This window comes from Phytomonospora endophytica, assembly GCF_014202425.1.
In the GTDB taxonomy this organism is placed as follows: Bacteria; Actinomycetota; Actinomycetes; order Mycobacteriales; family Micromonosporaceae; genus Phytomonospora; species Phytomonospora endophytica.
Genome location: NZ_JACHGT010000010.1, coordinates 168,349 through 225,225, shown reverse-complemented (window position 1 = coordinate 225,225; position 56,877 = coordinate 168,349). Strand labels below are relative to the sequence as shown.

At 71.6% G+C, this 56,877-nt stretch carries 49 protein-coding genes and 1 pseudogene (2 of these 50 cut by a window edge); 28 read left to right on the top strand and 22 right to left on the bottom strand.

Annotated features, from left to right (window positions below):
• Window positions 1–822, bottom strand: the 5' portion of a protein-coding gene (locus HNR73_RS23410; RefSeq protein ID WP_184789739.1) for an ABC transporter permease. It extends 531 nt beyond the left edge of the window; the window shows 822 of its 1,353 coding nt (coding positions 1–822); its start codon is at window positions 820–822; its stop codon lies off the left edge, out of view.
• A 169-nt stretch (window positions 823–991) separates the two neighbouring features.
• Here HNR73_RS23410 and HNR73_RS23405 point away from each other — a divergent pair, with 169 nt between their 5' ends.
• The 3 genes from HNR73_RS23405 (at window position 992) to HNR73_RS23395 (ending at window position 3,532) form a co-directional block, all read left to right on the top strand.
• Complete coding sequence (locus HNR73_RS23405) at window positions 992–1,735, top strand: response regulator transcription factor (RefSeq protein ID WP_184789738.1); 744 nt, start codon at window positions 992–994, stop codon at window positions 1,733–1,735.
• Window positions 1,736–1,741: 6 nt separating this feature from the next.
• Window positions 1,742–3,187: a sensor histidine kinase gene (locus HNR73_RS23400; RefSeq protein WP_184789737.1), complete on the top strand. Its 1,446-nt coding sequence runs from the start codon at window positions 1,742–1,744 to the stop codon at window positions 3,185–3,187.
• 72 nt (window positions 3,188–3,259) lie between these two features.
• Window positions 3,260–3,532, top strand: coding sequence for a helix-turn-helix domain-containing protein (locus tag HNR73_RS23395; protein ID WP_184789736.1), 273 nt, complete (start codon window positions 3,260–3,262; stop codon window positions 3,530–3,532).
• A gap of 105 nt (window positions 3,533–3,637) precedes the next feature.
• Here the strand turns inward: HNR73_RS23395 and HNR73_RS23390 are convergent, their stop codons facing one another.
• Entirely contained in the window at window positions 3,638–4,774 is a 1,137-nt protein-coding gene (locus HNR73_RS23390) for a pyridoxal phosphate-dependent aminotransferase (protein WP_184789735.1), read from the bottom strand.
• A 100-nt stretch (window positions 4,775–4,874) separates the two neighbouring features.
• Between HNR73_RS23390 and HNR73_RS23385 the strand changes: the two genes are divergently transcribed.
• Window positions 4,875–5,429, top strand: coding sequence for a hypothetical protein (locus HNR73_RS23385; protein ID WP_184789734.1), 555 nt, complete (start codon window positions 4,875–4,877; stop codon window positions 5,427–5,429).
• A 139-nt stretch (window positions 5,430–5,568) separates the two neighbouring features.
• Window positions 5,569–5,823, top strand: a complete 255-nt coding sequence (locus HNR73_RS23380) for a hypothetical protein (RefSeq protein WP_184789733.1) — start codon at window positions 5,569–5,571, stop codon at window positions 5,821–5,823.
• 5 nt (window positions 5,824–5,828) lie between these two features.
• Here HNR73_RS23380 and HNR73_RS23375 read toward each other — a convergent pair whose 3' ends face one another.
• Together HNR73_RS23375 and HNR73_RS23370 are read right to left on the bottom strand one after the other, a co-directional pair.
• The gene (locus HNR73_RS23375) at window positions 5,829–6,263 is read right to left on the bottom strand and encodes a GNAT family N-acetyltransferase (protein WP_184789732.1); all 435 of its coding nucleotides are present in this window, start codon (window positions 6,261–6,263) and stop codon (window positions 5,829–5,831) included.
• Window positions 6,264–6,295: 32 nt separating this feature from the next.
• Entirely contained in the window at window positions 6,296–7,498 is a 1,203-nt protein-coding gene (locus HNR73_RS23370; protein ID WP_184789731.1) for an MFS transporter, read from the bottom strand.
• Window positions 7,499–7,605: 107 nt separating this feature from the next.
• On the opposite strand from HNR73_RS23370, the gene HNR73_RS23365 reads away from it, so the two are divergent.
• Window positions 7,606–8,367 carry a TetR/AcrR family transcriptional regulator C-terminal domain-containing protein gene (locus HNR73_RS23365; RefSeq protein WP_184789730.1) on the top strand — a complete coding sequence of 254 codons (762 nt, stop codon included), beginning with the start codon at window positions 7,606–7,608 and terminating at the stop codon, window positions 8,365–8,367.
• Between the two features lie 312 nt (window positions 8,368–8,679).
• The gene (locus HNR73_RS23360; protein WP_184789729.1) at window positions 8,680–10,911 is read left to right on the top strand and encodes a S8 family serine peptidase; all 2,232 of its coding nucleotides are present in this window, start codon (window positions 8,680–8,682) and stop codon (window positions 10,909–10,911) included.
• Between the two features lie 54 nt (window positions 10,912–10,965).
• Here the strand turns inward: HNR73_RS23360 and HNR73_RS23355 are convergent, their stop codons facing one another.
• Window positions 10,966–11,394: a DUF5994 family protein gene (locus tag HNR73_RS23355; RefSeq protein WP_184789728.1), complete on the bottom strand. Its 429-nt coding sequence runs from the start codon at window positions 11,392–11,394 to the stop codon at window positions 10,966–10,968.
• A gap of 192 nt (window positions 11,395–11,586) precedes the next feature.
• Between HNR73_RS23355 and HNR73_RS41235 the strand changes: the two genes are divergently transcribed.
• The 3 genes from HNR73_RS41235 to HNR73_RS23340 all read left to right on the top strand — a co-directional run bounded on the left by HNR73_RS41235 (window position 11,587) and on the right by HNR73_RS23340 (window position 16,482).
• Entirely contained in the window at window positions 11,587–11,796 is a 210-nt protein-coding gene (locus HNR73_RS41235) for a hypothetical protein (RefSeq protein WP_184789727.1), read from the top strand.
• Window positions 11,793–14,567: an AfsR/SARP family transcriptional regulator gene (locus tag HNR73_RS23345; protein WP_184789726.1), complete on the top strand. Its 2,775-nt coding sequence runs from the start codon at window positions 11,793–11,795 to the stop codon at window positions 14,565–14,567. Before HNR73_RS41235 ends, HNR73_RS23345 begins: the two co-directional genes overlap by 4 nt.
• Before the next feature lie 175 nt (window positions 14,568–14,742).
• The gene (locus HNR73_RS23340) at window positions 14,743–16,482 is read left to right on the top strand and encodes a hypothetical protein (protein WP_184789725.1); all 1,740 of its coding nucleotides are present in this window, start codon (window positions 14,743–14,745) and stop codon (window positions 16,480–16,482) included.
• Window positions 16,483–16,627: 145 nt separating this feature from the next.
• Here the strand turns inward: HNR73_RS23340 and HNR73_RS23335 are convergent, their stop codons facing one another.
• Both HNR73_RS23335 and HNR73_RS23330 read right to left on the bottom strand, forming a co-directional pair.
• Window positions 16,628–19,408 (bottom strand): helix-turn-helix transcriptional regulator, encoded by a 2,781-nt coding sequence (locus HNR73_RS23335; protein ID WP_184789724.1) that lies wholly within the window; start codon window positions 19,406–19,408, stop codon window positions 16,628–16,630.
• Window positions 19,409–19,481: 73 nt separating this feature from the next.
• On the bottom strand, window positions 19,482–19,829 hold the full coding sequence (locus HNR73_RS23330) for a hypothetical protein (RefSeq protein ID WP_184789723.1): 348 nt from the start codon (window positions 19,827–19,829) through the stop codon (window positions 19,482–19,484).
• Between the two features lie 199 nt (window positions 19,830–20,028).
• On the opposite strand from HNR73_RS23330, the gene HNR73_RS23325 reads away from it, so the two are divergent.
• Complete coding sequence (locus HNR73_RS23325) at window positions 20,029–20,976, top strand: hypothetical protein (RefSeq protein ID WP_184789722.1); 948 nt, start codon at window positions 20,029–20,031, stop codon at window positions 20,974–20,976.
• 68 nt (window positions 20,977–21,044) lie between these two features.
• Here HNR73_RS23325 and HNR73_RS23320 read toward each other — a convergent pair whose 3' ends face one another.
• Together HNR73_RS23320 and HNR73_RS23315 are read right to left on the bottom strand one after the other, a co-directional pair.
• Window positions 21,045–22,004 carry a hypothetical protein gene (locus tag HNR73_RS23320; RefSeq protein WP_184789721.1) on the bottom strand — a complete coding sequence of 320 codons (960 nt, stop codon included), beginning with the start codon at window positions 22,002–22,004 and terminating at the stop codon, window positions 21,045–21,047.
• A 79-nt stretch (window positions 22,005–22,083) separates the two neighbouring features.
• Entirely contained in the window at window positions 22,084–22,476 is a 393-nt protein-coding gene (locus HNR73_RS23315) for a nuclear transport factor 2 family protein (RefSeq protein ID WP_184789720.1), read from the bottom strand.
• Between the two features lie 183 nt (window positions 22,477–22,659).
• Between HNR73_RS23315 and HNR73_RS23310 the strand changes: the two genes are divergently transcribed.
• From HNR73_RS23310 to HNR73_RS23290, 5 genes are all read left to right on the top strand, one after another.
• Complete coding sequence (locus tag HNR73_RS23310; protein ID WP_184789719.1) at window positions 22,660–23,097, top strand: fluoride efflux transporter FluC; 438 nt, start codon at window positions 22,660–22,662, stop codon at window positions 23,095–23,097.
• Window positions 23,094–23,468, top strand: coding sequence for a fluoride efflux transporter CrcB (crcB, locus tag HNR73_RS23305; RefSeq protein WP_184789718.1), 375 nt, complete (start codon window positions 23,094–23,096; stop codon window positions 23,466–23,468). Before HNR73_RS23310 ends, crcB begins: the two co-directional genes overlap by 4 nt.
• Window positions 23,469–23,605: 137 nt before the next feature.
• On the top strand, window positions 23,606–25,195 hold the full coding sequence (locus tag HNR73_RS23300; RefSeq protein WP_184789717.1) for a serine/threonine-protein kinase: 1,590 nt from the start codon (window positions 23,606–23,608) through the stop codon (window positions 25,193–25,195).
• 45 nt (window positions 25,196–25,240) lie between these two features.
• Window positions 25,241–25,702 (top strand): LppU/SCO3897 family protein, encoded by a 462-nt coding sequence (locus HNR73_RS23295; RefSeq protein ID WP_184789716.1) that lies wholly within the window; start codon window positions 25,241–25,243, stop codon window positions 25,700–25,702.
• A 205-nt stretch (window positions 25,703–25,907) separates the two neighbouring features.
• Complete coding sequence (locus HNR73_RS23290; protein ID WP_184789715.1) at window positions 25,908–26,429, top strand: DEAD/DEAH box helicase family protein; 522 nt, start codon at window positions 25,908–25,910, stop codon at window positions 26,427–26,429.
• Here the strand turns inward: HNR73_RS23290 and HNR73_RS23285 are convergent.
• On the bottom strand, window positions 26,426–27,169 hold the full coding sequence (locus HNR73_RS23285; RefSeq protein ID WP_184789714.1) for a sporulation protein: 744 nt from the start codon (window positions 27,167–27,169) through the stop codon (window positions 26,426–26,428). The genes HNR73_RS23290 and HNR73_RS23285 overlap by 4 nt on opposite strands.
• 178 nt (window positions 27,170–27,347) lie before the next feature.
• On the bottom strand, window positions 27,348–28,376 hold the full coding sequence (locus tag HNR73_RS23280; protein ID WP_184789713.1) for a hypothetical protein: 1,029 nt from the start codon (window positions 28,374–28,376) through the stop codon (window positions 27,348–27,350).
• A gap of 221 nt (window positions 28,377–28,597) precedes the next feature.
• Between HNR73_RS23280 and HNR73_RS23275 the strand changes: the two genes are divergently transcribed.
• The 8 genes and pseudogenes from HNR73_RS23275 to HNR73_RS23240 form a co-directional block, all read left to right on the top strand.
• A complete protein-coding gene (locus tag HNR73_RS23275) occupies window positions 28,598–29,983 on the top strand; it encodes an MFS transporter (protein ID WP_184789712.1) in 1,386 nt (461 codons plus the stop codon).
• A complete protein-coding gene (locus tag HNR73_RS23270; RefSeq protein ID WP_184789711.1) occupies window positions 29,980–30,636 on the top strand; it encodes a class I SAM-dependent methyltransferase in 657 nt (218 codons plus the stop codon). The genes HNR73_RS23275 and HNR73_RS23270 overlap by 4 nt, the downstream gene beginning before the upstream one ends.
• Before the next feature lie 134 nt (window positions 30,637–30,770).
• A complete protein-coding gene (locus HNR73_RS23265; RefSeq protein WP_184789710.1) occupies window positions 30,771–31,673 on the top strand; it encodes an MBL fold metallo-hydrolase in 903 nt (300 codons plus the stop codon).
• Window positions 31,674–32,040: 367 nt separating this feature from the next.
• A complete protein-coding gene (locus HNR73_RS23260; protein WP_239122210.1) occupies window positions 32,041–32,796 on the top strand; it encodes an ABC transporter ATP-binding protein in 756 nt (251 codons plus the stop codon).
• On the top strand, window positions 32,783–33,475 hold the full coding sequence (locus HNR73_RS23255; protein ID WP_184789708.1) for an ABC transporter ATP-binding protein: 693 nt from the start codon (window positions 32,783–32,785) through the stop codon (window positions 33,473–33,475). Before HNR73_RS23260 ends, HNR73_RS23255 begins: the two co-directional genes overlap by 14 nt.
• A gap of 12 nt (window positions 33,476–33,487) precedes the next feature.
• Window positions 33,488–34,735 (top strand): ABC transporter substrate-binding protein, encoded by a 1,248-nt coding sequence (locus HNR73_RS23250; RefSeq protein ID WP_184789707.1) that lies wholly within the window; start codon window positions 33,488–33,490, stop codon window positions 34,733–34,735.
• 98 nt (window positions 34,736–34,833) lie between these two features.
• Window positions 34,834–35,643 (top strand): branched-chain amino acid ABC transporter permease, encoded by an 810-nt coding sequence (locus HNR73_RS23245; protein ID WP_221331104.1) that lies wholly within the window; start codon window positions 34,834–34,836, stop codon window positions 35,641–35,643.
• Window positions 35,640–36,581, top strand: a pseudogene (locus tag HNR73_RS23240) (branched-chain amino acid ABC transporter permease); the annotation flags it as partial. The gene HNR73_RS23245 and the pseudogene HNR73_RS23240, both read left to right, overlap by 4 nt.
• A 51-nt stretch (window positions 36,582–36,632) precedes the next feature.
• Here the strand turns inward: HNR73_RS23240 and HNR73_RS23235 are convergent.
• Complete coding sequence (locus HNR73_RS23235) at window positions 36,633–38,510, bottom strand: helix-turn-helix domain-containing protein (RefSeq protein ID WP_203686470.1); 1,878 nt, start codon at window positions 38,508–38,510, stop codon at window positions 36,633–36,635.
• Complete coding sequence (locus HNR73_RS23230) at window positions 38,507–39,268, bottom strand: 3-hydroxybutyrate dehydrogenase (protein ID WP_184789704.1); 762 nt, start codon at window positions 39,266–39,268, stop codon at window positions 38,507–38,509. Before HNR73_RS23230 ends, HNR73_RS23235 begins: the two co-directional genes overlap by 4 nt.
• Before the next feature lie 112 nt (window positions 39,269–39,380).
• Between HNR73_RS23230 and HNR73_RS23225 the strand changes: the two genes are divergently transcribed.
• The gene (locus HNR73_RS23225) at window positions 39,381–40,094 is read left to right on the top strand and encodes an SMI1/KNR4 family protein (RefSeq protein WP_184789703.1); all 714 of its coding nucleotides are present in this window, start codon (window positions 39,381–39,383) and stop codon (window positions 40,092–40,094) included.
• An 82-nt stretch (window positions 40,095–40,176) separates the two neighbouring features.
• Window positions 40,177–40,473, top strand: a complete 297-nt coding sequence (locus tag HNR73_RS23220) for a hypothetical protein (protein ID WP_184789702.1) — start codon at window positions 40,177–40,179, stop codon at window positions 40,471–40,473.
• Here the strand turns inward: HNR73_RS23220 and HNR73_RS23215 are convergent.
• From HNR73_RS23215 to HNR73_RS23195, 5 genes are all read right to left on the bottom strand, one after another.
• Window positions 40,470–40,634, bottom strand: a complete 165-nt coding sequence (locus HNR73_RS23215; RefSeq protein ID WP_184789701.1) for a hypothetical protein — start codon at window positions 40,632–40,634, stop codon at window positions 40,470–40,472. The two genes, HNR73_RS23220 and HNR73_RS23215, sit on opposite strands and share 4 nt — an antisense overlap.
• An 841-nt stretch (window positions 40,635–41,475) precedes the next feature.
• Complete coding sequence (locus HNR73_RS23210) at window positions 41,476–44,643, bottom strand: S8 family peptidase (RefSeq protein ID WP_184789700.1); 3,168 nt, start codon at window positions 44,641–44,643, stop codon at window positions 41,476–41,478.
• Window positions 44,644–44,857: 214 nt separating this feature from the next.
• Entirely contained in the window at window positions 44,858–45,385 is a 528-nt protein-coding gene (locus tag HNR73_RS23205) for a GNAT family N-acetyltransferase (RefSeq protein WP_184789699.1), read from the bottom strand.
• A gap of 40 nt (window positions 45,386–45,425) precedes the next feature.
• The gene (locus HNR73_RS23200; protein ID WP_184789698.1) at window positions 45,426–46,211 is read right to left on the bottom strand and encodes a hypothetical protein; all 786 of its coding nucleotides are present in this window, start codon (window positions 46,209–46,211) and stop codon (window positions 45,426–45,428) included.
• A 92-nt stretch (window positions 46,212–46,303) separates the two neighbouring features.
• Window positions 46,304–48,262, bottom strand: a complete 1,959-nt coding sequence (locus tag HNR73_RS23195; RefSeq protein ID WP_444544125.1) for an APC family permease — start codon at window positions 48,260–48,262, stop codon at window positions 46,304–46,306.
• Window positions 48,263–48,488: 226 nt separating this feature from the next.
• On the opposite strand from HNR73_RS23195, the gene HNR73_RS39135 reads away from it, so the two are divergent.
• Window positions 48,489–50,924: an Hsp70 family protein gene (locus HNR73_RS39135; RefSeq protein WP_239122211.1), complete on the top strand. Its 2,436-nt coding sequence runs from the start codon at window positions 48,489–48,491 to the stop codon at window positions 50,922–50,924.
• A 7-nt stretch (window positions 50,925–50,931) separates the two neighbouring features.
• Here HNR73_RS39135 and HNR73_RS23185 read toward each other — a convergent pair whose 3' ends face one another.
• Window positions 50,932–52,152 carry a helix-turn-helix domain-containing protein gene (locus tag HNR73_RS23185; RefSeq protein WP_184789696.1) on the bottom strand — a complete coding sequence of 407 codons (1,221 nt, stop codon included), beginning with the start codon at window positions 52,150–52,152 and terminating at the stop codon, window positions 50,932–50,934.
• Window positions 52,153–52,310: 158 nt separating this feature from the next.
• On the opposite strand from HNR73_RS23185, the gene HNR73_RS23180 reads away from it, so the two are divergent.
• Entirely contained in the window at window positions 52,311–53,585 is a 1,275-nt protein-coding gene (locus HNR73_RS23180) for a vWA domain-containing protein (protein WP_184789695.1), read from the top strand.
• On the opposite strand, the gene HNR73_RS23175 is transcribed toward HNR73_RS23180, so the two are convergent.
• The 3 genes in view from HNR73_RS23175 to HNR73_RS23165 are tightly spaced (at most 3 nt apart) and all read right to left on the bottom strand, a layout consistent with a single transcriptional unit that may run on beyond the window.
• Window positions 53,578–53,751 carry a hypothetical protein gene (locus tag HNR73_RS23175; protein ID WP_184789694.1) on the bottom strand — a complete coding sequence of 58 codons (174 nt, stop codon included), beginning with the start codon at window positions 53,749–53,751 and terminating at the stop codon, window positions 53,578–53,580. The genes HNR73_RS23180 and HNR73_RS23175 overlap by 8 nt on opposite strands.
• A complete protein-coding gene (locus HNR73_RS23170; protein ID WP_184789693.1) occupies window positions 53,751–55,364 on the bottom strand; it encodes a TRAFAC clade GTPase domain-containing protein in 1,614 nt (537 codons plus the stop codon). Before HNR73_RS23170 ends, HNR73_RS23175 begins: the two co-directional genes overlap by 1 nt.
• Before the next feature lie 3 nt (window positions 55,365–55,367).
• Window positions 55,368–56,877: the 3' portion of a GAP1-N2 domain-containing protein gene (locus tag HNR73_RS23165; protein WP_184789692.1), read on the bottom strand. It continues 866 nt past the right edge of the window; the window shows 1,510 of its 2,376 coding nt (coding positions 867–2,376); its start codon lies beyond the right edge, outside the window; the stop codon is at window positions 55,368–55,370.

Below are 56,877 nucleotides of genomic sequence, written 5' to 3'. Positions count from 1 at the left end.
CAGCGCCGACTCCGACTCCGAGGTGATCTCGACGGTGTCCCCGAACAGTTCGCCCATCGCGGCGCTGACGGCTTCGAGGTGGTCCACGTCATCGGCCTCGGCGACGATCGAGTTGTAGCCGTCGACGTCACCGAGCTCCATCACGGTCGCGGCGAGCATGACGACGCCGACACCGTCGAACTCCTCGCCGGCGGCGGCGATCCCGACGACGGTGAAGGTCTCCTCGAAGGCCTTGAAGGTGTCCCCGACGGCCAGCCCGTTCTTCTCGGCGAGCTGGTCGCTGATCACCGCGCCGCGCGTGTCGCCGGCGGCCAGCGCGGTGCCGTCGAGAATGTCGAGGGCCTCGCCCCTGCCGTTGAGCGTGCCGTCGGTACCGGCGAGCTGGACGGGGAACTTCATGCCCTCGGGGGCGCCCATCTTCGTGCCGTCGACGGCCGATTCGAGGTCCGTGGTGCCTTTGGCGCCGTTCGGCGCGCCGAGCGCGATCCGCGGCCCGCCGGCCTTCTCCTCCTCGGTCTTGGGCAGTTCGAGCATGCCCTGGACGGTCCCGTTCGCGGTGGCGACGTGGTCGAGCCCGCGGACCTGTTCGAGCTGCTCGGCGTTGAGAAGGCTCATCTCCTCGGCGTTCTCGCTGAACGCCGGCATCGCGGTGATCGTGGTGTCCAACTGCTCGCGCACCGAGGCCAGCCTGGCCGCGACGGCCTCGTTGGCGACGAGCATCGACAGCGTGAGGCCGACGACGACGGCCAGCACGAGCACGACGGCGCTGCCCCTGACCTTGTTCCTGAACGTGTTCCTGATGCCGCGTGCGGCCACACTCATGGGTTTGTCCTCATTGGAGTCCGACATGGGGCGCACGGCACACCACCGCCCGCCAGGCGCCCAACGAAAGCAGCCGTCCGCCGCCGCGCAAAGGATCCGGAGCCGGTTCCCACCGAACTCCCAACCAGGCCCCAGCCAAGGCCAATGAAGGCCGGGAAGGCTTAGGGACATGGCAACGACGACACCGGCGGGGGCGCTCTCGCCCTCCCGCCGCGCCGACGGCGGCCCCGCCCGGCTGCTCGTGGTCGAGGATGAGCGGCTCCTGGCCGACATGCTCCTCGACGCGCTCTCCTTCGCCGGTTACGACGTGCACCTCGCCGAGACCGGGTCGCGGGCGCTGACCCGTGTCCGCGAGCTCGTCCCGGACCTGATGCTGCTCGACGTGAACATTCCCGACCTGAACGGCTTCGCCGTCGCCGCCCGTCTGCGCGCGGTCGCCGACACCACGCCGGTCATCTTCCTGACCGCCCGCGACGCGCCCGACGACCTCCGCGACGGTTTCCTCGCCGGCGGGGACGACTACCTGACCAAGCCCTTCCGGCTCGAAGAGCTGCGGCTGCGGATCGAGGCGGTGCTGCGCCGAACCATGCCCACGCGGGAAACCGGCGGTGACCGGCTCACCGTCGCCGACGTCGTCCTCGACAACGCCTCCCACCAGGTATGGCGGGGCGGGCGCGAGGTGAACCTGTCCCGCACCGAGTTCCAGCTCCTGCGCTACCTGATGGGAAACCCCAATCGCGTGCTTTCGCGCGCCGAGCTGCTCCTCGGCGTGTGGGACCAGCGCTTCGAGACCGACACCTCGCTCGTCGAGACCTACATCTCCTACCTGCGGCGCAAGCTCGACGACAGCTCGCCGCGCCTGATCCACACCGTCCGGGGCGTCGGGTACGCGCTACGGGAACCGAGGCCCTGACCTGCGATGACCATCAAGGCACGACTCATCCTCTCGACCGGCGCGCTGTTGTGCCTGGCGACCGCGGTGATCAGCGTGGTCGCCATCAGCGCCGTCACCGGCTCGATGACCGCCCGGCTCGACGCGCAGCTGCGCGAGTACATGCGCCAGCCGCAGCTCGCCACCGTCAAGGCGCCTGTCGGCGACGTGCGGATCATCGCCTCACCGGCCGCGGCCTCGGCGTACCAGGCCGTCGCGGTCCTGGTCGTCGACGACGCCGGGAACCTCGCGGGCGTCATCAACGCCGGGTACTACACCGACCCGCTGCCCCCGCCCGAACTCCCCGACCCCATGCCCGCCCACGGCGAGGCGGTGACCGCCACCAGCGCGGACGGCTCGACCGACTACCGCCTGCTCGTCGTCGGCCGCGTCGCCCAGCTCATGCTGGATCCGGCCACCGGCGAGCAGACCTCGGTGAGCGGCAGCCTCGTGCTCGCCGCGCCGATGACCGAGGTCGGCACCGTACGCGAACAGCTGATCACCACCATGGCGGTGACGGTCGCCGGGGTTCTGCTGCTGAGCGTGCTGGCGAGCTGGTGGATCACGCGGCGGGGGCTGCGGCCGGTCGGGAACATGATCGACACCGCCGCCGCGATCGCCGAGGGCGACCTGAGCCGCCGGGTGGTCAAGAGTTCCGGGCGTTTCGACGAGCTGACGCGGCTGGCCACCGCGATCAACACGATGGTGTCGCGGCTCGTCCGTGCGATCGGTGAGCGGGAAACCCAGCAGGAGCGGCTGCGGCGCTTCGTCGCCGACGCCTCGCACGAACTGCGGACTCCCCTGGCGACGATCGGCGGTTACGCCGACCTGTACGAGTCGGGCGGCGCCTCCTCGAAGGCGATGCTGGACCGGGCGATGAGCCGGATCCGCGCGGAGAACCTGCGGATGGCGGCGCTGGTCGACGACATGCTGCTGCTGGCGCGGCTCGACCAGCAGGCCGAGCAGGTCTACGGGGACTGCGACCTGTCGAGGGTCGTCGCCGACTCGGTGGACGACGCGCGGGCGGTCGACGCCGAACGCGAACTCGTCGCCGAGGTGGCGCCGGCCGTGACGGTGACCGGCGACGAGGCGAGGCTGCGGCAGGTGACGGCGAACCTGCTGGCCAACGCCAGGCAGCACACGCCGCCGGGCACGACCGTCACGGTGACCCTGGCCGCCGAGGACACCCGGGCGATGCTGAGCGTGCGAGACGACGGGCCCGGACTCGACGACGAACACCGCGCGCGGGCCTTCGACCGGCTCTACCGCGCCGACCCCTCGCGTTCCCGGGCGACGGGCGGGTCGGGGCTCGGGCTGTCGATCGTCGCGTCGATCGTGGCCGCGCACAAGGGGACCGTCGAGATGACGGGCGCGCCGGGAGAGGGGACGTGCGTCCGGGTGGAGCTGCCGCTGGCCGTCTCAGAGCGCGACTGAGGGAAATCTTCACTTTCATCCCGTTATCGACTGTCCCGTGACTCTTTGCGCTCCGGATTCGTTCATCCCGGTGTGATCAAGCTTGAGAAGCACAAGAAGGTGCGGGGTGCGCAGCGGACGGTACTGGTCTCAAGCCTTGTCGCGGCCTACATCGCCGGGCGCAGCATCCGCGCGCTGGCCGCCGAGCTGGGGCGCTCATACGGTTTCGTGCACCGGTTGCTGGCCGACTCGGGGGTCGCGCTGCGTCCGCGGGGCGGTCACCGTCTGCCGCAGCAGCGCAAGGCGGCCGCGGCCGAGTCGGGTGCGCCGCGGCTGCCGATCGAGGAGTTGTCCGGCGGGCGGTGAGCGGGGGCGGTCCGCGCCGGTCGGCGAGCGCCAGGGTGCAGCGGCCTCGCGGCACCGTGCCGACGAGGACGACGCTCATACCGGACGCGTGCGGCCGTGGCCCCTTCAGGCCCGGAAGCCCTTCAACCGTTCGGCGGCCTCGGCGATGGTCTCGGGCGTCTTGTTGTAGGCCACGCGGATCTGGGAAACCCCCGTCGCGTCGTCGTAGAACAGCTCGCCCGGGGCGACGATGACGCCGGTCTCGGTGAAGAGCCGTTCGGCGTAGGCGGCGCCCGAACCCGGTACGTCGGCGAGGAAGTAGCAGCCTCCGGCGGGTGTGAAGCAGTTGAGCCCGAGTCCTTCGAAGGCCGTCAGGGAGCGGTCGCGCAGTTCCGACATCCGTGCGCCCTGGTCCCAGCCGCCGAGTTCGGCGGCGACGTGGGCGAGCGCGTTCTGGATGGGTGTGACCGTGCCGCCGGTGATGGATTCGTGGACGCGCCGGATCGCGGCGGTGAGGGGGCCGGGTGCGCGGAAGTAGCCGAGGCGCCAGCCGCTGACGGCGTGACTTTTGGAGAGGCTGCCGAGGACGACGCAGCGGTCGGCGAGCGCGTCGAGTTCGGTCGCGGAGACCATGGCGCCGTCGAAGACGAAGCGGGCGTAGACCTCGTCGCTGATGAGGGTGACGTTCCAGCGCGCGCAGAGTTCGGCGAGTTCGGTGAGTTCGGCGCGGCCGAAGACGTGTCCGGTGGGGTTGTGGGGTGAGTTGACGATCACGGCGCGGGTCTTGTCGTTGAAGGCGGCGGCGAGGTCGTCGGGGTCGAAGTTCCAGGAGGGGCGGTGCATGCGGACGAAGCGCGGCCGACCTCCGCACAAGGCGATGGCGGAGAGGAAGTTGGTGTAGAAGGGCTCGAAGACGATGACCTCTTCGCCGGGTTCAACGAGGGTGAGGAGGGCGACGACGAGGGCTTCGGTGGCGCCGTTGGTGATGGTGAGTTCGGTGACGGGGTCGGTGGGGGCGGTGAATTCGGTGGCGAGGCGCTCGCGGGCGGGCAGCGAGCCGCAGGTCTCCTCGTATTGGTGGTCTCCAGCGCGCAGGCGTTCGATGGCGGCCTCGACGAGCCCGGCGGGCGGTTCGGGGTAGCCGGGGGTGCCGATGGCGAGGTCGATGCTGTCGGGTCCGGCGGTGGCGCGCAGGGATTTGCCGAGACCGAAGGGGATGGCGGCGGCCCGGGTCGCGATGCGCGGGGTGGCGAGGCCTGTCATCCGGCACATTTTCGTGCAGGCGGGGCGGGGTGGACGGGGTTGAGTCAAGAAGGCGACAGGTCCCGGACTCCAGCGGGTGGAGATGGATCATGCTGGCGGCATGACCGATGTGAGGCCGTGGCGCAGTGTCCTTCTCGCGGAGACGATCGGCGGGCTTGAGGCGGAGCTCGGGGCGGCGTGGGCGCGTCTGCTGGCGGAGATGGGTGTCGAGGCCGGGTCGCCGGAGGAGGCGGCGCTGAAGCTCTTGGTGGTGGAGGACCCCGCCGAGCACGAATGGCGGGTCGTCGACGCCGCGCTGGACCGGCTGGAGTGCGTGGAGTGCGGTTCGGTGCTCGCCAGGGGGCCGGTGACGTGCCGTCGCTGCGCGTTCCATCATGACGCTCGCTTCGCCGCGCGCGAGGTGGACCGCGTCGACGTGCCGCCCGGCAACGAGCACGCCGTGCGGGTGGCGTTCGCCGTCGCCCGCGGCGGCCGGCGCTACAACGCGCGGGTCAGGGCCGGTTTCGAGCTGAGCCTGCCGCTGGTCGTCGCCGGGGAGCTGCCGACCACCCGGCAGGCGCAGGCGGCGCGGGCGCTGCTGGACAGGCTGACGCCCGAGGAGTGCGAGCGGGTCACCACGTTCGGCGAGGTCGCCGTGCTCGCGCGCGGGCGGTAGGCGGTCATTCCACCCACGTGGGGACACCCCGGACCGCGTGCCGACCCCGGTGATCTCGCCCGCGCGGCTTTCGTATCGTACAGATGTTCGGGAAAGTGCGGCGGACCGCACAATGCCGCGGGATGATCGAGGGGTGGACGTGGCCAGGCGCATCGCGATCGACCGGGGACGGTGGATCGTGCTCGAACGGTGGCGCGGAGGCGCCGGCGAGGACGCCCCGAGCCTCCAGATCTGCCAGGTCGAGGGCGGGGGCTTCCTCGTCGTCTACTACGCCGGCGAACGCATGTGGGGTCGCGCGTTCACGATGCGCCGGGAGGCCGCCGAACACGCCGAACGGATCCGGAAGTGGGCGACCACGCGTGGAGTGACCTGGACCGACGCCACGGTCCGGTGAGCGGCTCAGGCGAGGCGCAGGGTGTACCAGAGTTCGGTCTCGCCCGGCATCACGTAGCTCTCGACCTCGGTGAAGCCGTGCGCGGCGGCGAAGCGCAGGCCGTCGGCGTTCGTGCCCAGCACGACCGTCTCGACGGCCTCCGCGCCGAGTTCCTTCGCCAGGGCGAGGCCGTGCTCGTAGAGCCGGGTGCCGAGCCCGCGGCGGCGGAACTCCGGCAGGATCCGCGCGATGACCGTGGCCACGCCGCCGGCCGGGGGGCGGACCGTCGAGCAGCCGACCAGCACGTCGCCGAGGTGGGCGACGGCGAGATGGTTGCGCGTGACGCGCTCGCGCACCTCGTCGAGCGACATCGCCGCGGGCGGGACGATCGTGTTGTGGACGTGGTGCCAGTCGGCGATCATGGTCTCGCCGTCGACCGGCGCGATGCGCAGCTCGGACATGCGGCCAGCAAACCCGGCGTATGCCGGGCGTGTCAAACGAGATCCGGCTCCCGCTCGGGAGGCGTGGGACGGTCGGCGACGCCCAGGCGCCCGACCGCGAAAGGCATCAGCACGGCGCCGCACGCGATCACGGCCGCCGAGACCAGGCAGGCCGCGATCCAGCCGGGACCGTCGAACAGCAGACCCGCCGCGAGACCGCCGAGCATCGCGCCGACCAGGCAGGCCGACTCGTACAGGCCCATGCCGCGCCCGACCCGCGCGCCGCCCGAGGCCTCGGCGATGACGGCCTGCTGGATCGGGATCACCGCCGCCCACGCCGCTCCCGCCAGGATCCACAGCGCGCCGATCACCCACGGGTTCGGCGCCCAGGCGAGGGACGCGGCGAAGGTGGCGCTCAACAGCGAGGCCGCGGCCAGGACCGCCCGGCGCCCGAAGCGGACCGTGAAGCGGTGCAGGTACTGCGGCAGGGCGCTGATCGCGATGGCCCCGGGCAGGAAGACCAGCGCGATCTGCTGCACGCCGAGATCGAAGTCGCGCTGCAGGCGCAGGAGGAGCAGCAGCGCGACGGCCGCCTCGGCGATCATAGTCGTGACCACCGCCAGCAGCATCGGCCACAGCCGCCTGCTCAGGGCGGCGATCCCGCCGGGAGCGGTCGGCGCGAGCGGCTCGACGCGCGAGGGGCCACTGAACAGCGCGACGGCGGCGGCGACGCAGGCCACCGCGCAGGCCAGGAACACCGAGCGGAAGCCGATCATCGACAGGGTCGACATCGCCGCGACGAAGGCGATCCAGGAGCCGGTCTCCTCGGCGGACAGCAGTTTCGGGAAGACCGCCGGGTCGCGTGGCAGACGTTCGGCGACCATCGCGCGAAGCGCGACCCAGAACACCGCGCCGCCCAGCCCGCCGAGGACGGCGGCGACCGCCGCGGCCGTGACGCTCCCCGCCAAGGCGTAACCCACACAGGAAACCGCGTAGACCAGCGCACCGATCCCGGCGAGGACGCGGCGTTCGACGCGGTCGGCGAGGACCCCGGCCAGCGGGCGCATCAGCACCGAGGCCGCCATCTCGACCGCCATGAGCATCCCGACCTGGGCCGCGCTCGCGTTCAGCGTCAACCCGGCCCACAGGGGCAGCACGAAGTCGAGCAGCTCGGCGGGGCCGTTGAACAACGAGGCGGCGTACATCGCGCGCCGTTCGCGGCGTGTCGACGCGTCCGGGCTGGCGGGTGGGGTCATCACGGGGCTCCATTACTCCGAACGATGTTCGGAGTAAGCTTAGCCGGTGCCCGGCACGCCGCCACGGTCGTGGCCGCGGACCATCCCGGGTGACAATGGACGGCACGATGACCACGACCACTGACTCCGAACGCGACCTGCGCATCCTCCGGCTCCTCTGGGCGCCGCCCGACCCGCCGCGCAAGGGCCCACGCCCGCGCATCGACCGTGAACAGGTCGTCGCCGCCGGGCTGGAACTCGCCGCGGCCGAAGGGCTCGCCGCGCTGTCGATGCGGCGGATCGCGGCACACCTCTCGGTCGGCGTCGCCACCATCTACACCCACGTCCCCGGACGTGAGGAGCTACTGGCGCTGATGTTCGACACGCTCGTCGGCGGTGCCCCACCACCCGCCGCCACCGGCGACTGGCGGCAGAACGTCGAGACCTGGGCCCGCGCGGACTGGGAGCTCTACCGGGCCGCGCCCTGGGTCACGCGGCTGACCTCCTCGGCACTGCCCGGTCCCAACCTCCTGGCCTGGTACGACGCCGCCCTGGCCACCCTCGCCGGCACCGGACTCGACTCCCACGAGATGGTCGCCGTCGTGGAGTCGGTCGACGGCTATGTGCGCGGGCTCGCGCGCGAGGTCGCCGCCCAGCCGCCACCGGAACGAGCCGCCGCGCAGGCCGAGGCCGTCGCGTCCTTCGTGGACCTCGACCGCCTGCCCACCCTGCGCGCGGTCGCCCGCGACGGCGCGATCCCGGGAATCGGCGACCACTTCGAGTTCGGCCTCCAGCGCCTCCTCGACGGCGTCGCCGCGCTCATCGCCGAACGCGCGGCGGGAAACCTTCCGCGCACTCGCCCCTCGTCCGCGATATACGACGCCGGGTAGGGAGCGCAGCGAGAAACCCGACAGGTACCGCCCTTTCCCAGATATTGACACCCCGTCGACTTTCGGTCAGTGTTTCGGTCACCGGGTTCCCACCCGGACCGGCCCGATCCGGTTATGTGCCCGTGTTCGCCGAAGGGGACGCCCATGACCCTCTCGAACCGCTCAGGCAGGCGCGTGTCGTCCCCGCCGCCCGGCTCATCCGGCACACCACGCCCCTTAGGGCCCTTCCACTCCACTGTCGACGCGAACGGCGCGGTGACCCCACCGGGCCGCCGTGCCCGTCGCGCCGCCTTCATCCCCGGAGCGAAGAACATGAGTCTCACCCGATTAATGCGGCGCGGCTGGTCCGGCCTCGCCCTGCTCGGCACCGCCCTCGCCGCGGCCGCCGCGTTCACCACACCTGCCTTCGCCGCGCCCACCGAGGGCACGGTCCTCTACGCGGGCGAGTCGACCGCCATCAGCGGCTCCTACATCGTCGTGTTCGAAGACGGCGCCGCCGTCGACGGTGTCGGGGCGGCCGCCCAGGACCTCGCCGCCGAGTACGGCGGCACGGTCACCGAGACCTACCGCAACGCCCTGCGCGGCTTCGCCGCGTCCATGTCGGCCGCCGACGCCGCCCGCCTCGCCGCCGACCCGCAGGTCGCCTACGTGCAGGCCGACCGCGTCGTCTCGCTCGCCGGGACGCAGTCACCGGTCCCCTCGTGGGGCCTCGACCGCATCGACCAGCGCGCCCTGCCGCTGAACAACTCCTACACCTACCCGAACACCGCGTCGGGTGTGAAGGCGTACATCATCGACACCGGCATCCGCTTCACCCACGCCGACTTCGGCGGGCGCGCGGTCTCCGGCCGCGACACCGTCGACAACGACAACGACGCCACCGACTGCAACGGCCACGGCACCCACGTCGCCGGGACCACCGGCGGCACCGCCCACGGCGTCGCCAAGGGCGTCACCCTCGTCGGCGTGCGCGTCCTCGACTGCGGCGGCAGCGGCTCCTACGCCGGTGTCGTCGCGGGCATCGACTGGGTGACCGGCGACCACGCCGCCGGCGCTCCGGCCGTGGCCAACATGAGCCTCGGTGGCGGCTTCGACCAGGCCACCAACGACGCCGTCACCGCCTCCATCGCCGACGGCGTCAGCTTCGCCGTGGCCGCCGGCAACGACTACAGCGCCGACGCCTGCCAGAGTTCGCCGGCGAGCACGCCGAACGCGATCACGGTCGGCTCAACCGACAGCAACGACGCCAAGTCGGACTTCTCCAACATCGGCACCTGCCTGGACATCTTCGCGCCCGGCCGCGGGATCACCTCGGCCTGGTACACCTCCGACACCGCCACCAACACGATCAGCGGCACGTCGATGGCCACCCCGCACGTCGCCGGCGCGGCCGCGCTGGTGCTGTCGGCGAACCCGTCGTACACGCCCCAGCAGGTCCGCGACAAGCTCGTCAACGACGCCACCAACGGCGTCGTCACCGGACCCGGCACCGGGTCGCCGAACAAGCTGCTCTACGTCGGCAACATCCAGCCGCCGACGCAGGACTTCTCGATCGCCGTCGCCCCCGGCTCCGGCACCGTCAACCCCGGCCAGTCGGTCACGGCGACGGTGTCGACGCAGACGACGGTCGGAGCGGCCCAGACGGTCAACCTGACGGCCTCCGGTCTCCCCGCCGGAGCCACCGCCACCTTCAGCCCGGCCCAGATCACCTCGGGTGCCTCCTCGACGCTGACTATCGCCACGGCGGCCTCGACGCCGCCGGGCACCTACACGGTCGGCATCACCGGCACCGGCACGGTGACCACGCAGACGACGTCGTTCACGCTGACGGTCAACGGCCCGCCCGGGTGCACGCAGACCAACGCCACCGACGTCGCGATCCCGGACAACTCGACCGTGAGCAGCTCGATCACGATCTCGGGCTGCGCGGGCAACGCCGGTGCCGCCTCGACGGTCGCGGTGACCATCGCGCACACCTACATCGGTGACCTGGTGGTCAGCCTCATCGCGCCCGACGGCTCGGCCTACGTCCTGCACAACCGGGCCGGCGGCAGCGCCGACAACATCAACCAGACCTACACCGTCAACCTGGCCGGTGAGACCGCCAACGGCACCTGGAAACTCCAGGTCCAGGACGCCGCCTCGGCCGACACCGGGACACTCGACACGTGGACGCTCAACCTGACCGGCGGCGGACCGGGCACCTGCAACGGCAGTAACGGCACCGACGTGGCGATCCCGGACAACACCACGGTGTCCAGTTCGGTGGCCGTGACCGGTTGCGGGCGTGCCCCGTCGGCGACGTCGACCGTCGAGGTCCACATCGTCCACACCTACATCGGCGACCTCGTCGTGAGCCTCATCGCCCCCGACGGCTCGGCCTACGTCCTGCACAACCGGGCCGGCGGCAGCGCCGACAACATCAACCAGACCTACACCGTCAACCTGGCCGGCGAGACCGCCAACGGCACCTGGAAACTCCAGGTGCAAGACGCCGCCTCGGCCGACACGGGCCGGATCGACACCTGGACGCTGACGCTCTAGCGGCGAGGTGAGGGGGTCGCGGAGCAGTCCGCGGCCCCCGTTCAGCAGCGGAGCTCAACAGCAGGCGAGGATCTCCGCGGGAGGCAGGCTCGTCCCCCGCCACACGTCGCCCAGTACCTGTTCGGCGACCGCGCGGTCGCACGACGGCGGAACCACCAGGATCTCCAGCCGTCCGCGCTCGACGGCGACGACGGCGAGTGCCGGGTCGAGGGTCACCGTCCACTCCAGAGGCACCGTCCGGCCGCCGACGGTCACCCGGCGGGGGCGGCCGATCCACTTCGCACGGTTCAGGGTGACCGATCCAACCGTTCCGAAACGCGGTTCCAGCGCGCGCACGAGCCCGGGCAGTTCCTCGGCGGCGTCCGGCGAGCGCGGCCACCAGCCGCCGTCCACGGTGGACGGATCGGCTCCGGTCCGGTGGATCGCCAGTCGCGCCGCCCGCACGGCGGCGCCGGAACGGTTGTCGCTGGTCTCGGTCGGCATCACGGCCCTTCGCGTCCCTGCGGCGATGCTTCGAGCCTACGCCGCCGACCAGTCGAAACACCGCTACTCGGCTTCCTCGCGCCTCATGGCCTCGGCCGTCCCGGCTACCGCGCCCGCACGCAGGCCGCGAAGGTCGCCGGGTTCGTCGTCAAGGACACCCCACCCGACCACCTCATCGAGGCGATCCGTCGCGTGCACACCGGCCTGCGGGTCATCGACCCCGCCCTCGCCGCCGGATCCATGACCGCCGGACCGAACCCGCTGACCGCACGCGAACGCGAGGTTCTTCTCGCCGCCCGCAACGGCGCCACCATCGCCGCGACGGCGAAACAGCTGTCCCCGCGGTATCCCAGGATCCGATCTTCGCGCGAAACCCCCGCGTCGTCCATAGTGGAGCCGTGAAGTTCCGTCTGCTCGGACCGGTGGCCGCCTTCGTCGACGGCCCGGACGGTTCGGTGCCCGTGCGGCTCGGTGGTCCGCGGCAGCGTGCCGTGCTGGCCGCTCTTCTGTTGCACGCCAACGTGTCCCTCCCCTATCACGATGTGGTCCCTTTCGTATGGGACGATCCGCCCGCTTCGGCGCTGGCGAATCTGCGCAAGTACGTGTGGCAGCTTCGGCGTGCCTTTCAGGAGGCCGGTGCCGCGCCGGATCGGCTCAGCGGTGAACACGGGGTCGCCTTGACGGTCGGGGCCGGGGAGTTGGACGTCGACGTCTTCGCGCGTTGTTGCGAGCGGGCGGGTGTAGCCGTTGGAGAGGACGACTTCGACACGGCGGTCGAGGAGTCGTGGAGGGGCCTCGCGCTCTGGAACGGGCCCCTGCTCGCCGGTGCCGCCACGACGGAGCGGCTGCGCGCCGCCGCCACGGAACTGGGCCGACGGCGCACGTCCGCCGAACTGCTCCACGCCCGCGCCCGCCTCGCCCTCGGCGCATACGCTGAGGTGATCGGCGACCTGCGGCGACTCGTCGCCGCCGACCCGACCGGGGAGGACGCCGCCCACCTGCTCATCCTCGCCCTGTACCGATCGAACCGGCGCGCCGAGGCGCTCGCGCTGTTCGACACGACCCGGCGCACGCTGGCCGAGAAGCGCATCGAACCCGGCCACGCACTCACCGAACTACACCGCCGGATGCTCGCCGACGAAGCCGACGCGGCTCCGCCCGCCCGGGTCGCGGCGGCCGGCCCGCTCGTTCCCGCGCAGCTTCCGCGCCAGCTGGAGAACTTCACCGGCCGGATGCACGCCCTCCTCACCCTGGACCGGCTCCTGGCGGCGCCCGCCGCCGCCGTCGCGGTCGTCTCCGGTCAAGCCGGCGTCGGCAAGACGACCCTGGCCGTCGAGTGGGCCCACCGGGCACGCTCGTCGTTCGCGGGCGGCCAGCTCTACCTGAACCTGCACGGTTTCGGACCCGCATCGGCCACGGTGAACGCCTCCGAGGCGCTACGGCGTCTCCTGACACTCCTGGGCGCCGACCCCCGGAAGATCCCCGACGGCCTCGACGAACGCGCCGCCCAATACAGGTCCCTTGTGGATGGACGGCGGATGCTCGTGCTCCTCGACAACGCGCGCGACGCCGCACAGGTCCGCCCGCTGCTCCCGGTCGGCGCCGGCTCGGTCGCCGTCGTCACCAGCCGCAACACGCTGTCCGGCCTGGTCGTCACCGACGCCGCACGCCCCATCGGCCTCGACACCTTCACCCCGGCCGAGGCCGCGGACCTCCTGACGGCCCGCATCGGCGCCGACGCCGTCGCCGCCGAACCCCTCGCCGTCCGCCGCCTCATCGAACTCTGCGCGGGCCTGCCCCTCGCCCTCGCGATCGCCGCCGCCAGGGCCTCCACCCGCACCGGGACCTCTCTGCACGCGCTCGCCGACGAGATCTCCCGGACCGGGCTCGACGGCTTCTCCGACGACGACCCGCAAGCCGACCTGCGCAGCGTGTTCTCCTGGTCCTACGCGGCCCTGTCCGCCTCCGCGGCCCGCCTGTTCCGCCTGTTCGGGCTGCTGCCGGTGTCGAAGCTGTCGGTCACGGCGGCCGCCGCACTGGCCGGAGTCGACGAGCTGAACGCGCGCGAGGCCCTGACCGAGCTGTCCGCCGCCCACCTTTTCCGGGAGGCGGCGCCGGATCGCTTCGCCGCGCACGACCTCCTGCGGGAGTACGGCTCGGAACTCGCCGAGCGCGGGTGCGACGCCGGGGAACGCGCGGCGGCCTTCGAACGCTTCCTGGCCTACCACGCCCACGCCATGGCCGACTCCGCCGAAGTGGTGGGGACCGGCCGGACGTCGGAGTCGCCGGCGCTGCCGGATGTCGTGGGAGTCCCGCGCGAAGTCTTCACCGGCAAGGAGGCCGCGCAGTCGTGGCAGGTCGCCAACCTCGACACCGCCCAGGCCCTGATCCGCGCCGCCGCCGAAACGGGCCGTGACGCCTATGTGTGGCCGATGACGGAGTCGATCGCCTGGACCTTGAGCCGCAACTACCGGTGGCGGGAGATCCTCGCCCTGTCGCGGCTGACGCTTAAGGTAGGGAAACGCACGGGGGACGAGGCCGCCCAGGCATACGCCCATCGCTTCTGCGGCTGGGCGCTGTCCTATCTGGGGCAGTCGCCGGAGGTCGGGGAGCACTACCGGGCCGCCGCCGCTTTGTACCGGGGTCTCGGCGACAACTACGCGCTTGGACAGCTGGAGCGGAACCTGGGCGGGGCCATGCTCCGCTGGGGTCGCCCGGAGGAGGCCCTGGAGCACAACCGCCGGGGCCTCGAAGCGGGCCGGGCGGCCGGGAACAAGGCGGGAGTCGCCAACTGCCTTAACGGGATCGGCTGGGTGCTCCTCCAGCTCGGACGCCACGAGGAGGCCCTGGCGGCCTGCGACGAGGCACTGGCGATCCAGCTGAACGAGGACGAGTTCGCCGCCGTGGCGACGTGGGACAGCCTCGGTCAGATCCACCTGCACATGGGGAACCACGCCCGCGCCCTGGAGTGCGCCGAGGCCTCGGTCGATCTGGCGGCCGCCGTCGGCGGGAAGGTGTTCCTGGCGCGGGCGCTGGAGGGACTGGCGGAGGTACACCGGGCGATGGGTGACCGGGACCTGGCGCGGGACGCGCTGACCCGGGCGCTGGGGATCCATCGTGTCGAGGAGACAGGTGGCGCGGCCGCGATCCGGCGGAAACTCGACCGGCTCTAGCGCCGTCGCGCACCCCGAACGAGCGGGCCGGACGGCTCGCGTATCCACGGCGTATCCATACGCGCGTTCCCCGGGCGGCCTCGGCCGAAAGACCACTGTGGACTCATCCGGATGGCTAGGCTCCGGCGCTGAGTCCACAAGGGACCTGGGAACGGAGGCAAGGGTGAAAACGGTGATGCGTCACCGGCGTTGGCGGCTGGCGGTGATCGTGCCCACGATGGTGTTGGGCGCCTTCTTCGCGAGCCTGCTGGCGTCGGGGTCCGCGTATGCGGACGATGGAGGATATGGAGGGTCGGAGTCCTCGGACTCCGGCGACTACGGCGGCGGTTCCGACACCGGCGGTGCGGACGACAGCGGTGCCGAGTCGAGTGTTTCGGACGCCGGTGCCGGTGAAAGCGCCGGTTCCGACTTCGGTGGCAACGACGCCGGAGACACCACGGACTCGGGCTATGACGGCAGCGGTTCCGAGTCGACGGATTCGCAGGAGGGTCAGTCGGTCGGGGATCCCGGCGCCGACGCCGCCGCGGAAGACGCGGCGGACGCGCAGAGTTCGGGAAACAACGGCACCGAGTCCTACGGCTCGAATTCCAATGACACCGCGTCCAACGACACCGAGTCGACGGACTCACAGGAGGGCCAGTCGGTCGGGGATCCCGGCGCCGACGCCGCCGCGGAAGACGCGGCGGACGCGCAGAACTCGGAGTCCTTCGGCACCGAGTCCCCCGGCACCAACGACACCGCGTCCAACGACACCGAGTCGACGGACTCACAGGAGGGCCAGTCGGTCGGGGATCCCGGCGCCGACGCCGCCGCGGAAGACGCGGCCGACGCGCAGAACTCGGAGTCCTTCGGCACCGAGTCCTTCGGCACCGAGTCGGTCGACTCGCAGGAAGGCCAGTCCGTCGGCGACCCGTCGGCCGACGCCGCCGACGAGGAGGCCGCCGAGGCCGCCCAGGCGTCGGAGGTCACGACCGCTTCGGTTCCCGAGCAGGCTTCCCTGGAGTCGTCCTTCCCGGGCGAGTTCTCCACGATGGCCGATCTCCCGCTGTCCGGCCCCGCGCCGGTCTCGACGGAGTTCAATGTCGAGGAGCAGCCGACCGTGCCCATGGACGGCCTCCCGGCCGCCACGGTGCTCGACTTCGGCGAGTTCACCGTCCCCGAGCAGGTCGCGCCGCCGGCCGACCCGACGGCGCTGGCCCCCTGGGGTCCGACCGTGGACGACATCGCCGCCTACGGCACCATCGTCGCCGGAATGCCGCCCGTGTCCGAGGATCCGACCTGGGATCCGGCCGCCACCGTCCCGGGCCTGACGCCCTGGGATCCGGCCGCGCCCCAAGTCGTGGACCCGCAGGCCATACCGACCGGTGTGACCTGGACCGACTACGCCAAGGCCCTCGCCGACAAGGTTCCCGCCGGGGAGGCCGTCGAGTACAGCGTCGGTGTCGCCGGCTGGACCCTGGGCGGCGGCTGGGGCAAGAACGCCAAGGGTGAATGGGACTTCTACGTCACCGGCACCATCGGCGCGGGCATCGGGGCGAAGGCGACCGCCGAGCAACGGAACTTCCGGGAAACCGGTCTGACGGTGGAGCTCAACGCCAGTGCGATGATCGGCGGCGCCAAGGCCAACGCCGGGTTCACCTTCGACGGTGAAAGCATCAAGGGACAGGGGAAGCTGTCGGCCGGGGGCTACAGCCTCGGCATGCAGGGGACCCTGTCACCGTCCTTCAACAACATCGGTCTCACCGCCGGAAAGTCGACGTCCTTCGGGTCGGAGGCCATGGCGTACGCGGCCGGACGGGCGTCGCTCTCCTGGTCGGACGTCCGTGCGTGGGGCGGCGCGATCGGCGATTTCTACGCCAATCAGGGCAGGCACCCCGAGGGTGCTCCGGAGCCGCAGCCGGCGATTCCCTGGTAATGGTCACGTGAACGCGATGGCCCGGCGTCGACGGACGCCGGGCCATTCCCGTGTGGCCTTGACTGTGGTAGTCGCGCTGAGGGCTGCGATGCTCACGGCCTGCGGCGATGTTGCGAGCCCACGCCGCCGACCAGTCGAAACACCGCTACTCGGCTTCCTCGCGCCTCATGGCCTCAGCCATCTCCTTGCGCGTGCCAACCCCGAGTTTGCGGTAGATCCGGCTCAAATGCGCCTCGACGGTCTTGGGCGTCACGTACAGGGCCGCGGCGACCTCCCGGTTGCTCATGCCGTCGTTGACCAGCCGTGCGATGCGCTCTTCTGTCGGTGTCAGGTCGTGCTCGGTGCCCCGCCGCAGACCGAGACGGTCGAGTTCGTCGTCGGCCATGGCGATCCAGGCGACCGCCCCGAGCTCGGCGAAGCCCTCCCGTGCGGCCAGGAGGGCCTCGCGCGCGACGAGTTTCCGTTTGCCCCGCCGCCGCAGACGGCCGAGGACCAGCATGGTTCGGGCGCGCAGGAAGGGCATCGGCAACGCCGGGTGCGCGTCGAGGGCCGCCCGTGCCGCCGTCTCCGCCTCATCGAGTTCACCGGCGGCGGTGAGCACGACCGCCCGCGACCGCTGCCATACCGCCTCGATCCACGGCCGGGGCGCACGACGGGCGCGCTCACCGAGACGGTCGAGGAGGAGCCGCGCGCGCGGCAGGTCGCCGAGCACGGTAACGGCCTCGACGTGGTCGCCGTAGTGGTCGCAGATCCCCAGATCTCCAAGGCCGATCTCCGCGCACAGCTCCTCGGCGGCGGTAAGGCGCCGGTCCGCCCCGGCGGCGTCCCCTTCGGACAGCGCGATGAAACCGAGCACGGCCAGGTGATGCAGGCTCACCCACGAGTCGTCGGCCTCGGTGGCGGTGCGCAGGCCTTCCCGCGCCAGCGTCCGGGCGGTGTCGAGATCGCCGAGGCACGCGGCGGCCTGGGCGAGGACGTAGCGGGCATAGGGCCGCCAGGGTTTCTGCCCGATCTGCTCGGCCGCCTCGACGGCCCGCGCGGCCTCGCGCCGGGCGCGGTGCCAGTCGCCGGTCCAGCAGTCCATCTCCGACAGGTGCACCAGCGACTGCATCGCCGAGGACTCGTCGCCGGTGTCGGCGGCGGCAGCGCGCACCGCCTCGATGTCGGCTCGCGCCCGCAGCGGGTCGAGGTAGCGGGGGAAGACGCGCAGGGCGTTGCGGGCCATGCTCGCCTCCCGCGTCGGGCCGTCGGCGGGCAGCAGCGCGCGTGCGCGCTCGACCTCGGCGGGCACGAAACCATGCCCGGCGTGGAACGCGAACCACGCCGCCGACAGCAACGCCAGCGCGTGCAGGTCCGGCGGCGCGTCACCGCCTTCGAGGAGGTCAACCGCGCTGCGGGCACTGCGGGCGCGGCCGACGTGGTCGTTGAGGCTGTACCAGGCCTTGCGCAGGTGCGCGACGGCCGCCAGCGTGACATCGCCACCGGCCTCGGCGAGCGCCTGGTCGCACAGCGGCACCGCCTGTGTCGGTCCCTCCTCGTAGAAGACGGCGAGGGCGAGGTCGAGGAGTATGCGGACGCGCGCCTCGCCCGGCGGCGTCTCGGCGAGGGCGTCCTCGTAGCGGCGGCGGGCGCCTTCGGCGTCCCCGGCGAAGAACAGCCGTTCGGCGGCGGCGGCGAGCAGGCGCGGGCGTTCGGCGACCGACGCGTGGCGGGCGGCGAGTTCGAGCAGGTCGGCGGCCGATGAGGGGGCGCCGCGGGCCAGCGCGCGGCGGGCGGCGGCTTCGAGGGCGGTGGCGATGTGCTGCTCGGGCCTGGTGGAGGCGAGGGCGAGGTGCCAGGCGCCGGCCTCGGTGTCGAAGGCGGCCTGAGCGAGGCGGGCGTGGACCTGGCGTCGGCGGCCGGGGGCGGCGTCGGCGTAGACGGTCGAGGCGAGCAGTGGGTGGGTGAAGCGGACGGTGCCGCCGTGGATCTCGATGACGCCGGCGTCCTCGGCGTCTTGGAGGGCGTCGGCGGGATCGTCGTGTTCGCCGAGGGCGGCGGCCAGTTCGGTGACCTGGGGCCGGGGCATGGCGGCGACGTAGAGGAGGGCTTCCCTGGTCGGTTCGGCGAGTGCGGTGATGCGCTCGCCGACGACTTCGGCGAGGGTGCGCGGGAGCGGGAGGGCGGCGGCGGTGCGGCCGGTTCCGGCGCGGTCCATCGCGCGGGCGATTTCGAGGGCGTAGAAGGGGTTGCCGCCGGAGGTCTCGTGCAGCCGGATCAGCGCCGGGCGCGGCCACGGGCGGCCGGTGCGGGCGCGGAGGAGGCGGTGGAGACCGTCGAGGCTGAGGCCCCGGAGGTGGAGGCGGTGTGTGCGTTCACCGTCGAAGAGGGCGAAGGGCACGGCGTCCTCGCCGGGTGAGCGCATCGAGGTGACCACGGCGATGGCTTCGCCGGAGAGCCTGCGGATGACGTAGTCGAGGACCCCGGCGCTGGCGTCGTCGAGCCATTGGGCGTCGTCGACGGCGATGACCACCGGCGACTCGCTCGCCAGGACGCGGATCGCGCCGAGTACACCGAGGTAGACCGCGCGGCGGTCGATGACGGCCGGGCCGGCCGAGCGGCGCAGTAACGCGCATTCGAGGGCGTCGCGCTGGGGTTCGGGGAGGCGGATGAGGGTGTCGGCGGTGACGGCCTGCATCAGGTCGACGAGGCCGCCGAAGGAAAGGCGGACCTCCGACTCGGCCGCGCGGCACGACAGGACCCGGTGCCCGCGGGCGCGTGCCCGGGCCAGACAGTCCAGCCAGACGGTCGTCTTGCCGACCCCCGCCTCGCCGGTGACGGTGAGCGCCACCGGGCCGGTCCGGCCCGTCGCGAGCACGTCGTCCACCGTGGACAGTTCGGCGTCGCGGTCGACGAGCTCGCCCGCCGGCGCTGTTCGAGGCTCCAACGCTCCCCCAGGACTCACCGACGGTGCCCGCCCGGGGGCGGGCACCGTCTCGTGCTGTCGGGTTTCCCCGTGGTCACTTGTGCGGGCCGGTCGGTCCACCGCCGCCCGCACCGTCGTTGGCGAGCTTGTGGGGGCCCGTGGGGCCACCGCCGCCGGCGCCGTCGTTGGCGAGCTTGTGCGGACCGGTCGGTCCACCGCCGCCGGCGCCGTCGTCGGCGAGGGCGGCGGCACCTGGCCGTACGACCGGCGCGGTGGCCGTGTCGCGGATCTTCGTCGGTCCCCCGCCGCCCGATCCGTCGTCGGCCACCAGCCGGGTTCCGGCCGGGTCGAGCGCCTCGCCCGCCTGCGCGACGGCACCGGGCTTGGTGGGTCCCCCGCCGCCCGATCCGTCGTGCTCGACGCGCGCGTCACCGTTGGTCATCTCTGCCTCTTTCCCCTTGTCGGCATGTCCGTCCAATGTAGCCCTGCGTGACCGCCGGAAGCCCGGATCGCCCACCCCACAAAGCCTTCGCGGCCAACTGTGGGGTCCTTCCCGGATACGCCGGGCTCGGTGGTGGCCATAACTTCGGTCCGTGCCGCGGGGATTGAGCGGCACACCGTCACTGGAGGGGAAAAAGAAGATGCGCAAAGCAGCACCGACGTTATTCGCGCTGTTCCTGGCCATCATGGTGGCCATGTTCGTCGCGCCGGCCGCCGCCAACGCCGACAACGGCACCGCGGCTTCGCTCGACGCGAGGTCCGCCGCGGGAGTCGACGCCAAGGCGAGCGGAATCGGCGTCCAGGCCTCCTGGTACTCCGGTTCGGTCGCGGCCGGCGGATCCCAGAGCTGGCACTGGAACAACGCCAACCCGCTCACCGCCGCCTACAAGGTCGGCTTCGCGCCGGCCGGCGCGAGCACCTCGGCGACGTGCCAGTTCGAGGTCACCCGCGACTGGTACATCCAGCAGCCCGGTGGGGAACGCGAGTTCCACTTCACCATCAAGAACATCGGTTCGATCTCCTGCGGGACCCAGGTCCTGCTGAGCTCGATCAACGCGTTCACCTCGTGGTCGACCGGCGGCGTGAGCCCCGGCGTCACGCAGAACTGGCACTGGAACAACGCCAACCCGCTGACCGCCTCGCACCTGGTCGGCCTGTCGCCGCTGGGTTCGACCGGCAGCACGGCCTGCCAGTTCGAGGTCACCCGCACCTGGTACGTCCAGCAGCCGGGCGGCGAGCGCGAGTTCCACTTCACCGTCAAGAACGTCGGGACGATCACCTGCACCGCCGACATCCGGCTGGCCAGCCAGACCACGACGACCTCCTGGTCGACGGGCACGCTGTCGGCGGGCGCCTCCGGCACCTGGCACTGGAACAACGCCAACCCGCTCAACCTGGTGTACGTGCCCGGTCTGTCCCCGCTGGGGGCCGCGGGTGCGAGCACCTGCCAGCTGGAGATCACGCGTGAGTACTACCTCCAGCGCATCAACGCTGACGGGTCGAGCGAGCGCGAGTTCTACCTGACCGTGAAGAACGTGGGGGCTCTGGCCTGCTCGGGAACGGTTCTGCTGGCCTCGGTCGCGGCCTGATTCGTCGCGACGGCTCGATGAGCAGAGGGACCGGGCTCCGCTTCGGCGGGGCCCGGTTCGGTGTGGGCTCACACCGCCGCCGAGATCGCGACGGCCGTGACGCGTTCGGGGCCGGCGAAGAGCACGACGGCGACGATCCCGTCCTCGTTTCGCGCGACTTCGGTGGGAAGGCCGAGGCCGTAGACGAGCCCCGGCCCTCCGGCGAGCGCGGCGGCGCCGTCGAGGAGTTCGGCGGTGAGCAGCTCGACGAGGCGGTCGCCGGGGAAGCGGGGTTGCGGGTCGTCGTCGACGTCGTAGTCGTCGATGAGCTGGGCGGCCCAGGCGCCGCTGCGAGCGTAGTCGAGGTTGTGCCGGGTGAAGTCCGCGCGGAAGCCGGTGAGGGTCACCTCGTCGAGGAGCGCGATGGGTGGTTCCTCGTCCCACAGCTCGGTCAGCAGCCGGGCGGAGGTCGCCGACGAGGACCACCAGGCCGGGACACGTTCGGCGGTGCCGAGCCCGTGGGTCTCGGTCGCGACCGTGACGTCGAGGCGGTCGTTGTTGCTCAGCCACACGTACTCGCCGAGCACGGCCGCGACGTCGGCGAGGTAAGCGGGCGAGACGGTGGGGGCGTCCCTGTCTGCCGCGGTCAAGGACAAGCAGCATGCGCTGCCGTCCTCGGCGCGGGCGACCAGGTGGACCTCGTCGCTCGCCGGGCCGCCGGGCTCGGCGGCGACGGTGAGCCGCAGCAGGTCGCGGTACCCGGTGAACTCAACGGCGATCTGGCCGAGCACCTCCCGCGCGATCTCGTCGGGCTTGGCGGAGTAGGCGGCGACGAGCAGGGCCTTCACCTCGGCGGCGTCGCCGGCGAGAACCTCGACGGCGAGCGGGAACCGCCCCGGCACGAGGGAGGCGAGCTCGGCGGGATCCGGCGCCTCGCTCCACGGGCGGATCTTCGCGGGGGGCAGCTCGCCCTGGCGGACCGTGGCGGCGCGGCCGGGCGCGCGGTGCGCGAGGACGCGGACGGCGGGGACGAGGCGCAGCGAGGTCACGGGACTCCCTTGTGGTCGGTTCACCCAACCTAGGCGTCGCGTGCGACACGCCGACGTTCCGCGCGGCCGGTCCCGCCCGTCACGCGTACAACGGCGCCAGGTCGATGTAGATCCGCCAGTCCTTCGCGAGGTCGCCGTCGAAGGTCAGGATGTCGGCGTTCGGGATCAGCACCGTCCCGCCGTCCTTGCGCACATACTCCACGTCGGTCTGGGCGATCGACACGTCGCCGTGCTCCCACACGTGGTGCACGTGGTGGGTGAGCCCCGCGATCGTGTCGAAGAAGGCCGCGACGGCGTCCCGGATCTCCGCGCGGCCCGAGATGACGGGCGCGTTGGCGAAACGGAAGACGGCGCCGGGGGTCAGGTGGGCCACGAAGCGGTCGGGGTCGAAGGTGTCGATGTCGGCGAAGATCAGCCGCACGTCGCGGGTGATCACGCCGGGGCGGCGGTACGGGGCGGTGGGTGGTGACATGCTTGCCCGCCTTCCACGCGGTGGCGCTCGGCTCTCCCTCCTTCCACTGTGGACGGCCGCGCGTCCCGGGTCAAGACGGCCCGTCGCGCTCCGGGGAACCCGGGGTGGCCGTGGCCGCCTTCGCGCTACCCTCGGCGCGGCGGCCGGGCCGCCGGCCGAACCAGTCCGGTGGGGGGGTGATCCGTGTCCGAGAACGTGCGGGGTGACGGCGAACCCGCCTCCCTGAGGAGCGACTGGGCGGTCATCGTCGCGGTCTCTCTCGGTGGAGGACTGGGCGCCCTCGCTCGCTACGGGCTCCTCGTCCTGTGGCCCCCGGGCACCGGTCGCTTCCCCTGGGCCACCTTCGCGACCAACGTCCTCGGCTGCCTGCTCATCGGCGCGCTCATGGTCCTCGTCGCGCGGTTCTGGGCGCACCGGCGCCTCGTCCGGCCCTTCTTCGGCACCGGCGTCCTCGGCGGGTTCACCACCTTCTCGACCTACGTGATCGACGTGCGGCGGCTCATCGCCGACGACGCGACCGGCCTCGCCGTGCTCTACCTCGCCGCCACCGTCGTCGCGGCCCTCACCGCCGCCTACGCCGGTGGTGCGCTCGCCCGGCGCCTGCTCCGGGGCCTGCCGTGACGCCGTTGCTCGTCATCGCCGGAGCCATGGTCGGCGCGCCCCTGCGCTACCTCATCGACCGCGCCGTCGCGTCCCGGTACGGCGCCGCCTTCCCGTGGGGCACCCTCGTCGTCAACACGCTCGGCTCCTTCGTCCTGGGCCTGCTCGCGGCCGGCGCGCTCGCCGGGGCCGTGCCGGGTTCGGTCACCTCGCTGCTCGGTACGGGCCTGTGCGGTGCCCTGACGACGTACTCGACCTTCTCCTATGAGACCGTGCGGCTGTTCACCGATGGGGCGAGGCTTTCGGCCTCCCTCAACGTCGTGGCGGGCGTCGTCGCGGGCTTCGCCGCGGCGGGCCTGGGAACCCTTGCCGGAACGGCGATCTGGGGCTGAGGCCACCCTCGGCACCCGTGGACAGTCCCCTCCCGGGACCGCTAGCCTAGAGAAAATCTCTAGAGCAACACTTCACGCCCGGCCCGGTGTCCGCGCAGGCCACGCCGGGTTTCAACAGGTCGGGGAGGGAACGCCGAGTGCCTGTCGGGGAACTGGTCGGCGGCCGGTACCGCCTGGTGAGCCGCATAGCCGGCGGCGGTATGGGCACCGTGTGGAACGCCACCGACACCCGTCTCGACCGCGAGGTCGCCGTCAAGATCCTGCACCCCGGCCTGTCCGCCGACGCGTCCTTCCGGACCCGCTTCGCCTCCGAGGCGAGGCTCGTCGCGGGCCTCAACACACGCTCGATCGCCACCGTCCACGACTACGGTGAGGACGAAGGCGCAGACGGCGTCCGCGCCTACCTGGTGATGGAGTTCGTCGACGGCCGGTCGCTGGCCGACATCCTCCGCCGGGACGGCGCTCTCCCGCTCGCCGAGGCGATGCGGATCATCGCCGAGGCCGCCGAGGGCCTGCACGTCGCCCACCGCGCCTCGATCGTGCACCGCGACATCAAGCCGGCCAACATCCTCATCGCCGAGGACGGAGCGGTGAAGCTCATCGACTTCGGCATCGCCCGCTCCCTCGGCGACGCCGGGCTCACCGAGACCGGCATGGTCATCGGCACCGTCACCTACACCGCGCCCGAACACCTCGCCGACGAGGACCCCGCGCCGGCCGCCGACATCTACTCGCTCGGCATCGTCGCCTACGAGTGCCTCACCGGCAGGACGCCCTTCGCCTCCGACAAGGTCCCGGCGATCATCAACGGCCACCTCAACCAGACCCCACCGCCCCTCCCCGAAGAGATTCCGGCGGCGGTGTCGGACGCGGTCATGACGGCCCTGCGCAAAGACCCCGACGACCGCTGGCGCACCGCCGAACGCTTCGCCCGCGCCTGCCGCGAAGCCCTCGACGGCGTGACCCCCGACAAGGGCGCTCCCCCGCGACCGAGCTACGTCGCCGTCATGGAGGCCCTCAACCGCGAGCGGCCCGACATCGGCGGGGACACCGCCGCCCTTCCCGACGGCGAGACACCCGCGAAGCCGCCCCGGCGGCTCGTCCCGGCCCTCGCGGCCCTGGGCATCGCCGCCCTGCTCGCCGGGCTGATCATCTGGCGCCCCTGGGGCCCGCCGGCCGACGACGACCGCGCTGTGCGCGACTACCACCTCCCACCCCTGTCATCGCTGTCCCCCGGTCCGGCCGGCGAGGAGTCGAACGAACCGCAAGTGGACGGTTCGAGCCCACCCGGCGAGACGCCTGGCGACGACGGGACCGAGAAGGACCGCCCCGAACCCGAACCCGATCCCGGCGACGGCGAACCGGGCGAAGGCGGCGAGGACCCGAACACCGCGAAGGTGCCCGACCTCAAAGGCGTACCCGTGACCGCGGTCGCCGAGCGCCTGCGCGCCCACGGTTTCGACAACTCCAAGCCCGAGGCCGAGATGAATTGGCAGGGCGAGACCTGCGTGGTCACCGAGCAGACCCCCGAACCGGGCGCCGTCGTCGACGTCGGCACCCTCATCACCTTCCACTACATCGACACCTATCCGCAGTGCCTCAGCGAGTACTTCAGCCTTCCGGCCGTACCCGAAACGGCGCTACCACCGCTCGCGCCGAACGCCGTCGTCTCCCGGGATCGTGCCGCCGTCCCACGACGGCGGGGCGGGCGGCACGGCCGTCGATAAGACTCTGGTCCGCAGCAGCCATTCCCTTGGACCGAGCAGGACGACGTGACTTACCCACCACAGCACGGCTATCCCCAGTACCCCCAGCAGCAGCCGCAGTACGGCGCCTACCCGCCACCGCCCGCCGGCTACGGCCCACCGCAGGCTCCGCACTACCCTCCGCCCGCGCCCGTCCCGGCGCGCAAGAAGCCCCGGTGGGGGCTGCGGATCGGCTTCACCGCGATCCTCGTCGGCGGTCTCTTCGGCTACTTCTTCTTCATCCACGGCGGCAACCCCGAGCGGGGTGACTGCCTGAAGGATCTTGAGGAGACCTTCACCGGCTGGAGCATCGTCGAGTGTGGTGATCCGGGCGCGGTCTACGAAGTCGTGGCGACCTCGCGCGGGAGCTACGACTACGACATGGGCACCTGTGACGGCTACCCCGACGGCAAGGCCATCAACGAGAGCGCCGGGAAACGCGGCAAGCGCTGGGAGATGTGCGTCGTACCGGTCGGCACGGCGAAGTAGACCATACGTTCGTGCGGCCCGGCGGCCTGTCGCCGGGCCTTTTCATGTTCGCCATCTGAAAGCGGACGCACCCCCACCGACCTGCGTCTTCGACTCCGGATGGCCCGAAGACCGCCGACCGTGCCGTGGTCACGGCGCTCCGCGAGGCCTCCTCACTTCCGGTAACGGCGTTGTGCGCGCGGAGATCGGCTCATATCGTGTCGGCATGGATATGCGCATGGTCCTTCTCGGTGGTGCGCCCGGCGTCGGCAAGTCCGCGGTCGCCACAGAGTTCCTGCGGCTGGCCGAAGGCGGTGGCGAACTCGTGCAGTGGGTCGATGTCGACGCCCTGTGGAGCCACCAGCCGTGGCGGGTCGACGCGGCCATGATCTCCATGGTGCAGGCGAACCTGAGGGCCGTGATCGGCAACGCCGCGATGGCCGGTGTCGAGTTGCTGCTGGTCACCTGGGTCTTCCAGGAGACCTCCTTCCACGAACTGCTCCGCGAGCTCGCGCCCGACGGCGTCAAGGTCACCACGGTGCAACTGCTGGCCGGTGAGACCACGTGGCGCGAGCGCTGGGCCGCCGACGACAGCCGGCCGCCGATCGGCGAGTTCTTCGAAGACCGCTACCGGGCCGCGCAGGCCACCCCGGCCGATTTCGCCGTGGCGACCGACGGCGTCGACGCGGTCACCGCCGCGCGGGCCGTGGCGGCGCACGTGGGGCTGGGGCCGGTCGCCGAAGGCTAGCCCCCGGCGGGCACCGGACCGCCCGAGAGCGTCCGGGGGAAGCGCTCGGGAAGCTCGTCGAGCCAGTCGGTGACCAGGCCTTCCCAGTCGGTGCGGATCGCGGTCTCGTGCGGGAAGATCCATCGCCCGAAGTCGCCCGCCGCACCGCGGCGGCCGTCGGCGGCGAGGACCACGGCGAGATGGTGCCGGTCGGCGACGAAGGCCAGTCCGACCTCCCCGGCCGCTCCGGTGTGGCCCGGCGGCGGCCGGAAACCCAGCTCGGCGAAGAAGGGCAGTTCCTGGTGCTGTCCACCGACCCGGCCGTGTTCGAGGGCGGCCTTCGCGCGCGTGAAACCGAGGCGGGTGAAGGCGTCCAGGACACGCTCCTGCGAGGGCAGCGGCGCCACGTGCAGCGGGTCGATGTCGCCTTCACCGGCGCGCACGCCGACCAGTGGGCCGTCGGCGCCGGACAGGGGCGCCTCCCAGGGCACGCCGAAGGTGAACGCGATCGAGCGCCGCTCCCCCGCCGCGAGACGGAACGGGCCGCACACGTCGGCGCGGTGGAACTCGACCACCTCGCCGCCTTCGGCCCACGTGATGAGGGACAGCGCGATCGGCTCGACGTCGGCGTCGATGTCGCCGCCGTCAAGGTGCACCTGTCCCGTGACCTGGTCGCCGGGCCGCATGCGCGCCCGGTCGAGGACCGTGTTCACTCCGGGGCCGCCGACGCCGAACGCGCGCGGCAACTTCTCGAAGACCACCGAACCGCTCCTTCACAGCAGCGCGGGGGCCGTCCCCACGCGAAGGTGGGGAAACCACGGCCATGGACGTGGCCGTGTCCGAACGAGACTCGCCGGGCCGAACCCGGCTGGGGACTACAGCCCTCTATGTCATCGTCTGGCATCGGACGAGATTAGCAGGGCCCGGCAGCGGACGGAACTACTCACAACCGTCGACGGTGCCGCCGTTGTCGTCGACATCGCACCTGTCGGTGCCGGGACCGCCGAACACGCCGTCGGCGTTGCCCTCGCCTTCGCGGCCGCCGATACCCGGCGCGGCCTCGATGGAGTCGTCACCGGCGTCACCGTGCAGCTCACCGCGCTCGCCGGTGCCGTTGCCCGCGTGGCCGACGTCGAGCCGGGGGTTGCCGCCGACGGCGATGACCACGTCGTCGCCGTCACCGCCACGCATGACCGCGCGGGACCCGGGGCCGTCGTCGCCCGGGACGGCGTTGCCGTTCCCGCCGCTGTACCCGTCGCCGCCGGTGGCGACCAGCCGGTCGGCGCCCGGACCACCGTCGATGGAGCCGGTGTTGCCGACACCGCCGTCACCGTCACGGTCGTCGGGGTAGGCGCCGACGCCTTTGGCGCGGATCGTGTCGTCGCCGTCGCCGCCGTCGACGGTGCCCGCGTTGCCGTCGCCGCCGTTCGATCCGGCGCCGCCGACCAGTTCGACGCCGTCGTCGCCGGGACCGCCCAGCACGGCACCGGTGTTGCCGACGAAACCGCGCCCGCCCGCGTCCGGTTCACCGCCGGACCCGCCGGTGACCGTCACGGTGTCGTCGCCGCCGCCCACGTCGACGGTCCCGGAGTTGCCCGCGCTGTTGCGCAGTTCCCGGCGCAGGGCGTCGGCGTCGATCGCCGCGCCGGTGAGCGTCACCGTGTCCTCGCCCGGCCCGGTCTCGATCACACCCGCGTTGGCCGGTGTACCCGGCTCGCCCCGGCCCGCGACACCGGTCGCGACGACCGTGTCGTCGCCGTCGCCGGTCCGGACGGTGACGCCCTCACCGACGCCTTCGGGGCATTCGACCCGGTCGTCACCGCCGGTCCCCTCGATCACCGTCCCGGTCACCGACTCACCGTTGACCGTGCACGTGCTCCCCGAGGCATAGGCGCGGGTCCCAAGCCACACCGCGCCCGCCGCGAGGACCACCAGCGCCACCACCCCGACGGTCCTGCCTTTCGGCATGACATCCCCCTCCATCGACATACGCGCAGGAGTCTATGCAGGAAGACGGCCGCCCGTGGCGAACTCGCGCCGAGGCCGCGGCCGGCGGCCGCCGCGACGTCGACCGGTGTCGATGTCGCGGTGCTGGCCGCGTCCGGCAAGATCCTTCGCGGCGAGCAGGCTTGCCTCCCCGGCGACAATGCGTAACATACGGGGCGATCAACTACCCCGGAGGTTCATCGATGACAGACGCCACGAGCAGTTCGCCCGGCCCATCGGCTCCACTGGGGACGGTCACCAGTACCCGCCGCGCCATCCTCAACACGCTGCGGGGCTCCTCCGGCAACCTCGTCGAGTGGTACGACGTCTACATCTACACGGTGTTCGTGACCTACTTCGAGCACCAGTTCTTCGCCGAAGAGGACGAGAACTCCACCCTCTACGTCTACGCGATCTTCGCCGTGACCTTCCTGATGCGGCCGGTCGGCTCCTGGTTCTTCGGCCGCTACGCCGACCGCTCCGGGCGCCGCAAGGCCCTCGTGCTCAGCGTGTCTCTGATGGCGCTGGCCTCCTTCGTCATCGCGGTCATGCCCACGCGGGCGACCATCGGCGGCTTCGCCGCGGTCGTCCTCATCGTCTGCCGGCTGGTGCAGGGCTTCGCCACCGGCGGCGAGTACGGGACCTCGGCGACGTACATGTCGGAGGCGGCCACCCGAAACCGGCGCGGCTTCTTCTCGTCCTTCCAGTACGTGACGCTCGTCGGCGGCCACGTGCTCGCCCAGTTCACCCTGCTGATCATGTTCGCGTTCCTCGACAAGGAGCAGATCGAATCCTGGGCCTGGCGGATCCCCTTCGCCATCGGCGGCGTCGCGGCGATCGTGGTCTTCTGGCTGCGGCGGTCCATGGACGAGTCCCTGCCGCCGGAGAAGCTGGCCGCGATCCGCTCGGGCGCCGACCGGAACTCGGGCTCCATGCGGACCCTGTTCACGTCGTACTGGAAGCCGCTGCTGCTGGTCTTCCTGATCACCATGGGCGGCACGCTGGCGTTCTACACCTACAGCGTCAACGCCCCGGCGATCGTGAAGACCGCCTACACCGACGAGGCCGTCGTGGCGACGTGGGTGAACCTGATCGGCCTGATATTCCTCATGCTGCTCCAGCCGGTCGGTGGGCTCATCAGCGACAGGATCGGGCGCAAGCCGCTGCTGGTGTTCTTCGGCGTCGGCGGGGTGATCTACACGTACTTCCTGCTCACGTTCCTGCCGAAGACGACCAATCCGGTCGCGTCCTTCGGGCTGCTGGCGATCGGGTACATCATCCTGACCGGGTACACGTCGATCAACGCGCTGGTCAAGGCCGAGCAGTTCCCCGCCTCGGTCCGCGCGCTCGGCGTCGGGCTCGGCTACGCCGTCGCCAACTCCATCTTCGGCGGCACGGCACCGCTGATCTACCAGGCGATGAAGAAGGACCACCTGACCGAGTTCATCGCCTACGTGACCGTCACGATCGCCATCTCCCTCGCCGTGTACGTGTTCTGGCTCAAGAACAAGTCGACGACGCAGCTCGACATCGAGTCGGGTCACGCCTTCGAGACCGCCGGGACGGGGGGCTCTACGATTCGCGGGTGATCACGCCCGCCCCCGACGTCGCCCGCAACTGGGACGCCCGCGCCGACCGCTACCTGGAGTTGTTCGGCGACGAGCTTTCCGGCAAGCCCTTCGACCGCGACACGCTCACCGCCTTCGCCGGCCTCGTCGGCGAAGGCGGTCGCGTCTGCGACGCCGGATGCGGGCCCTGCGGGCACGTCGCCGGGCTGCTCGCGCGACACGGACTGGACGTGGTCGGTGTCGACCTGTCACCGCGCTGCGTCGAGCTGGCGCGGATCGAACGGCCCGGCGTCCGCTTCGAGGTGCGCGACCAGCGCGACCTCGCCGAACTGGGGCCCTTCGACGGGCTGGTCTCGTACTACTCGCTGCACGACCAGCCCCGCGCGGTCCTGCCCGGCACGCTCGCGGCCTGGGCCGTGGCGATCCGGCCCGGCGGGCGGCTCCTCGTCGTCGCCAAGGAGGGGACCGCCGACGGCGAGATCGATGACCCGCTCGGCACCGGCGCCCGCGTGTACTGGGCTGAGCACACACCGGAGGACCTGCGCGCGGCGGCCGAGGCGGCCGGTTTCCGCGTCGACGGGCTCACCTCCCGCGAGGCCTACGCCGAGGAGATCCCGACGCGCCGGATCTACCTGTCGGCGACGCGGAGGGGCGGAGGAGACGGGGTGAGGTAGGGCGGGGTGGTGGGGCCGCTCCGTCGGCGACGAGCAGGCGGCGAAACCGGCTGACCGGTCGCGCCCTCCCCGCTCCGATGCGGCAAGATCATCCCCCGGAGAGACCCACCCCGTCTCCCGGGAAGGAAGTCGCCATGACCACCCCCAGTTCGCCCGCATCCGCGGCCGCCTCGTCGTCGCCCCTTCGCTTCGGGACCGACGGCGTCGTCGACCTTGACGTCACGTGGCATGCCGGATGGCCGTCGGCGAAGCACGACCCGGCGCCGGAGATCCAGTCGCACCATCTCAACGAGCACACGGTCCTCATGCGGCAGAACATGTCGGTGAACTACGAGGCGCCGTTCATGTTCCTGTTCTTCGGCGCGGCCTCGGCTGTCCTCATCGACACCGGGGCGACGGCCGAGCCGGAGTACTTCCCGTTGCGGCGGGTCGTCGACGAGCACGTCGAGCGTTGGCTGGCGAAGCATCCGCGCGAGGACTATCGCCTGACGGTCGTGCACACCCACGGCCACGGTGACCATCGCAGCGGCGATGGACAGTTCGCCGACCGGGAGCGCACGACGGTCGTCGGTCCGCAGTTGCCGGAGGTCGCCGCGTTCTACGGCTTCGGCGACTGGCCGGCCACGCCGCGCGAGCTCGACCTCGGCGGCGGGCGGATCGTCGACGTCATCCCGAGTCCCGGCCACCACTCCTCGGCGGTGACCTTCTACGACCGCTACACACGCCTGCTCCTGACCGGCGACTCGCTCTACCCGGGCCGCCTCTACGTCGACGACTGGGCCGCCTTCCAGGCGAGCTTCGACCGGCTGGCGGCGTGGAGCGAGACGCACGAGATCTCGCACGTCCTCGGCTGCCACATCGAGATGTCGACCGACCCCGGCGAGGACTACCCGATCGGCTGGAACCACCAGCCCGACGAGGCCGCGCTGCCGATGACGGCCGCGCACATCATCGAGGTCCAGCGGCGGCTGCGGGAGATCGACGGGAAGCCGGGCCGGCACAGTTTCGACGAGTTCCACATCTGGTATCAGGCTTGAGTGTCCCCTTTTCGCCTCAATGACCTGAAAAAGAGGTGACCGAAGGTGTCCGACTCTTGACGAAACGTGAAAATCGCGCTAGATTAGTAAGTGGAGCCCGACCCGTCACACGGTAGAGATTATCGAGTGGTAGAGCCGGGCTTCTTCTCTGCCCTGCGCACGCCGTGTCCACATCCGGCCCGCGCATGTGCCCTTCCCCGGCTCCGGCCCGCCGCCCCCATGTGCGTCGACCATGGCCATATCGCGGGTTTTGTGTGGCCGCACGCCATGGCTCCCGCCCACCGGCTCCCCTAGCGTTCACCCACACGGCAGCAGTGGACCGCGTCCCCACGGTCCCACCGTCACCCAGCGCAAAGGAGCCGAGCCGGTGGCGTCCATCCTCACCACCCGCGGGCTGGTCAAGGCCTTCGGCGGCTTCCGTGCCGTCGACGGCGTCGACCTGGACGTGGCCGAAGGCAGCGTCCACGCCCTCGTCGGCCCCAACGGAGCCGGCAAGACCACCCTCTTCCACCTCCTCACCGGCTTCCACCGGCCCACGTCGGGAGCCATCGACGTCGCCGGGCGCGACATCACCGGCCTCCCGCCCGACCGCGTCGCGCGGCTCGGCCTGGCCCGCTCCTTCCAGATCACCAACCTCTTCGCCAAACTCACCGCCCGCGAGCACGTCGAGCTGGCCCTGGCCGCCCGCACCTCCATCGGCTGGCGCTTCTGGCGTTCCGACAAGGCCCTGCGCCGCTTCAGCCCGCGTGCCCTGGAACTCCTCGACGAGGTCGGTCTCGCCGGTCTGGCCGACACCACCAGCGACGCCCTCGCCTACGGCCGCCGCCGTGCCCTCGAACTGGCCCTCGCGCTCGCCCTCGAACCCCGCGTCCTGCTCCTCGACGAACCGACCGCCGGCATGGGCGCCGAGGACGTCGACCGGACCGTCGAGCTGATCGCCCGCGTCCGCGAAGGCCGCACGGTCGTCCTCGTCGAGCACAACATGAACGTCGTCGGTTCCCTGGCCGACACCGTCACCGTCCTCAAACACGGACAGGTGCTCGCCGAAGGCCCCTACGCCGAGATCCGGCGCGACCCGCGGGTCGTGGCCGCATACCTGGGAGACGCCGATGTTGAGCGTTGAGAACCTGTCGGCCTGGTACGGGCAGGCGCGGGCCTTGAACGAGGTGTCGCTCGACGTCGCCGCCGGGGAGGTCGTCACCATCGTGGGCCGCAACGGCGCGGGCAAGTCCACGCTCCTGCGCTCGATCATGGGCCTGCACCCGAAGACCACCGGAACGGTTTCGCTGGACGGGAAGCCCGTCGACCGGCTCGCCCCGCACCAGCGCACCCGGCGCGGCCTCGGCTACGTCCCCGACGACCGCGGCATGTACGCCTCCCTGACCGTCCAGGAGCACCTGCTGCTGCCCCGCGCGGTCGGCCCGAACCCGTGGCCGCTGGAACGCGTCTACGAGACCTTTCCCAACCTCGCCGACCGGCGCGGCTCGGCCGGAACCCGGCTCTCCGGCGGCGAACAGCAGATGCTCGCCATCGCCCGTGTCCTGCGCATGGGCGCGCGGCTGCTGCTGTGCGACGAGCCGACCGAAGGCCTGTCGCCGCTGTTCGTCGCGCGCATCGGCGAGATTCTCCGCGAGGTCAAGGAGGCCGGCGTCACCGTCCTGCTCATCGAACAGAACGTGCACTTCGCCGCGACCGTCGCCGACCGCCACTACCTGCTGGCCGAAGGGCGGGTCGTCGACCGGCTCGACAACGACCAGGTCCGCTCCCGCGAACACGAACTGCTCGACTACCTCGGCATCTAGAAGGAGACCCTCATGAGAAGGCGCGTGCTGACCGCCGTGGCCATCGCCGCCGCGCTCACCACCACCGTCGCCGCCTGCGGCGGCGGACCCGGTGGCGGCGGCGGAAAGATCACCGACGACAAGATCGTGCTCGGCGTGCTCAACGACCAGTCCGGCGTCTACTCCGAACTGTCGGGGAAGAACTCGGTCACCGCGGTCGAGATGGCCGTGGAGGACTTCAAGGCCAAGTACGGCGACGACGCGATCACCAAGAACATCGAGGTCGTCACCGCCGACCACCAGAACAAGCCCGACGTGGCCAACACCAAGGCCCAGGAGCTCTACGACCGGCAGAAGGCCGACGTCATCCTCGACGTCCCGACCTCCAGCGCGGCCCTCGCCGTGGCCGGGCAGGCCGCCGCGAAGAAGAAGCTGCACATCAACGTCACGGCCGCGACCACCGAGCTGACCGGTGCCAAGTGCAACAAGTACACCTTCCACTGGGCCTACGACACCTACATGCTCGCCAACGGAACGGGCACGAGCGTGACGGAGGCCGGCGCGAAGGACTGGTACATCGTCTATCCCGATTACGCCTTCGGTCAGGACATGCAGAAGAGCTTCACCGAGGCGATCCAGAAGACCGGCGGGCAGGTCATCACCGCCGACCCGACGCCGTTCCCCAACGACGACTTCTCCACCTTCCTGCTGAAGGCCCCGACGCTGTCGCCGACGCCCTCGGTGATCGGCACCATGCACGCCGGTGGCGACCTGGTCAACCTCGTCAAGCAGTACAACGAGTTCGGGCTGCGGGAGAAGGGCGTCGACCTTTCGGTCGGGCTGATGTTCATCACCGACATCCACTCGCTGGGCGTCGAGGCCTTCGCGGGCACGACCTTCACCGACGCCTGGTACTGGAACGCCGACGCCGACAACCGCGCCTGGGCCGACCGCTTCCAGGCCAAGACCGGCACGCGGCCCAGCTTCGCCCACGCGGGTAACTACTCCGCGGCCCTGCAGTACCTGGAGGCCGCGCAGCGTGCCGGCACCGACAACGCCGACGACGTCGTCAAGGCCCTCGAAGGCTTCGCCTTCAACGACGTCTTCGCCGCCAACGGCCAGGTCCGCGCCGAGGACCACCGGATGATCCACGACTCCTACCTGGCGAAGGTCAAGTCCCCCGACCAGGTCACCGAGGACTGGGACTACGAGGAGATCGTCGAGACGATCCCCGCCGCCGAGGCCTTCCGACCCGCCGCCGAGAGCGGCTGCCAGTTCTGACCCGCGACCGCCGGGCGGCCCGCACCGGGCCGCCCGGCGGTGAAGGAGTGACGGTGCAACACATCTTCAACGGACTCGTCAGCGGCTCGTTCCTGGCGATGCTCGCCCTCGGCCTCGCGGTCATCTTCGGGATGCTCGGGGTCGTCAACTTCGCCCACGGCGCCTTCTACATGCTCGGCGCCTTCGGCGCCTACCTGCTGCTCACCGAATGGGGCGTGAACTACTGGGTCGCGCTGGCCGCCGTGCCGGTCGCGCTCGGCCTGTTCGGCGCCCTCGTCGAACGCGTCCTGATCCGGCGGCTGTCGGCGCTCGACCCGCTGTACAACTTCCTGCTCACCTTCGGGCTGGCGCTGCTGCTCCAAGACCTGGTGCGCCGCGAGTACGGCGTCCAGTCGCAGCCCTACACCTCGCCGCTGACCGCGACCGTGGACTTCGGACTGTTCACCTACCCCGCCTACCAGGTCATGGTCCTGGGCATCTCCCTGGTGGTGTGCCTCGCGGTGTGGCTGGTCCTGTCGAAGACCCGGCTCGGCGTGATCGTCCGGGCCGCCACCGAACGACCCGAACTCACCCGCGCCCTCGGCATCGACGTCGGCCGCTATGTCGCGCCGATGTTCGGTTTCGGCGTCGCCCTCGCCGGTTTCGCCGGTGTCCTGGCCGCACCGATGCGGGCGGTAAACCCGCTGATGGGCGGCGACCTGATCATCACCGTGTTCGCCGTCGTCGTCATCGGCGGACTGGGCTCGATCTTCGGTTCGGTCACCGCCGGTTTCGCCATCGGCCTGATCACCGCGCTGGCCAACCTGTACGTCCCCACACTCTCCCAGACGATCGTGTTCATCCTCATGGCCGCGGTCCTGCTCTGGCGCCCCGCCGGGCTCTTCGGCCGCGAGGAGGCCTTCACATGATCCTGTCCCGCCTTGCCGGGCGGCCCGTCCTGCTCGCCGCCGGACTCATCACCGTCCTGGCACTGCCCTGGCTGATCTATCCGCCGGTCGCGATGGACGTCTTGTGCTGGGCCCTGTTCGCCGTCGCCCTCGACGTGCTGCTCGGCTTCACCGGACTGCTCTCCTTCGGGCACGCGGCCTTCTGGGGCACCGCCGCCTACGCCGCCGGGCTTTTGGCCATTCACTACTCGCTGCCGTTCCCACTGGCCGTGCTCGGCGCCGCGCTGGCCGCCGCGGTCCTGGCCGTGCCGATCGGCTTCCTGTCGGTGCGCCGGACCGGTATCTACTTCGCGATGGTCACCCTCGCCTTCGCGCAGATGGTCTACTTCCTGGCCAACCAGTGGAGCGGCCTCACCGGCGGCGAGAACGGCCTCCAGGGCATCCCGCGCGAACTGTTCGGCCTCGACCTGTCCGACCCCTTCTTCTTCTACTACTACGGCCTGCCACTGGTCCTGGTGGGACTCTGGGCGGCCTGGCGGATCGTGCGTTCACCCTTCGGGCGCGTCCTGACCGCCATCCGTGACAACCCCGCCCGCGCGCGTGCGCTGGGCTACCCCGTGGACCGCTACAAGCTGCTCGCCTTCGTGCTCTCGGCGGGCCTCTCGGGTCTCGCCGGCGGGCTCTACGCGATCTCGCATGGCTTCGCCTCGCTCCAGGAGGTCAACTGGACGACCTCCGGCAAGGTCGTGATCATGGTCGTGCTCGGCGGGATCGGCACCCTGTGGGGCCCCGGGCTCGGCTCGCTGATCATGGTGCAGCTCAACGACTTCCTGTCCACGGCGGGCTTCGACGGCATCGACCTGGTGACCGGCGGCGTGCTCATCCTCATCGTGCTGCTGTTCCGGCGCGGCATGTGGGGAACGGTCGTCGACCTGCTCGCCCGGCGCGCGGCGCGGCGCGCCGAGGCCCGGGCCAAGGCGAAGGCCCCGGCCGCCGAGGAACCGGTCCCCTCAGGTTCGGCGTAGCCGATGCAGTCGGAGCGCGAGCTGGATCTCCAGCGCGCGCTCCGGCGACTGCCAGTCCTCACCGAGGAGCCGTCCGACGCGTTCGAGGCGCTGCGCCACGGTGTTGACGTGGATGTGCAGGGTCTGCGCGGTCCGCGCCGGAGAGCCGCCGTGTCCGAAGTAGACGTCGACGGTGTGCACGAGGTCGGTGCCACGACGGCCGTCGTAGGCGACGACCGGCCCGATCGTGCTGTCGAGGAACGCGTCGACGTCGCGGTGGTCGCCGATGAGCAGCCCGACGAAACCCAGATCGGCCGCACCGGCACCGTGGCCGGTGCGCCCGAGCGCGACGAGGGTGTCGGCGCAGCGCTGCGCCTCCCGATGCGCCGAGGCCACGTCGGCCAGCGCCGTGATGGGGCCGCACGCGCCAGCCGTGGCGGGGCGGCCGAGCACGGCGGACAGTTCGGCGGCGACGCGGCGGGCGGCCTTGCCGGGGTCTTCTCCGGGTAGGAGGAGGGCGACCTGGGTGCTGCCGGCGGTGGCGAGTCCGCGTTCGGCGGTGGCCTGGGCCGAGGCCCAGAAGCCGACGCGTTCGCGGGGGCCGTCGTGCCGGGCGACGACGAGGACGTGCGGGCGGTCGAGGTCGACGCCGAGGCGGCGTCCGCGTTCGCGGAGGGCGGCGGCGTCGGTGATCTCGCGGGAGATGAGGTCGTCGAGGAGTTCACCGCGGAAGCGGTCTTCGGCCTCGGCGACGCTGCGGCGTTCGAGGAGCAGCAGGGCGGTGACGAGGGCGGCGCGTTCGAGGATGCGCTGGTCGGTGTCGGAGACGTCCTCGGCGGTGCGCAGGACGAGAGTGCAGAGGGTTTCGGCGCCGACGTCGACGGAGGCGATGGTGAGTTCGCCGCGGCGAACGCTGCGGCCGAGGGCGCGGGCGGTGCGGGCGGTGTCGAAGACGCCGGATTCGAGGTCGCCGACGGCACCGACGGTCTCCAGTGGACGGTCGGTGGAGTCGAGGACGAGCAGGGATCCGCCGATCACCTCGGTGACCATGGCGGCGACGTCGGCGACTCCCCCGCCGCGCAGGACGAGGTCCATCATCCGGTCGTGGGCGAGGGCGGCGCGTTCGACGGCGTTGCTGTGGGCGCGGACGACCTTGTTGGCGGCGCTGAGTTCGTCGAGGGCGGCGCGGGTGCCTTCGAGGAGGCGGGCGTTGTCGATGGCGACGGCGGCGTGCGCGGCGAAGGAGCCGAGCAGCGCGACCTCCTCCTGTACGAAGGGGCGGGCGCTGCGGTCGGCGGCGAAGAGGACGCCGATGACGCGGGAGCCGAGGCGCAGGGGGACGCCGAGGATGGCGACGAGGCCTTCTTCGTGGACGGCGTCGTTGATGGTGCGGAGGTGGTCGAAGCGCTCGTCGGCGAAGTAGTCGGCGGTGGCGTAGGGGGTGGCGCTCTGGGCGACGAGACCGCCGAGGCCGGCGCCCATGGGGAGGCGGAGCTTCTGGAAGTTCGCCGAGGCCGAGCCGTCGGTGACGCGCATGTAGTTGTCGTCGCGGTCCTCGTCGTAGAGGGTCATGTAGGCGACGTCGGTGCCGAGGAGCTGACGGGCGCGGCTGACGATCGCGTCGAGGACGGCGTCGAGGTCGCGGAGTTCGGCGAGGTCACCGGCGGTCTGGAAGAGGGCGGAGAGTTCGGCCCCGCGGCGCGCGCGGCGGGCGAGGGCGGCGCGGACGCGCAGGGCGACGAGTTTGGCGTTCTCCAGTTCTTCGAGGGCCTCGGCCGAGGCACCGGCGGCGCGCGCGGCGAGGACCGGGCCCTCGAACTCGACGGCGGAGGCCTCGCGGGCGAGCAGTTCGAGGTACTCGGCGGCGCCGGGGACGGGGGTCAATGCGCGGTCCAGCCGCCGTCGATCATGAGCGAGGAGCCGGTGATGAAGGACGCCGCCGGGCTGCAGAGGTAGGCGACGGCCTCGGCGACCTCGGTGGGTTCGGCGAGTCGTTTGATCGCCGAGGGCGCGAGCATGATGTCGGTGACGACGCGGTCGGGGCTGATGCCGTGGGCTTCGGCCTGCGCGGCGATCTGCTTCTCCACCAGGGGTGTGCGGACGTAGCCGGGGTTGACGCAGTTGGAGGTCACGCCGTGTTCGGCGCCTTCGAGGGCGATGACCTTCGACAGGCCTTCGAGGGCGTGTTTGGCGGCGACGTAGGCCGATTTGTAGGCCGAGGCGCGGCGGCCGTGCACGGAGGACACGTTGATCACACGGCCCCAGCCGCGCGCGTACATGCCCGGCAGGGCCGCGCGCACCAGGCGGAACGGGGCTTCGACCATGAGGCGCAGAATACGAGCGAAGACCTCCGGGGGGAAGTCCTCGATCGGCGCGACGTGCTGGATTCCGGCGTTGTTGACGATGATGTCCACATCGGACGGTACGGTCGCGGCCGCTTCGGCGAGGTCGGCGACGACGGCCTCTCCCCCGGTCTCGGCGGCCACCGCGGCGGCCGCGGCGGCGTCGACGTCGACCACGATGACCTTCGCGCCCGCTTCGGCGAGGCGCAGCGCGCAGGCACGGCCGATCCCGCCGCCGCCACCGGTGACCAGCGCGGTCCGTCCGTCCAAAGTGGGCGCCTGCGCGCGCGGACTGCTCATGTCCGCGAATCTATGGGCCGCCCGCGCCGACTCCCATGGGCGGCGGCCACACACCTTCGGTGCGGGTTGTGTGGGCCTGATCCGTGTCGTATCGCCACCCTAGGATCGCGGGATGGAGGACATGGCGGCGATCGCGGCCCGGCTCGCCGAGCTGCGCGAGGCCGACACCGGGCGGTCGGTCTTCGGGTCGTCGACACACGGCCACACCACCGGCGGCCCGGTGGATCCGGCACTGCTCGCACGCGTCGAGGAGCTGGCCGGTGTACGGCTGCCGGAGCACTACCGCGCCTTCCTGACCACGGTCGGCGACGGCGGTGCGGGCCCGTATTACGGCATCACTCCGCTGGCCGACGCCCTCGCGTGGATCACCGACGGCTGGGGCGCCGAGGTGCTCGGCGCGGACAGTCCGCTCACCGGCGACGTCGACTTCACCGAGCTGCTCGACGGCCCTGAGGACTGGGAGGAGCACGCCGCCCTCCTGGAGTCCGACCCGGAGTACGAGGCCGGTTTCGAACGGCTCAAGGAGGAGTACCTCGGCGAGCCGTGGTGCAATGGCCGTCTCCCGATCGCCGAGTACGGCTGCGGCGACTGGTACTTCCTCGTGCTGCGCGGGCCGCGCCGGGGTTCGCTCTGGGTCGACTGCGTCGTCGGCGGCAGCGGCATGTACTGCCTGGAGGTCGACTTCGGCACCTGGTATTCGCGGTGGCTCGACGACACCCTCGACCGGGTCGGGAGAGACGACTTCGCGCCGGAGAACGCGGTGTACTCGGTCTTGCGGCACGGTGACAACCCGCGCTACCGCGTCGTGCCTCCGCAGGAGGACTAGCGGCCCTGACACGAAAGAGGTTTGATCTTCCTGGCCACACCTGTGGGTGGTATAGGTATTCGAGCTAGGAAACAGCCCCCTCATGGCAACGAAGACACACGCCCGTGCCCGCAAGTCGACCGCAACGAAGACTCCCAAGCGCCCGCCGGCCCGGACCGACGGAGCGGCGTGGCTGTGGCCGTGCCTGGTCGCCGACACCACCACCGCCACCGACCCGACCGTGGCCAACCTCGACGCGCTCTCCATGGGCTACGGCACGGCACTCCCGGTGTGGCGTCCGGGTGCCGGTGTCCCGCAAGTCGTGATCACCGCGTGGTCCAGGTGGGTTCCCTACATCGGCACGGTCAACGCGAGCGTTCAGCTAACCGAAGTCGGCTAACGACGGTTCCAAGCCGTCCACACCCCCGACGCGGCTATGAACATGCCGATGGCCGCGGTGATCGCCGCGTACGGCTCGGCGGTATCGAGGAAGAACCATCCCCCGACTCCGATCATGACTACGCCGCACGCCACCGCGAACCAGTCCCACCGTTCGACCATGGCGCGAGCGTAACCACCGGGCGGACCACTGGTGTATCGCCCGAACGAAGGGGGGCCTCCCCGGTGAAGTCCTCCACTACCGCGACCGCTCGCGCGATCTATTACGGTCTGGTCCGCGCCCTCGAAACACGCTGTCCCATCGTGGGTGTACTTCTCGGCCGCTCGACGGCGCCGACCTACACCCACGTCCCGCGATGAGTAGCGCGCCCCTCCTAGTGCCCGTAAGGAGGTGACGCCCGCACCCTTCCGAGTATCCGCCCCACGTGCGACAACGCCCACGCCGCGAGTCCTTCACCGGACCTCGGCGGGGGCGGTTTTTTGTTTTGTTCTCGCCCACGTCCGCGACAGCCGCCCGGAAGCCCTCACCGGCCGCAGCGCCGAGAACACCGGCCCGGCGCCCGTCAACCAGGACCGCGACGCGCTCGCCTTCGACGGCGAGGGCCCCATATGTGGAGAACCCACCGCCCGGCTGACGGTGCACGTCGAGTGCCCCCGCGTCGAGGACCCGGTACGGCACGCCCGGGGGCGCGTTCACCGGGACGAGTCACGCCGGTTCGTCCATCACGACATGGACCCCGCATGTACCCCCGTCCTTCACGCGCGACACGGCTACAGGGACCGTCACGGCCACCCCGCGCGACGTGCAGGGGAGGATGCGTGGCTGTAGCTTCCGGGCGTGATCCTTGGGGATGTAGGCGAGGCGCTCCCCACCGACGTACACCCCGACGGCGAGCGGATCGTGTTCGTTTCTGACCTGCGGAAACTTACGGGTGTTAACAATGAGCAAGAAAAAGCCCGCCGGGTCAGGCGACCCGGCGGGCTCTCGGTCTGCTCGAACTCGCTACTTCAACGCCCACGACCGTGTCGTGGACTGCGTGACGGCGTTGCCGTCGCCGTCCACGGCGGTGAGACGGGTGGACACGAACTTCGCGCCCTTGGGGTGCCACAGGGAGGCGACGGCGTGGTCGCCGGTGCGCTTGACCGTCACCGTCTTCCACGTCTTGCCGTCGTCGTAGGACACCTCGAAGGTGAGCTTCCTGGTGCCCAGCGGCGCGGTGGCGCCGCTGCGGACCACGTCCAGGGTCAGGTCCTGGCGCTTGCCGGCGGGGGCGTAGCCGTTGACCACGCACGCCGAGCCCAGCCGGACGTTGACCATGGGAAGCGCACCGGGCTCGCCGGGCTTGGTGTGAACGGTCCACTTCGCGCTGGAGGCGGTCCCGAGTATCGAGTACTCGTTGACGCGCTCCGTGTCGCAGGTGAACACGAGGGTCCCGGACGCGTCGGCGGGCAACGTCGCGGCCTGCCAGCAGGGAGTCATCGTCTCCAGCGGGACCTTCTCACCGTTGAAGGTGAGGGACGCCGTCCCGGTGACGGTGCCGCTCTTGTGGTCGGTCAGCAGTGTGTCGGCGCCGGAGTCCTCGTACATCTCCGGACCGAAGTAGATCTCCCCGTCGGACCGGTGGTTGCTGTGCATGCCGACACCGAGCGGCGCCTGACCCCACACGACGTCCTTGCGGCCGCCCGCCGTCTTGACACTGTCGTACTGGATGAACTCGTATCGGTTCTCGGCCTCGCCGATCTTCAGGGTGGCCATGTAGTCGCCCGGCGTGAAGTACTCGGTGCGGCGGCCGGGCACGGGCGCGGCCGGGCCCTCGATCGAGTAGAAGCCCGCGCTCATCGGGTAGTCGACCCGCTCGCCGCTGAAGGCGACGCCCTGGGAGTGGTAGACGGCGTCGTCCCTGGCCAGCTCGGCGTTGCCGACGGTGAACGTGGTCCGCCCGGGCAGTTCGCCCTGAACGGAGAAGCTCAGGGAGTAGGAGTAGGCGTTCTTCGCGCCCTTCGGGCTGCCGTAGGTCACCCCGTGCAGGACGTTGAACCCGGTGCTCAGACCGGCGCTGGGGATCGAGTACGTCCGCGAACCGTTCGCGGCCAGCTGGTTGAAGGCGTAGAGGTGCCGTCCGTCGGCATCGACCGCCTGGATCTCGTTCATGGTGCCGAAGAGCACGGCGTCGTCGGCGTCGAGGTCCTCGTCGACGAGCTGTCCGGTGCGCAGGTCGGGCGTGCTGGTGGCGTCGCCTCCTGCGACGGTGACCTCCTCGGCGAAAGCCGTCATCGACGGCGAGTCGCCTGCTTCCTTGACGCTGCCGCTGATCTGGTAGCGGCCGGGAGCCAGCCGGACGGAACCCTTGCCCTCGGCGTCGATGCCGACGACGTCGAAGGACGCCGCGTCGAGGCCGTAGACGATGACGAAGGCGCCCCACTCGTCGTCGGCGACCGGTCCGCCGTCGCGGGTGGTGACGTCGATGTTCAGGTCGTAGACCTCGGGCTCCAGGACGACGCCCAGGGCGGTGCGGACCGACACGCCGTCGGCGGTGGCGGTGAGGTAGGCGCCGTAGTTGCCGGCGGCTCCGCCGACGACCTTCGCCGATACGCCGACCGTCGCGCTCCTATGCGCCGGTACCGTCACCTTGGGGCTGTCCACAGTAAAGCGCGAGTCACCGGTGACGGCCAGCGCCAGTTCGACGGCGGCGTCGGTGTCGTTGGTGTAGGTGACGTTCCGCGCGGCGGGGTCCTGGGTGTAGGGGTAGCCGAAGGCGCCGAAGCTGACGCTGCCGTCAGCCGTGACCGGGGCCGACAGGTCGCTGACGTCGACGCGCCCGGCTCCCTGCTCGAAGACGCTGAGGCCTTCGAGGCCCTTCGACGAGCCCATCAGCGCCGCCTTGAGGCGGGTCGCGGTCCAGTCGGGGTGCGCCTGCTTGAGCAGCGCGGCGGCGCCGGCCACGTGCGGCGTGGCCATGGAGGTGCCGTCGGCGGTGGTGTAGCTGTCGTCGACCGGCTCGCCCATGGACGTGCCCGCGGCGCGCGCTGCCGTGATGGCGGTTCCGGGGCCGGCGATGTCGGGCTTGACGGCGCCGTCGCCGAAACGCGGGCCCTGGCTGGAGAAGTCGGACAGCGTGTCCTGCTTGGTCACGCTGCCGACGGTCAGCGCGGCCTCGGCCGTACCGGGCGAGGAGACGCAACCCACACAGCCGTCGTTTCCGGCGGCCACGACGATCAGCATGCCGGTCCGCTCGGTGATCTCGTTGACGGCGAGGGACAGCGGGTCGGTGCCGTCGGTCGGGCCGCCGCCAAGCGAGACGTTGGCGACGGAGGCGCCGTTCTCGGCGGCCCACTCCAGGCCGGCGATGATCGCGCTCTCCTCACAGACCCCCGCGTCGAGACAGACCTTGGCGACCAGCAGGTCGGCGCCGGGCGCGACGCCCTTGTACCTGCCGTTCGAGGCGGCGCCGGATCCGGCCACGGTGGACGCCACGTGGGTGCCGTGACCGAAGCCGTCGATCGCCTCGGGCGACTCGCCGCTGAAGTCCTTGGCGGCCTTGACCCTTCCGGCCAGGTCGGGGTGGGCCGGGTCGTACCCGCCGTCGATGATCGCGACGGTGACGCCCTCACCGGTGTAGCCCGACTCCCAGGCCGTCGGCGCCCCGATCTGCGGGACCGACTCGGCGAGCGTGAAGCGCGCTTTACCGTCGAGCCACACGCGGTCGACGCGGTCGGCGGCGACGCGCTCCCACAGGCCGCCGGTGGCGGACAGCGTGTCGAACTCGCCGGGCTCGTCGCGGACGATGACGGGAAGCGCGCCGGTGTCGGCGAAGCCGTCGGCGAGCAGGTCGGTGATGTCGAACAGCCGCTCGTCGAGGACACCCTCCCGCAGCGGTCCGAGCGCGTCGGCGGGAACGACGTACTGGTCGCGGTTCTCGCCGCTGCCGGAGTAGTACTTCACGTGCGGGACGTGGCCGCGGCCGGGACCGGCGACGAAGCCGACCTCGCCGTCGGCGGTGACGACGACGGTGTCGCCGGTGATGAGCGTGATCTCACGGGCCTGCGCGAGTTCCTCGGCGGTGAAGGCCGCCGGTGCGGCGGCGCCTGTTTGCTCCGTGGCGGGTATGGCGACGCCGCTGAGCAGCAGCGCGCCCGCGCCCGCGAGGAGCAGGGAGGGACGAAATGACAAGGGGTGCTCCGCATCGTCTCTTGTGGATTCGACGGTCTGTCGACGAGAAGGACGACATGGGCGAGCCGAGGGGTTCAGTCCGGATGGATCAATTTCTGACGAGATCGACTGGGGCGGCGCGGATCGCCGACTCGCGCGAAGGGCTCCATCCGGGCCCCCGACCGCGATGCCCGGTCGTCTTCGGCGTGCTCACCGCTCTGTTCGTCGCGGACGCCTAGTCGGCGAGGATCCGCTCCCACAGCAGTCCGTCGTGCCAGCTTCCGTCGAGGAGGATCGCCGCGTGCGCGACGCCGTACGGGCTGAATCCGTTGCGACGCAGCACGCGCTGCGAGGCGAGGTTGGCGAGGTTGGTGGACGCCTCGGCGCGGTGCAGTCCGAGTTCCTCGGTCATCACCCGCAGGACGAGTCCGACGGCCCGTCCGGCGTGGCCCTGGCTCTGCGCGCTGCTCCCGATCCAGTAGCCGACCGAGCCGCGCCGCAGATGCGGCTGTGGCAGGATGCCGCCGACGGTGACCTGCCCGATGACCTCGCCGCCGGCGAGCACGACGCCCGGCCAGGCCGTGCCGGCCCGGTGCCCGGCCAGTAGCCCGTCGATCCGCTCCTCCTGCCCCTCCTTCGTGAAGAACTCCGGCGGCTGGGCGGGTTCCCACGGACGGAAGGCCTCGGCGTCTCGCGCCCGGTGCGCGGCGATCGCGGCGGCGTCGGCGGGCTCGATGAGGCGGATCCTGGTGTCTGCGGGCATGGGCTGATCCTCATCGGGTTGGGGCGGGTGGGACGCCAGCCTAGACGAGCTCGCTCAGCGGCTTCCAGTCCAGCTCCGTCGTCCTCTTCCCCTTGACGGGCAGGGCCCAGGACAGCCGCTCGGGCAGGATGGCGAACCTGGTCACGACCTCGGTGATACCGACCTGTTTGAACGCGAAGTCGTCGACGTCGTCCGCTTCGAGCGTCATCTTGAGGATGACGCCGGGGGTGGCTCCGGTCAGTCGCGTGGCCATGCTGAGGAAGCCGTCGCGCGAGGCGTCCCACGCGCCGCCGCGGAAGCTCGGCCTCGCCGGCTCCAGGCGGCTGTCGCGCACGATCCGGGCCGCGGCCAGGGTGGTCCCGTGGTACAGCTCCGAACCGACGTCCAGGGCTGCGTTCTCCCGCGCGGCGCGGTCGAGTCTCCATTTGCCCAGGCTGGCGGCGTAGGCGTCATAGTTCTCGTACTTGCACGTCTGGTGCAGTTTTTTCATCACCCGCGCCTGATTCGTCATGAGGACGGACTTCGCCGTCGCGGCGTCGCCGCCGTCGACGAGGTACTTGACTCCCTCGACGACGACGAACCTCGCCGTCGGCATGTTCGCGAGCTCGGCGACCAGGCGCAGCAGCAGTTCGTCGGGCTGCTTTCGGATGTCGAGCGGGACGCCCTTCGCCGTTCGCAGGCGCTGCACGACCGCGGCGTTCCCGGCCGTCCGCTGCGCCGTGATGAGCGCGTGCGACGACGGCCGGGGCGGAAGCGCGAGACGTGCTCGCCGCGCGGGGCGGTGATCGTCCGCCGTGGATTCCTCGGATGCGCTGTGGGCGGGCATCTTTCCAACATGAACCGGCCCCCGCGCGGGCGGACAGGTCCGGCCGCACCGGCGGAAGGTGCCGCGCGGCCTGCCCGGAAGTGTCGCCGCCGCTATCCGCCGACGTGGATCCCCGGCCGCCGTTCCGGATCGGCCTCGCTGGCCCGGATGATCTCGCGCACGACCGGCGCGGTGTCGCCGCGCCCGAGGATCAGGTAGCGGAACAGGTGCATGAGCGGGTTGCCCTCGGCCCACTCGAAGTGGCAGTGCGGGCGGACACCGGTGGCGTCCCGCAACGCCAGCAGGATCGCGGCGATGGCGTTGGGAGCGGCGGGGCTCTCCGCACGCAGGATGCGATAGCCGTCGACGTCCACACCGCGAACCGACAGCGTGTTGCTGAACTCCGAGGGGTCGACCACATCGATCTCCAGGAACATCACGTCGGCCGAGCGCGGCACCGGGTTCATCCCCCGCTGCGCGCCCTCCTTCTCGGAGTATTCGAGGGCGTCGCCCGCCTGGCGGCGGTTGGCGATGATGGTCAGCTCGCCGTCGAAGGCGATGCTGTCGGTGATGAACCCGCGCGCGGCCTCGTCGAACTCGATGCGCTCGGCGCGCAGCTCGGTCGTGCGCGAGACCCGCGAGATCAGCGACACGACCACGATCCCGGCGATGAACAGCGCCGAGATGGCGATCCCGTCGGGCTTCTCGATGACGTTCTCGATGAGCGCGTAGAGCAGGATGAGGGTCAGCACCGTGAAGCCGGCGCTCGCCGCCTTCTGACGCCGCCGGATCGCCGAGATCGTCACGGCGACCGAGCCCGACACCATCATCGCCAGGATCCCGGTGGCGTAGGCACCGGCCTGGGCGTTGACGTCGGCCTTGAAGGCGATCGTGATGGCGATGCTGATCAGCGTGTAGACGATGACGACCGGCCGGACCGCGCGTCCCCACTCCGGCGCCATGCCGTAGGCGGGCAGGTAACGCGGGACGATGTTGACCAGCCCGGCCATCGCCGAGGCGCCCGCGAACCACAGGATCACGATGCTGCTGACGTCGTAGGCGGTCCCGAAGAACTCGCCGAGGGTCTCGTGGGCGAGGTAGGCCAGCGCGCGGCCGTTGGCCTCGCCGCCGGGCTCGAAGGCCTCGGCGGGAATGAGCACGGTCGTGAGGAAGCTCGTCGCCAGCAGGTACACCGACATGATCAGCGCCGCCGCGGTCAGCAGCTTGCGGGTGTTGCGGATCCGCGACTCCAGCTTCTCCGCCGCGGTCTTGCCCTTCGCCGCCACCAGCGGCATCATGCTCACGCCCGTCTCGAAGCCCGACAGGCCGAGCACGAGCAGCGGGAAGGCGAGGATGGCGGGCCCGACGACGCCGCCGAAACCCCCTCCGCCGGAGGTCAGCGCGTCGGTCCAGGCGCTCAGGTCGGCGGGCGTGTCGATCAGTTTGACGATCCCGGCGACGACGACGGCCGCGTTGAGCGCCAGGAACACCGCGACGATCGGGATCGCCACGCCGACGGCCTCGCTGAAGCCCAGCAGGAACACGCCGCCGAGGACGAGCAGCAGCACGACCGTGACGAGCACCTCGTGGCCGTGCAGGAAGGCCGGGAAGTACGGGTTCTCGACCATGTGGACGGTCGCGTCGGCCGAGGAGAGGGTGATCGTGATGATCCACGAGGTCGCCACGAAACCGAGCAGCGCCAGCACGAACAGCTTCCCGCGCCAGAACGGCAGCAGGTTCTCCAGCATCGCCACCGAGCCCTGTCCCGACGGGCTCTCCCGCGCGACGCGCCGGTACATCGGGAGCATCCCCAGCAGGGTCAGCAGCACGATGAGCAGTGTCGCCAGCGGTGAGAGCGCTCCGGCGGCCAGGGCGGCGATGCCGGGCAGGTAGGACAGGGTCGAGAAGTAGTCGACGCCCGTCAGGCACATGACCTTCCACCACGACTGCGGCTTGCCGTGGTCGTCGCCGGCCTCCGGCCCCGACGGGTGCACCTGGTGCCGCAGCAGCCATCCGGCGAGGCCCTTCTGGGGCGGCCCGGACTTGCCCGGCCCGTCCACGTGAGCCGGCACGGCGTATTCGGCGTCGCTCTCCACACCCGTCTCCTTTACGTGTGCTGACGCCGTTTTGACGGCGGTCCACCGGCAAGCGTGCACCATCGGCGCCACCGGGTCCACCGGCCCCGTCGGGTAGTCCGTTTTGCCGGGTCGTGCGGTGCCGGTCCGACCACGTCAGGTAGCCGTTCGATCATGGTGTTCCGCGCGTGGCACTGTCGGTGCCCACCGATAGGCTCCGCGCGTGCACCCCTCCCCTCCGCACGCCGGGCTCGGCATCGACTTCGGCACCTCGCACACCGTCGCCATGCTCCGGCGAGCCGACGGCCGCGTCGAACCACTCCTGTTCGACTCCTCCCCACTGCTTCCCTCGGCGGTGTTCGCACCGCCCGACGGCGCCCTGCTCGTCGGTCGTGACGCCCTCGACTCGGCGCGCCGGGACCCGTCGCGTTTCGAGCCCAACCCCAAGCGCCGCATCGACGACGGCACCGTGCTCCTCGGCGAGCGCGAGTTGCCGGTCGGGGACCTGTTCGCCGCCGTGCTGGGGCGTGTCCGGCGCGAGTACGCCGATGTGACCGGCCGGCCGCCGGGGTCGGTGAGTCTGACCTACCCGGCGGCATGGGGTCCGGCGCGGCGCCTGGTGTTGTCCGACGCCGCGCGGCAGGCCGGTTTCGGTGCGCCGCGGCTGGTGCCGGAGCCGGTGGCGGCGGCCACGTACTTCGTGGAGCGGCTGGAGCGAGAGGTCCCGGTCGGTTCGGCGGTCGTCGTGCACGACTTCGGCGGGGGCACCTTCGACGCGAGTGTGGTGCGGCGAACCCCGGGCGGTTTCGAGGTGCTGGCCGTCGACGGTCTCGACGACCTGGGCGGTGTCGACATCGACGAGGCGATCGTGGCGCATCTGCGGCGCCGCGTCGGGGACCCGGAGCGGTGGGCGAGGCTGCTCGCGCCGAACACGCCCGCCGAGTTCCGGCACCGGCGGACCTTCGCCGAGGACGTCCGGCTGGCCAAGGAACGCTTGTCGCGGCAGACCACGGCCGACCTGTTCCTGCCGGTCTTCGACACCGACGTGCATCTCACGCGTGATGAGCTGGAGGAGATCACCGCGCCGATGCTGGCGCGTGCGGTGCGGGTGGTGCAGGCGGTCATCCGGGTTTCCGGGATGCCTCGTGGGGCACTCGCCGGGGTGTTCCTGGTCGGCGGTTCGAGCCGGATGCCGCTGGTCGCGACGATGCTGCACCGCGAGCTGGGCACGCCGCCGACGGTGATCGACCAGATCGAGCAGGTCGTCGCACACGGGGCGCTGCTGGACACGGGGGCGGCCCGGCCGGTGTCGGCGCCGCCGGTGTCCATGTCGCCGGTCTCGCCGCCCGGGTGGCCGGCGATGGCCGCGCCGGTGTCACCGGCGACGCTGCCGATGCCCGAGCCGCCGACGGTGCCGGTCTCGGGCCCGCCGCAGCCGGTGTACCGTCCGGTGCCGCCCCCGGCTCCGGCCTGGCAGGCCGTGGCGCCGGCCGGAGAGGCCTGGCGCGACGCGCCGCCGCCCACGCACGTCAAGCGCCGCTCGGCGACCCTCGCGCGCACGCTCCCGGCGGCGATGACGGTCGTGACCCTGCTGATCGTCGCGGGCTGGGTGTACTTCATCAACAACGGCCTGCCCGGTTCCGGTGACCTTCTCGGCGACAATCCCGATCCGACGGCCTCCTACACCGGCCACACGTGGCTGGTCGACCACATGGCCGTGACCGAGCTGAACGGCCGCCCGGTCGTGGTCTCCGGCGCCAAGGACAAGTGGATCCAGGTCTGGGACGCCGAGACCGGTGCCGAACTGACGTCCTTCGACGAGCACGACGAGCTGATCGAGGGAGTGGCGGTCGGTGAGGGGAAGAAGGGCCCGGTCGTGGTGTCCTACGGTCTGGTCGACAGCGACCTGTTCGTGTGGAACCCCGCCGACGGCGAGATGATCCGCAAGATCTCGACCACCGACTCGATCGGCTCGCCCAGCTACATCGCGACCGCCGAACTCGACGGCGAGCCCGTCGTCGTCGGCGCCTCCGGCGGGACGAACGCCGACGGTGAGCCGGAGAGCGACATCGGTGTCTGGAACCTCGGCGACGGGCGCCTGGTGGCCGACTGGACGGTCCCGATCAACGTCGGTGACATGAGCACCGGTGTGGTGGGGGGAAAGCCGGTCGTGGTCATCGGCGGTCTCGACGCCGAGGACCGCACGCGCGTCGACGTGCGGAACATGTCCAGCGGGAAGAACGTCACCACCGTGAAACCGAAGGCGGGCGGGGACCGGCACGAGGACTTCTCCGATGTCCACGTGGGCATCGGGACCGGTGAGCAGCCGACGGTCGTGACGGTCAACAGCAACCAGACCCCGGAGCTGTGGAACGCCTCCACCGGTGCACGGCTGGGACAGTACGACGGTCACTCCGACGCCGTCGGGCTCCTCGACGTGGTGCAGTGGGGCGACAAGACCGTCGTGGTGTCCGCCGGTTCCGACGACGTCCTGCGGGTCTGGGACACCACCGGTGAGACCCTCGCCGAGTACGACCTGGGCGACGAGTTCGGCCTCCAGCAGCTGGCCGTGGGCGTGGCGGGCGGCCGGCTGGTCGTGGCCGCGTCGGTGTTCACCGACAACAAGGTCCTCACCTGGCTGACTCCCGCGCAGGGCTGAGGCCGCGCTATCCCAGCTGCGCGTGGAGGACCAGCCGCAGTTCGGCGAGGACCGGCCGGACCCGGCGGCGGCCACGATGCCGGCCGAAGGTCGCGATCAGGCGCCGCAGGTCGTGCCGGATCGTGGCCGAGTCGACCGCGCGGATGTCGGCGACGAGTTCCTCGCTGCTCGCGCAGGCCTCCTGGACGTCCCCGGCCACGGCGAGCTGGAGGGCGCGGCGGATCCCGTAGCGGGCATGGGTCCGGCGCTCGCCGGGCGGGATCGTGGCCAGACCGGCCCGGAGGGCCTCGGCGCCTTCGCCGGGACGTCCCAGGTCATAGAGGGACCAGCCGGCGGCCAGCTTCTCGGGGCGGCTCAACACGGCGCTGCCGAGCGGGCTGGGGCCGATCTCGGCGGCTTCGGCGTAGGCGTCGCCCGCCTGGGCCATGAGTTCGCGGTAGGCGTGCTCGTCGCCGGCGAGGGCGTGGCCCTGGGCTTGGCGGGCGAGGGCGGAGGCACGGACTCGCGGCATGCCCTCGGCGAGCGCCGAGGCGTTCCGGGCCAGTTCGACGGTGCGGGCGGGATCGCCGCGGTAGAGGGCGATGAGCGCCTCCCGGACGAGCGCGTGCGCGGCCATTTCGCGGTCGTCGCTCGCCTGTGCGAGCGCCACCGCGCGGCGGGTCCAGGCGAGGGCGGCGGCGTCGTCACCGGCTTCCTGGGCCATCCAGCCGGTGTACTCGGCGAAGCGTCCGGCGATCCACACCAGGCCGTCGCGTTCGGGGAGGTCCACGGCTTTGATGAGGCCGGTGAGGGCGCGCAGGTGGCCGTCGAGGAGGGGCAGGACCGTGGCGGGGCCGCTGCGGCGTCCGACCCGGCGGAGCCGGTCTAGAAGCGCGGTGAACTCCGCGGTGATGTCCTCGGACTCGGCGGGGCCGGTGGGACGGCGGGTGGGAAACGTCAGTCCGGCGGCGATCTCGGCGGTGTCGACGGTGAGGCCGGTGCGTGCCGTCCCCTCGTCGGGGCGATCGGGTCGGCCGGGGGCGAGGAGGGCGACGAGGCGGCCGTCGGCTTCGAGGGCGACGTCGGCGAGTCGCGCCAGTTCGGGTGTCGGCTGGCGGATGCCGTTCTCGACCTTGCTGAGGTGACCCTTGGTGTAGTGGATCCTCCGGGCCAGTTCGGCCAGGGAGATGTCGGCCAGCAGTCGCCGCCAGCGTAGTTCGGCTCCGAAACCTCGGCCCGACTCCGACATGGCCAGTCCTCCCGTCGTTCCGGCGGACAGGCTCCGAGTGCGTTGTGCGCCGAGGCTCTCAAGTCTAGTGTGGACGGTGCCTGAGCTGCTCCTTCGCGGAGCGGTGGGCAACCGGGAAACCTTGACGCGCGAGCGATCACGGCGAGGGGGACGGTTTTTTGACGGCCGACGTGAGCTTCGACATCACCGCGCACTACAACGAGTTCGTGACGGCCGAGGCGACCCGGATCGACGCGGTCTTGACGGTGACGGCCGCGCCGAACGGTCCGCCCCGTGAGGTGTCGGTGGCCCAGGTGCTGCTCATCGACCGTTCGGGGTCCATGGACGGCGCGCGGATCCGGGCGGCCCGCAAGGCCGCGGCGGCGGCGATCGCGGCCTTGCCCGACGGGACGCTCTTCGCCGTCGTCGGCGGCGGCTCCGACGCCCGCAACGTCTATCCCCGCAAGGGTCTGGCCACGGCCGACTCGCGTACCCGCTCGGCGGCGGTGCGGGCGGTGCGGACGATCGAGGCCGATTCGGGGACGGCGATGAGCACGTGGCTCGCCGAGGCCGACCGGCTTCTGCGCGGGTGCGGCGCCGAGATCCGGCACGCCATCCTGCTCACCGACGGGCAGAACACCGAGCGGGACGGGAAACTGGAGCGCGTCCTGGCCTCGTGCCGTGGTGTCTTCACCTGCGACGCGCGCGGGGTGGGGCGCGGATGGTCGGTGCGCGAGCTGCGGATGATCGCCGAGGCCCTCGACGGCACCGCCGACGCCCTGCTCGAACCCGAGGCGCTGGCCGCGGAGTTCACCGCGCTCACCGAGGCCGCCGTCGCCCGTATCCCCGGAACGGTGACGCTCAGGCTCAAGACGCCCGCCGCGGTGTCGGTGGTGCGGTTCGGCGAAGCGTGGCCCGAGGCGCGCGATCTTCGCCCGGGCACGCCGACCATCGCCGCCGGGACCACCGATCATCCGGCCGGCCCGTGGCGTACCGGCAGCCGCGACTATGAGCTCACCGCGACGGTCCCGCCGGGTGCCCTCGACGAGGAGCGCTTCGTGGCGCGGGTCTCGGTGCTCTACGGCGGGAACGTCGCCGCACAGGCGATGATCACCGCCGAACGGACCGTCGACCGGGTCAAGACGGCCGCGATGGATCCGCGCGTCGCCCACTACCGGGGGCAGCAGGAACTGGCCGAGTCGATCCGGGCGGGACTGGCCGCCCATCGTGTCGGCGACACCTCGACGGCGGTCGCCGAGCTGGGCCGCGCCGTCCGGCTGGCCACGGCCTCGGGCAACACCGAGGCCCTGGAGACCTTGGGCGGGCTGGTCGACGTGCAGGACGCCGCCGCCGGGCGGGTGCGGCTGGCGAGGGCGGCCTCGTCGGCCGCCGCCGACGTCGCCGAACTGCGCGCGGCCCGGTCGGTGCGGGCGCAGGGTAAGCCGGTCAACTGAACGGCGAGGCTGAGCGGACGTCGGCGAACACTCGGAGCGCCCATGCGCCGATCTCGGCGGGCAGGCCGGATCCGGCGAAGGTGCCGACGGCGGCCGCCGAGACGATCACCAGGACGGCCAGGAGCAGCAGGCGCGACATGCGCAGACCGGTCGGTGGGGTGGGCATCAGCCGCTCCGTCCGTTGCGGGCGCCGGGCAGGTCGACGCCGTCGTGCGACAGCAGCCAGCGCAAGGGAATCAGCGCGTCGGTCGGGGTGCCGTGCGCGCCGTGCCGGGAGGAGACCAGGAAGAACCCGACCGAGCCGAAGTCGATACCGGTCATGCGCACCAGTTCGGCCATGCCGTGCTTGCCGAGCCAGGCGCGGATCTCGGCGTCGGCGGGCTGGAGGCCCTCGGCGACCGGGAGGCCGGCGAGCAGGTCGGCCTTGGACACGATCACCGCCAGCCGCCGCCCGAGGGTCTTGACCCCGGAGTCCTGGAGCCGTTTGACGGTCACGGTGTAGGACTGCTCGGGGTCGTTGCGGGAACGGTTGGCGCGGTCCAGGATGCTCGGATCGAGCGCGCCGACCTCGGCGGCGACGCCGGGGATGGCGAAGGGGTCGAGCACGAACGCGAGGGTGCGGGCGTGGTCCAGGTAGGCCAGGTCGTCGTTGGTCTCGCGGTTGTGCGAGTACTCCCCGGCGGCGTCGAAGACGTGCAGGAGGCAGCCGTCGTTGAAGCGGCGGCCGGGCAGGGTCAGCCGGACGGTGACCGCGCGCGGGAGTTCGACCTGGGTCGCGGCGTTGGCGAGGTCGGCGGTCAGGTCGCGCCGGTAGTCGCGCAGGGCGTTGCCGCTGGGCAGGTCGGCGGGTTCGACGCTGGTCCCGTCAGCGGCGGCGGCGACGGTTTCGTCCAGGGATCCGAACGCGGCCATGATGAAGCGGCTCTTGCCCGAGGAGGTCCCGCCGAACACCGGGATCCGCACGTCGGTGTGGCGCCCGGCGCCTTTGGCCAGGCCGCGATCGCAGGTCTGGCACAGTGGGTCGAGCCGCCGCCCGGCGCGGATGCGCGTCGTCGGAAGGCGGGTACCGCACTCGCACACGTGCCACAGCACGCCCAGACGGCTGGGTCGCAGGTCGCGGTGGGTGTCGGCACAGCCCGGACAGCGGTAGGCGGGCAGCGGGTTGATCGCGTAGCAGCCCTCGTGCGGGCAGCCGGTGGCGCTCTTGAAGACCTGCTGGAAGAGCTTGTCGACGCCCCGCAGCGCTCCCCCGAGGAGGGTCGCCACGGTGGCCGCGACCGCGGCCGCCACGGCGATGAGGATGGTGAACACCACGCCCGCGGCGACCGTGCTCAGCGTGAAGACGCTCAAGACGACGCCTCCGGCGAGGGTCAGCGGCCACAGGAACCCGTAGACGGTCCAGACCTCCTCGTCGAAGTCCTGCATCGCGAAACGCCACAGCCGGGCGTTGGTCGCGAACGCCGAGCCCCACACCGCCCGCGTGTCCATGACGACCTGGACGGCGAAGTAGTTGGCCCAGGCCGTGTCGCGGCGGGGCCGGTTGTGGCGCTTGCGGCCGCCGACGGCGCCCGCCGCCACATCGCCCGGCGTCACCAGGCGGGTCGCCGGATCGCGGCCGAGCAGGACCTGCCCGGCGTGCATCAGGAAGGCCGCCGCACCGGCCGCGAGCGCCAGCGCGCAGCCGATCAGGGCGAGCGGGAACACGAGGTAGACGATCGCCAGGAAGCACACGAAGAGGTAGGCGATGACACCTAAGGTCCAGCCGATGAGGGCCCACACGGCCTATCCCCCTTTCCTGAAGCGGTCGGACCACATGCGTTGCAGTGGACCGGGCTTGACCGAGCGCGAGGCGGCGAACTCGATCCAGCGGGCCCGCCAGGTGGCGCTGAAGCCGTCGGCGATGGCCTCGACGCGGCGGAGCACGGCGTCGTCGGCGGCGCGCAGGGCCCGCCCGCAGGCGGCGTCCAGGCGGGGTCCCGCCTGCGGTGTGGCCAGGCCCTTGGTCAAGACGGTGAAGGCGCAGAACAGGGTGTAGGAACTGGCCGCGCGTGACTTGAGGCGGGTGGTGAGCTGGTCGGCGAAGTCGTCGCGGTCGGCGGCGCGCAGGGCCTCCAGGACGGTCGCGACGACTCTGGGCATGCGCCTGCCCAGCAGGGTCGCGACGACGACGTCGCCGTGGCGTTTGAGGATCCGGTGGTCGAGGTCGTGGACGTCGAGGAGGAAGTCCTCGGCGGCGTCGATCGATTCACGGTCCTTGGGCACGCGGAGTTCGGCGAGCAGCGCGTCGGCTTCGGTGATCTCCTTGAGGCGGGGGTCGTTGAGCAGGCCGAGGGCGAGGAGTTTCGTGACGGTCTGGACGACCTCGTCGGTGAGGGGCCCGGGCGCGAAGACCTCCGTCCGGGCGGCTTCGGCGAAAGACTCCGGCAGGCGGGTCCCGCGGGGCAGGACGGTCGCGAGGTGCGTGAGGTCGCCGAAGCGCGGCCGCCGCCAGCGGGACAGCACGCCGATCCGGAACTCGGCCTCGACGGGGTCGCCGTCTTTGAGGCGCGTGCGGGCCAGGGCCGCGAACTCCTCCGGTGAGGCGTGCCGTCCTCGTGCGCCCAGGCAGGCGCGGATGAGCGGGTCGTCCCAGTCGGGCGGTCCCCCGGTCCAGGCGAAGACGACCTCGGCCCAGTGTTCGCCGACGCGGTGGGCCTCGCGGTCGTCGGCGCCTTCACCGCAGCGTTCGCGGAGGTTGTCCAGGAGGCGGTCGCGCAGCAGTTCGCCGCTGTGGTGGGAGGAGGGTTCCGGTGAGGTGCCGGGGTTGTCGGCCCACCAGTCGATGAAGGCGTCGGTGGCGGTGGCGAGTTCGCCGATCAGGTCCGGGCGCAGGCCGAAGCGGTCGGCGACGGCGAGGAGCAGCCGGAAGCGCTGGACGGAGACGGTGGTGAAGGCGTCGGCGAGGACGGCTTCGGCGCGGTCGCGGTGTTCGGGGAGCCAGGTTCCGGACGGGAGTGGGGGCAGGGCGCCGGCCTCGACCGCTCCGGCGGCGGCCTCGCGGCACTCCTCTTCGAGGAGCGCGATCCGGATCTCGGGGGCGTGCTCGCCGAGGCGTCCGGCGGAGGCGAGGGTGTCGAGCGCGGCCAGCAGTGGTCTGGGCCGGTCGGGGAGGGCGAGGAGGGCGGTGGCGACGCCGCTGCCGTAGGCGCGGTAGCGGTCGTCGTCGCATTCGCGGAGCCAGGTGGCCAGGGCGGTGGCGTGGAGTGAAGGCGGGGTCAGTCCGAAGAAGGCGGCGGCGGCGAGGGCCTGCCCC

What these genes read in the sequence shown, in the direction of transcription:
- HNR73_RS23370 (WP_184789731.1), bottom strand. Translation starts at nt 7,498, where the DNA reads ATGACCCCACCCGCCAGCCCGGACGCGTCGACACGCCGCGAACGGCGC.
- HNR73_RS23215 (WP_184789701.1), bottom strand. Translation starts at nt 40,634, where the DNA reads ATGGTCGAACGGTGGGACTGGTTCGCGGTGGCGTGCGGCGTAGTCATG.
- HNR73_RS23280 (WP_184789713.1), bottom strand. Translation starts at nt 28,376, where the DNA reads ATGCCGAAAGGCAGGACCGTCGGGGTGGTGGCGCTGGTGGTCCTCGCG.
- HNR73_RS23365 (WP_184789730.1), top strand. Translation starts at nt 7,606, where the DNA reads ATGACCACGACCACTGACTCCGAACGCGACCTGCGCATCCTCCGGCTC.
- HNR73_RS23390 (WP_184789735.1), bottom strand. Translation starts at nt 4,774, where the DNA reads ATGACAGGCCTCGCCACCCCGCGCATCGCGACCCGGGCCGCCGCCATC.
- HNR73_RS23230 (WP_184789704.1), bottom strand. Translation starts at nt 39,268, where the DNA reads ATGAGCAGTCCGCGCGCGCAGGCGCCCACTTTGGACGGACGGACCGCG.
- HNR73_RS23405 (WP_184789738.1), top strand. Translation starts at nt 992, where the DNA reads ATGGCAACGACGACACCGGCGGGGGCGCTCTCGCCCTCCCGCCGCGCC.
- HNR73_RS23360 (WP_184789729.1), top strand. Translation starts at nt 8,680, where the DNA reads ATGAGTCTCACCCGATTAATGCGGCGCGGCTGGTCCGGCCTCGCCCTG.
- HNR73_RS23225 (WP_184789703.1), top strand. Translation starts at nt 39,381, where the DNA reads ATGGAGGACATGGCGGCGATCGCGGCCCGGCTCGCCGAGCTGCGCGAG.
- HNR73_RS23330 (WP_184789723.1), bottom strand. Translation starts at nt 19,829, where the DNA reads ATGACCAACGGTGACGCGCGCGTCGAGCACGACGGATCGGGCGGCGGG.
- HNR73_RS23250 (WP_184789707.1), top strand. Translation starts at nt 33,488, where the DNA reads ATGAGAAGGCGCGTGCTGACCGCCGTGGCCATCGCCGCCGCGCTCACC.
- HNR73_RS23290 (WP_184789715.1), top strand. Translation starts at nt 25,908, where the DNA reads ATGGATATGCGCATGGTCCTTCTCGGTGGTGCGCCCGGCGTCGGCAAG.
- HNR73_RS23275 (WP_184789712.1), top strand. Translation starts at nt 28,598, where the DNA reads ATGACAGACGCCACGAGCAGTTCGCCCGGCCCATCGGCTCCACTGGGG.
- HNR73_RS23185 (WP_184789696.1), bottom strand. Translation starts at nt 52,152, where the DNA reads ATGTCGGAGTCGGGCCGAGGTTTCGGAGCCGAACTACGCTGGCGGCGA.
- HNR73_RS23355 (WP_184789728.1), bottom strand. Translation starts at nt 11,394, where the DNA reads ATGCCGACCGAGACCAGCGACAACCGTTCCGGCGCCGCCGTGCGGGCG.
- HNR73_RS23220 (WP_184789702.1), top strand. Translation starts at nt 40,177, where the DNA reads ATGGCAACGAAGACACACGCCCGTGCCCGCAAGTCGACCGCAACGAAG.
- HNR73_RS23255 (WP_184789708.1), top strand. Translation starts at nt 32,783, where the DNA reads ATGTTGAGCGTTGAGAACCTGTCGGCCTGGTACGGGCAGGCGCGGGCC.
- HNR73_RS23400 (WP_184789737.1), top strand. Translation starts at nt 1,742, where the DNA reads ATGACCATCAAGGCACGACTCATCCTCTCGACCGGCGCGCTGTTGTGC.
- HNR73_RS23375 (WP_184789732.1), bottom strand. Translation starts at nt 6,263, where the DNA reads ATGTCCGAGCTGCGCATCGCGCCGGTCGACGGCGAGACCATGATCGCC.
- HNR73_RS23175 (WP_184789694.1), bottom strand. Translation starts at nt 53,751, where the DNA reads ATGCCCACCCCACCGACCGGTCTGCGCATGTCGCGCCTGCTGCTCCTG.
- HNR73_RS23325 (WP_184789722.1), top strand. Translation starts at nt 20,029, where the DNA reads ATGCGCAAAGCAGCACCGACGTTATTCGCGCTGTTCCTGGCCATCATG.
- HNR73_RS23245 (WP_221331104.1), top strand. Translation starts at nt 34,834, where the DNA reads ATGCTCGCCCTCGGCCTCGCGGTCATCTTCGGGATGCTCGGGGTCGTC.
- HNR73_RS23205 (WP_184789699.1), bottom strand. Translation starts at nt 45,385, where the DNA reads ATGCCCGCAGACACCAGGATCCGCCTCATCGAGCCCGCCGACGCCGCC.
- HNR73_RS23315 (WP_184789720.1), bottom strand. Translation starts at nt 22,476, where the DNA reads ATGTCACCACCCACCGCCCCGTACCGCCGCCCCGGCGTGATCACCCGC.
- HNR73_RS23385 (WP_184789734.1), top strand. Translation starts at nt 4,875, where the DNA reads ATGACCGATGTGAGGCCGTGGCGCAGTGTCCTTCTCGCGGAGACGATC.
- HNR73_RS23265 (WP_184789710.1), top strand. Translation starts at nt 30,771, where the DNA reads ATGACCACCCCCAGTTCGCCCGCATCCGCGGCCGCCTCGTCGTCGCCC.
- HNR73_RS23200 (WP_184789698.1), bottom strand. Translation starts at nt 46,211, where the DNA reads ATGCCCGCCCACAGCGCATCCGAGGAATCCACGGCGGACGATCACCGC.
- HNR73_RS23340 (WP_184789725.1), top strand. Translation starts at nt 14,743, where the DNA reads ATGCGTCACCGGCGTTGGCGGCTGGCGGTGATCGTGCCCACGATGGTG.